Source organism: Lysinibacillus sp. BPa_S21 (genome assembly GCF_023337795.1).
Classification (GTDB): Bacteria; Bacillota; Bacilli; order Bacillales_A; family Planococcaceae; genus Lysinibacillus.
The window spans coordinates 1-53,397 of the sequence record NZ_JALIRS010000009.1; the positions used below are offsets into that span (position 1 = coordinate 1).

Sequence of the window (53,397 nt, forward strand, 5' to 3'; positions counted from 1 at the left end):
TTACCCTTGTTTCGCGGGTATTTGCCCTTGTTTCGCGGGTATTTATCCTTGCTTCGCGGGTATCCCTTGCTTCGCGGGTATTCACCTTTGCTCCGCGGGTATTCTCCCTTGCTCCGCGGGTATTCACCTTTGATTCGCGGGTATTTACTTGCTCCGCGGGTATTTGCCCTTGTTTCGCGGGTATTCACCTTCGATTCGCGGGTATTTACCCTTGTTTCGCGGGTATTTGCCCTTGTTTCGCGGGTATTTATCCTTGCTTCGCGGGTATCCCTTGCTTCGCGGATATTCACCTTTGCTCCGCGGGTATTTGCCCTTGCTTCGCGGGTATTCACCTTTGATTCGCGGGTATTTACTTGCTCCGCAGGTATTTACCTTTGATTCGCGGGTATTCACCCTCACTCCGCGGGTATTCTCCTTTGCTCCGCGGGTATTCTCCCTTGCTCCGCGGGTATTCATCCTTGCTCCGCGGGTATTCATCCTTGCTCCGCGGGTATTCATCCTTGCTCCGCGGGTATTCTCCCTCACTCCGCGGGTATTCTCCCTTGCTTCGCGGGTATTCTCCCTCACTCCGCGGGTATTCATTCACCCTCACTTCGCGAAATGAAAAAAGAGTGTTTCCATGGTTGGAAACACTCTTTTTTATATTATCGCGTTACTTTCTCTTCAACGACCTTTTCTTTAACTACGCCATTTGCATTAGGAACGTTGTTATAGCCATTTGTGCTGTTTATATCAGCATTTGTTCCTGGTGTTGTCGTTCCTGGTACTGTTGTTGTACCTGGTGTTGTTGTTCTTGGTGCAGTTGTACCTGGTGTTGTAGCTTCTGGAAGTACAGTGTTACGGTTAACACCATTAACGTCACGGTTGTAAACGTCATTTCTTTCTTCCACTTTCTCAACACCTCGGCGAACGTCGTGTTTAACGTTCTCGACTGGTCTTGTTTCAACTGCTCTGTTTCCCCAGTTACAACCTCCAAGGAATAAAGCAGAAAAAAGAATAACTGTCAAAAATGACATTTTCCACATATGAAAAAACCTCCTTTCCTCGGTGCTATGTCATCAAATACAATGTGTGTATTTGTGATCCTACATAGATTGCCCGGGAAAGGAGGGAACTATCCGATTTTTGTACAAACTATTTTTGTTTTTCTTTTAACAATTGTTCAATGTATGCTGCTTCTGCTTTACAGCTGAATTTATAATTTGTACCAAGCTCTTTTTGCAAGGCCTCGATTGTTTCAATTTGCTTAGCTGTTGGTTCTTCATTTAAAATTTTGGCAATTACTTCATCGATTTTTTTGGCCATTTCTTCATGGAATTCAGTACTCATTAAAACATCTGCTGGGATTTTTTCGATCCATGCGGCATTTTCTTGAAAATACGTTTGCCAGCTAGCAATGAAGTCTTCCATAGAAAAACGCTCTTCTTTCCAATCAATACTTGCTAAGTACGATTCAAAAGATGTGGAAATCGAACGTGTAATGCTAATTTTAACACCTGAAGACAATTCCTTATACATCTATTTAATCCTCCTACGTTTCAAACAAAACTAAAATTACATGTATTTCAATTCACAATCACATATATGCCATTGCATTTTCTATAAAAAATCTAAATTAATCTATTAAAAAGATTAACAGTAAAAACATAATTCGACATCATTATTTTATATCTTTTATCCTATAATTGCAAATTAAGCCTGTTTTGGTTGTTCAGGCCCAATGGCAAAAAGAATATCCGCTTCACATACTAGTTCTCCATCGACTGTCGCTACGCCATGACCTTTGCCCATTACTCCACGTAGTTTCACGAATTCAACCTCTAAGCGAAGTTGGTCTCCCGGTACTACTTGGCGCTTGAATCGACAATTATCAATACCCGTCAAGAAAGCTAGTCGACCTTTGAATTCCTCTGCGTTTAATAACGCTACACCACCCACTTGTGCCAGTGCCTCTACAATTAAAACGCCAGGCATTACTGGATAGCCTGGGAAATGTCCATTAAAAAAGTCCTCGTTCATCGAAACATTTTTTAAACCGACTGCACGCTTGCCTTCTTCTAATTCAACGATTCGATCCACGAATAAAAAAGGATAGCGGTGTGGTAAAATTGCTTGAATTTGCTCTGCTGTTAACATTTCTTTTCCCCCTTATATCAATTTCGCCTTGGCGTCATTGCATCCAGATTTTATCTTCATGCAATAAATGTTACAAAACATTTGCTGCATGAAGATAAAGCTATGTAAATACAAAGTATGGTAAAGAATAATTTTATTCTTTACCATTCATAATATCAAATATATGCTGCCATGTTTCTGGTTTGAAGACGTCCACGGCTCTACCTTGTCCAATTACACTATAGCCAAACATTGCACCTAAAACTGCGGCAATAACAACTAAGATGATAATAAGTACAACGCGTAGCCAAATCGGAATCAGCCGTATTTGCACCCAGCGAACCTCTTGTTGCTCTCCATTTGAGCCGTGTTCCTTCTCTTCTGGTGGCGTATCGGTTTCTTTTGTTTGCATAGAACCTCGACTTGAATCGTTTGTCATAGATTGTACTCCTCTTCATTACTTACTAAACAGTAATATCGGATTGACTATCGAATACCATTAATGAGCCCAAGCATTTGGTCTGCTAAAGTTACAGCTCTTGCATTGAATTGATAAGAACGCTGTGTCTGAATTAAATCCGTCATTTCCTTTGAAAGATTTACATTCGACATTTCTAGCGAACCGCTCTGCATGCCAATTTGCTGACGATTTGCTCCTCGTAATTCAGTGACAACTTCAGCTTGTGTATATCCAAGCTGAGCTAGGTTATCCGGAAGTCCAACATAGGCGCCAGAAATTTTCTCCATTAGCTGTGGCTTTTGGAATTCTGTCACTGCTACATCAGTACGAATAATATCTCCATTTGGATATGCTGCCTCTAATACGCCACCATCACGGATCGCGAAACTCTTCACATTATCTGGTAATGTAATCGCTTGTCCTGTTGAGTTTGCCAATGGATATCCATCTGCAGTTACAACCATTACTGTTCCATTATTTAATGGTGATAAATAAAAGTCACCTTGACGAGTATACACTGTTTTTGTGCCATTTTCACCTTCTGGCATTAAAATATTGAAATATTGCTTTGGTTTTGTAAAAGCAAAATCAAGGTCACGATTCGTTGTTTGTAGAGAGCCTTGCTTTTGATTTGATTGGATTTGTCCAAGCATTGCGCCTGAACCATAACGGATACCAACTGGTGATTGTCGGTCAGCTCGGTCTTGCTTGTCATTATTAAATTGCTGATAAAGCAATTCATTGAATGTAGCTTCTTGCGTTTTATAGCCGAGTGTATTGCTATTGGCAATGTTATTACTAATTGTGTCTAGTTTATTTTGTAATTGCCCCATTGTGTTTGTTGCAGTCATCATTGTACGTAGCATGTTCAAACGCCTCCAGTTCGCCTATTATACTTTCCCGATTTCATTAGCAGCCTTCTCCATGCTGCGATCATAAGCCTGTAACACTTTTTGGTTAGCTTCGAAAGCACGGTATGCTGTCATTAAATCAGTCATTGTGCGACTAGAATCTACGTTTGAGCCTTCTAGATAATTTTGACGCAGTGTAAAGGATACGCCATTGGCACCGTAAGCTGTCGGTAAGTTATCACCGTTTTCAGTGCGAATTAAGCCATTATCCTGTTTACGTAGCATGTTCGGATTCGCTGAAAATGATACTCCAACACGAGCAACTTGCTGATTACCAACATAGATTGCCCCGTTCTCATCTAGGCGAAAATCATCATTCGGTAGTTGGATGCGTTGACCTCTATCTGATAACACATACAGCCCCTGTGGATTTACTAAATAGCCTTGACCATCTAATGTAAAATTCCCGTTGCGAGTATATGCTTCGCCACCATCAGGATGTGCTAAACGGAAGAAAATAGATCCAGCAGTACCATCTTCATTTTGTGGTAAGTTTCCATCGATCAAAGCCATATCTGTCGTGAAATCAGTGTTATAGATTTGGCCTTGTATGTAATTTGGTAATGTTTCTTGCATATAAATCCCTGTGTTTAATGCGCCCACTTGACTCATATATTGAGAGCCTGCTTGCTGATTAGCAGGTGCATTAGTTTTTCCTACACTCGACATGAGCATGTCGGGGAATGAGCGAATTGTTGATTGGTCTGCTTTAAATCCTGGTGTATTCGCATTTGATAAATTATTGGTTAGTAATTCTGTTCGTCTTTGTTGTGCAATCATACCAGTTGCAACTGTATAAAACCCTTTAAACAAAGGAATCACCTCATCATATTTTTATAAGGATGCTGGCACTCGATCAATATTTTCTAGCATAATTCCTGTACCGATTGCTACACAATCCATAGGTTGCTCTGCAACGAACACAGGTACCTTTAGCTCTTCGATTAATAGCTGGTCCATACCGTGCAGTAACGCACCACCGCCTGTAATAATGACTCCACGATCAATGATATCCGCAGATAGCTCTGGTGGCGTTTTTTCTAAAACATTTTTTGCAGATTGAACAATCATAGCGACTGATTCATGTAATGCACGTTCAATCTCTTCAGAGTGAATCGTTATTGTACGTGGTAGACCTGTCACCATGTCTCGGCCACGAATGTCCATTGAATCGTCTCGGCTACCTTTAAAGACTGTACCGATTGTTATTTTAATGGCTTCTGCCGTACGTTCACCAATTAGCAATTTATATTCTTTTTTTATATATTGCAAAATATCATTATCAAAATTGTCTCCAGCTACCTTAATGGACTCACTTGTTACAATATCACCCATTGATAGGACTGCCACATCTGTTGTTCCGCCGCCAATATCAACGACCATATTGCCGCTAGGTTGGAATATATCCATGCCTGCTCCAATAGCTGCAACTTTAGGTTCTTCTTCTAAGTATACTTTTTTTCCACCTGATTTTTCTGCGGCTTCACGGATCGCCTTTTGCTCAACACTAGTAATGTTTGTTGGACAGCAAATTAAAATACGTGGCTTCGCTAAAAACCCTTTGACGTTTAATTTGTTGATGAAATGTTTTAGCATCGCTTCAGTAACGTCAAAATCTGCAATGACACCATCTCGTAGTGGACGAATTGCAGTAATATTACCCGGTGTACGCCCTACCATTTGGCGAGCCTCTTCCCCCACCGCTAATACTTTATTTGTTTTTTTATCGATCGCCACAACTGATGGTTCATTTAAGACGATTCCTTTGCCTTTAACGTGGATTAATACGTTCGCAGTTCCTAGGTCAATGCCTATATCTTTCGAAAACATTTTATAATTTCTCCTTCCCGCCATTTCCAACTACATAACGTTCATTTTATATGTTTATCTAGAATATTTTATCATATCCTATTGGTAATTACACCTAATTTTGTGAATCGAACTTCATTCCTTTCAATTATATGAACAGTTAATGAAAAGATGAAATCCTTCAGCAATCTTTTTGATTCTTTAGCAAATCGAAGGGGTGACTTCCGTTACAGTTGGACGCTTTCAGGAAATATGTATCTAGCTTGTCCTTCGCATTAAAAAAAGAACGAATCATTCTTGACTCGCTCTTTCTTTCCACTTGTTTTTCGTTGCCTCTCCTCCACGAATATGACGTACGGCCTTATGGTAGGCGAGTATTTCTTTCACTTGCTCAGCTAATGCTTCATGAATTGTTGGTAGTCGCTCTGTTAAATCTTTGTGCACCGTACTTTTTGAATAACCTGTCATTTTCGCGAGGACACGCACAGTCTCACGCGTCTCAATCAATAATTCACCGAGGCGTATGCAGCGCTTCCGAATGTGCTCGTGCACGTTCTTCGTCCTTTCCACACAATTTCACAAATGGCATCAGATGCACGTCTGCGCATTTCTTCACCTTATGTGAGGACAAAGCTATTCAGAACACGTTTTACATTTTCACGATAAAATACCGATTTTTTATGCATTTTTTAGTATTCGTTTCTCTCAATGTAAATGAATCATTTACTATATTTGAAATCTACGAATTTCCTATCATCCATCACGCTTCTGCATCACGGCATACGAAATCGGCTTTGCTCTTGCACAAAGCCGATTCTGTAGTGCTTACATTTTGGATAAGCACTGAAAAGTGACTTAAACTAGCATTGCACTTACGTTACACAAAACTCTTACTGAAATAAGTTAAAAGGCTAGTAACTTTTTCGGATTAATATATTTTCCGTTTTCTAGAACTTCAAAATGCAAATGTACGCCAGCTGATTGATTCCACTCATTATCAGTCGCTTTCCCAATTACTTGACCTTGCGTTACCTGATCGCCTTCCTTGATAGCAATGTCTTTTACAGAGCTATAAGTTGTTTCTTGACCATTGGCATGTTCAATAACGATTTTATTGCCTGTAAACGCATCAAGTTTTACTTGTTTTACTTTACCACTCATAGCAGCAAGTACTTCGAATTCTTCACCATTCATAGAAAGAGAAATACCAGAAGATGTCGTATATGTTTGATTAAATACCATAAGTGCTTTTTCACGCGACTCTGCATTTGCCTCTACTTCATAAAACTCTTGCGAAACTTGAATTTTACTAAGATTCGCTTCCTTGAACGGGTACTTCATTGTTTCTGTTTTTGCATTTGTTTCAACTACAGGACCTGAATCTACTTCTGCTACTGTTGGTAACGGAGCCTCTTCTTTTGATACAAGACTATTGTAACCAAGTAGCAAACCTGCTAGCATTAGAGCACCACCAGCGTAAACAACTGGCCAAAACCACGGTTTCTTCTGTAATTGAACTTTTTCATCTTGATTTTGAGAAGTTTTACTATTTTTATCCTCTCTCATTTTCATCACCTCTAGTTGCAGTGTGAACAACTAGAAGTTATTTTAAACATGCATCTATCTTTTTTATTTCTGTTTCTTGATAATAATAGTGTAAAATTTCGGAAGCAGTTTTCCCATCACTTGCCATAGCCTCTGCTCCATATTGACTCATTCCTACCCCATGCCCGTATCCTTTCGTACTTACCTGCACTTTTCCGGCAGCTGAATTATAGGCAATTTTAAAATCCGTTGATGGTATTTCTAAAAGTGTTCGAATTTCTCGCCCTGACCACACATTCTTACCTAATTGCATGCGCTCAACACGTCCCGAATCATTTAAAAAATACTGTACTCGGTTGAAATCACTTTCCTGCCATTTAACAGGCCACAAAGCATTCCATTCAGCTAATGTCCATTCTTTCATCGCTGAAAACTTTGGTGAGGATTGATCCGAAATGCTCGCAACACTTTGTAAATAAGGTACATCATTGCCACTAAAATCGTAGGCACTCTCTGTTTTCCCATTGCTAGTAGAATGAAACATTGCCGTAATTAATTCATTATTATATAGAAGAACTTGTCCTTTCGTTTCATTAATGGCCTCGACAATTTTCTTTTCATTCCCCGGGAAATTGCTAGTCCAATTCGCTTTTCTTTGTTCCTTATTGTAAAAAACTTGTCTAGCAACTGTAGGAGCGATAGCTATTTCACCGTAATTTGTCGATTTTAACGCATATGTTCTTGCTGCAATAGCTTGCGCCTTTAAAGCTTCTTTTTTAAATGAAACAGGCATTTCTGCCGCTACCACACCCGTTACATACGTTTCTAAAGGGATTTTTTCCTTTTGTCCCTCCACTTCTATGAATATTTCACAAGCTTGCTCTGTTGTTTCAGGCGAATCTCCAACCGTAAGCCTCTCACCAAATGCCACAGGAAGCATATATAATGCTCCAATCAAACAAATTATGCCTATACTCATCATCCATTTTTTCATAAGGAATAATATGCTGAAACTTTTCAAAATATGTGATTGAGGGCTCTCTAAAAATCTCTTATCACCATAGAGTGAAGTTGATTTCCGTTCCGGCTGGGCGCTTTGCCGCTGACGCTTCGCTTTCGCGCAGAGCAGAGCTTCCTGGGGGCGTCCGATGAGCCGCTTCACTCGCGTTGCTCGCTCCAGGGTCTCGGGCCAACAAGATGTTGGTCACGAAGGCGTTATCACAGGATGTGATGCTCTTAGCCTTCGTTCCCCTATCGCTGATCCCCAAGGAGTCGCCCAGCCTCCACTCCAATCAACTAATTGCATGGTATACGTTTTAAAAACTCTCATAAATAGGAATTAACATCCTCTTATATTGCGGAAATATGCTTTTTTTCGCATCCTTTACATGTACATCACTCAATCTGTTTACCAGACTCTCACCAACATGACTAAAAAAACCCTTTGCTCGTAAGCAAAGGGTTCATCAATCTATTTAGTTTGTTGGTAATTCAACAGTTGTTTTCTCTTCAATGATAACTTCTTCAACTGGTACACGTTCAATTTGTGCGCCAAGTGCAGCTAGTTTGCCGTGGAAATCAACATAACCACGATCTAAATGATGAAGCTTTGTCACTCTAGTCACACCTTCAGATACAAGGCCTGCTAAAATTAGTGCGGCCGCAGCTCGTAAATCAGTGGCCATTACTTCAGCACCCTGAAGCTTTACAGGTCCTTCGATAAACACAGAACGTCCTTCTATTTTAGCACCAGCATTCATGCGACGGAACTCCTCAACATGCATAAAACGATTTTCGAAAACCGTTTCCGTAATAATACTCGTACCTTCAGCAGTTAACATCAAGGCCATCATTTGTGATTGCATATCTGTTGGGAAGCCTGGATGTGGCATAGTTTTAATATCAACAGCTTTTAATGCTTTAGGAGCACGTACACGGATTCCTTCTTCAAGCTCTGTTATTTCTACACCCATTTCACGCATCTTTGCAATTAATGCTGTCATATGCTCAGGAACAGCATTTTCAATCGTTACATCCCCTTTTGTAATGGCTGCTGCAACCATAAATGTTCCAGCTTCAATACGGTCAGGAATAATATGATGTTCTGTACCATATAATGTATCGACTCCTTCGATACGAATTGTATTCGTACCTGCACCGATAACACGACCACCCATATTATTAATGAAGTTTGCAAGATCTACGATTTCAGGTTCTTTCGCAGCATTTTCAATTACAGTTGTTCCTTGCGCTAAGGCTGCAGCTGTCATAATATTTTCAGTTGCCCCCACGCTTGGGAAGTCCAAATACACATTTGCGCCTTTTAAACGTCCTTCTGCCTTCGCCTCTACATAGCCATGGCCAAAAGAAATTTTTGCTCCCATCGCCTCAAAGCCCTTTAAATGTAACTCAATTGGACGGGAACCGATTGCACATCCCCCAGGTAAAGCAACACGAGCATAGCCATTACGAGCTAATAAAGAACCCATCACTAAAATCGATGCACGCATTTTACTGACATATTCAAATTGAGCTTCACTAGAAAGTTCTTTTGTTGTATCAATATATACTGTATTATCCTCTGGTATATATGTAACTGCTGCATTTAAACTTTTTAGTACTTCATTTATAGTAAAGACATCTGCTAAGTTAGGGACTTCTTTAATTACATTTTCTCCTTTAGAAGCAAGTAAAGCTGCTGCTAGGATTGGTAACACTGCATTTTTTGCGCCCTCAACCCGTACTTTTCCCTGTAGCTTTTGGCCGCCAGTCACTATTATTTTTTCCACCCTATGTCCCTCCGAATTCAATCTATTAACCTATCAAAATTTTATTTTAAAAAGAAGTATAATGTCATAATCAGTAAACAAACAACTCTATAGTACAACTTTTTTTACGCTCGTTCAAGCATCCAAATCACTATTTTACGTCATTTATTGATATTTTGCTATTTAATTTATTGTACGCATGTTTTTTTTTTTTGTGAATGACCAATAACACGGAAGAAATGTGTTAATTTCTAATATATACCCAATGATTTGTGAACAAAAACAAAATCTAATGGAATTATATCAATTATTCCCCAGTATCATGGCGTGTGCTTCATCTCACCATCTTAAGCAGTGGTGAGGTACTGCACCTGTCGCTTTGCTTTCGCTACTAAGACATCTGTAGTTGTCGCTTCTCTTTCGCTTTCAAAACATTTGAGAGATGTAAAACTGATTTTTACATATTTCAAAGGACCACATAAATTATGTTATAAAGCCCTGTGAAATATGTAGATTCACTTACTAACATAAAGATAGTAAAAAGGGGCTATTAAAATAAATACGGAAGCTTCCCAGACCAGTTTGAAATTTGCAGAAAGAAATTTGAAACAGCTGATCCTATCGTAATACTTACTAAAATATAAATTAATTGGATTTGAAATACTTTGTTCTTCTTGAAGAGCTTTTCTAACATAAAAGCTTGTAGTGCATAAAAGGTAATAGCGATAAAAAATATATGCGATAAAATCCCTATTAAAGCGTCCTGCCCTATTGCCTCATATATTTCCATATTGATTCCTCCATATTAAGTCCTCTAGCGATACGTTCAAACGGTATATAGAGCATAAAGTTAAAAAACGGACAGATGTTGAATCTGCCCGTTAAAATTTGAATTAGATATTACCCTCATGAACGTTGATACGATTCAACGCACGTTTTAATGCTAGGTCAGCACGTTTGAAATCAATGTTATCTTGTTTACTTTGAAGACGACCTTCAGCACGTTTAACGGCTTCTTTAGCACGTTTAACATCGATGCTTTCAGCAATTTCAGCAGAAGGAGCTAAAATTGAAATTTTTTCAGGGCGAACTTCAATGAAACCACCGCTTAAGGCAACTAGTTCAGTTGAACCGTTTTCTTTTTTAAGCTTCACTGCACCAATTGCAAGTGGAGCAACCATAGGAATATGGCCTGCAAGAACACCGATTTCACCTGAAGTTGTTTTAGCGATTACCATTGATACTTCAGAATCGTATACTGGGCCGTCGGGAGTGACAATATTGACTAGAACTGTCTTCATATTTTTTCCTCCTCGTCCCTAGTATTAAACCTCTACGCCCATGCTTTTCGCTTTTTCAACTACTTCATCAATAGAACCAACTAGACGGAAAGCATCTTCTGGTAGGTGATCCCATTTGCCATCAAGGATTTCCTTGAATGAGCGAACAGTTTCTTTAACAGGTACATAAGAACCTTTTTGACCAGTAAATTGTTCCGCAACGTGGAAGTTTTGAGATAAGAAGAATTGAATACGACGAGCACGTTCTACTGTTTGTTTATCTTCATCAGATAATTCATCCATACCTAAGATCGCAATGATATCTTGTAATTCACGGTAACGTTGGATTGTACGTTGTACGCCAGTAGCGATTGCGTAGTGCTCAGCACCTACGATTTCTGGTGATAAAGCACGAGAAGTCGAAGCTAATGGGTCAACCGCAGGGTAGATACCCATTTCTGATAATTTACGCTCAAGGTTAGTCGTTGCATCTAAGTGGGCGAAAGTTGTAGCCGGAGCCGGGTCAGTATAGTCATCGGCTGGTACGTAGATCGCTTGAATAGAAGTTACAGAACCTTTGTTAGTAGATGTGATACGTTCTTGTAATTTACCCATTTCAGTTGCAAGTGTTGGTTGGTAACCTACCGCAGAAGGCATACGACCTAATAGGGCAGAAACCTCAGAACCTGCTTGTGTGAAACGGAAGATATTGTCGATGAATAAAAGTACGTCTTGACCTTGTTCATCACGGAAGTATTCCGCCATTGTAAGACCAGTTAATGCTACACGCATACGTGCACCAGGTGGCTCGTTCATTTGACCGAATACCATCGCTGTTTGCTTGATAACGCCTGAGTCGCTCATCTCGAAGAATAAGTCGTTCCCTTCACGAGTACGCTCACCTACACCAGCGAATACAGAGATACCTGAGTGTTCTTGTGCGATGTTGTTGATTAATTCTTGGATTAATACCGTTTTACCTACACCGGCACCACCGAATAGACCGATTTTACCACCTTTAATATATGGTGCTAGTAAGTCTACTACTTTGATACCTGTTTCAAGAATTTCAACTGTAGTTGAAAGATGCTCGAAAGATGGTGCTTCACGGTGAATTGAATCACGGCGTGCATCAGCTGGAATCTCTTCACCTAAGTCGATAACTTCTCCAAGTACGTTGAATACACGACCTAAAGTAACTTCACCAACTGGTACTGAGATAGCTTTTCCTGAGTCTGTTACTTCTGCTCCACGTTGTAAGCCATCAGTAGATGACATTGCAATTGTACGAACAGAATCATCACCTAAATGAAGAGCAACTTCTAATGCAAGAATTGTTGGTTCTTCATTAGGACGTTCAATCTTAACTGTTAATGAGTTATAGATTGCTGGTAATTGGCCATTGTCAAATTTTACGTCAACAACTGGACCCATTACTTGAATAACATGTCCTTTATTCATTACTGTGTACCCTCCTATCGTATTCTTATACGACATTGGGAAGCTGGCCTATTCTAAGGCTGCAGCTCCACCAACGATTTCTGTAATTTCTTGTGTAATCGCCGCTTGACGCGCACGGTTATATTGCAATGAAAGGTCTGAAATAAGATCAGAAGCGTTATCAGTTGCATTTTTCATAGCCGTCATACGAGAAGCATGTTCACTTGCTTTTCCATCTAATAATGCGCCGTAAACTAAGCTTTCCGCGTATTGTGGAAGTAACACTTCAAGAATTGCTTCACCAGATGGCTCAAATTCGTAAGAAGCATTACTGCTAGCAGGTGCAAGATCCGTTAATGGAAGAAGTTTTTTCTCTGTCACTTCGCTAGCAATTGCGCTGACAAAGTGATTGTAGTACATATAAAGTTCATCATAAGTACCATCAGTGAACATACCAACAGCTTTACGAGCGATTTCTTTAATATCAGCAAATGATGGTTGGTCCGGAAGACCGACAACATCGCTGATGACATTATGATCACGTTTCACAAAGTAATCACGAACAACACGACCTACCGCTAAAATAACGTATTCGTCTTTTGATTTATGACGCTCGTCAATTGTACGTTGTACTTGACGTAGGATACTTGAGTTGTAAGCACCTGCAAGACCACGGTCAGAACCAATGACTAAGTAAGCTGTTTTCTTAACAGGACGAGCAGTTAACATTGGATGTCCACTGTCTTTTGTTCCTGAAGCAATCGCGCCTACTACATCCTGGATTTTTTCCATGTAAGGAACGTACGCTTTAGCGTTTTGCTCTGCACGACGTAACTTTGAAGAAGAAACCATCTGCATCGCTTTCGTGATTTGTTTCGTACTCTTTGTAGAATTAATACGACCTTTAATTTCGCGTAAGTTTACCACTGGTATTTCACCACCTTTTGTTTTTTAATCAAGTGACTAACTCGAACTTATTCTGATTTAGCGAAAGTTTTTTTGAACTCTGTTAAAGCTGCTACGTAATCCGCATCAGGAGCAAGTTCTTTTGTAGTACGAACATGATCTAAAACGTTTGTGTGGTTTGTATCTAACCAGCTTAAGAATTCACGTTCAAAGCGAACGATATCTTGTACTGGAATATCATCTAAATGACCTTTAGTTAGTGCATAAAGGATAGCAACTTGTTTTTCAACTTTAAGTGGCTTGTTAAGGTCTTGTTTAAGAACTTCAACCGTACGTTTACCACGTTCAAGTTTAGCAAGCGTTACTTTATCTAAATCTGAACCGAATTGAGCGAATGATTCAAGCTCACGGAATGCAGCTAAGTCAAGACGTAGTGTACCCGCAACTTTTTTCATCGCTTTAATTTGAGCAGATCCACCTACACGTGATACAGAAAGACCGGCGTTAATCGCTGGACGTACCCCAGAGTTGAATAAGTCAGATTGTAAGAAAATTTGTCCATCAGTGATTGAGATTACGTTAGTTGGGATGTATGCAGAGATATCCCCAGCTTGTGTCTCAACGAATGGAAGAGCTGTAATAGAACCATTTTGGTATGTTTCGTTTAACTTCGCAGCACGTTCAAGTAAGCGGCTGTGTAAGTAGAAAACGTCACCAGGGTAAGCTTCACGACCTGGAGGACGGCGAAGAAGAAGTGAAAGTTCACGGTAAGCTGATGCTTGTTTAGTAAGATCATCATACACGATTAAAACGTGTTTACCTTGTAACATGAATTCTTCAGCCATAGATACACCAGCAAATGGTGCTAAGAATAATAATGGAGCTGGTTGAGAAGCAGAAGCTGTCACAACGATTGTGTAATCTAAAGCGCCATTTTTACGAAGAGTTTCTACTACACCACGTACAGTAGACTCTTTTTGACCGATTGCAACATAGATACAGATCATGTTTTGGTCATTTTGGTTAAGGATTGCATCGATTGCTACAGATGTTTTACCTGTTTGACGGTCACCGATGATTAACTCACGTTGACCACGACCGATTGGTACTAAAGCGTCAATCGCTTTGATACCAGTTTGTAGTGGTTCGTGTACTGATTTACGAGCCATTACACCGAAAGCTGGACTTTCGATTGGACGAGTTTTTGTTGTGTTGATTGGACCTTGTCCATCCACTGGTTGACCAAGTGGGTTTACAACACGGCCAATTAGTTCTTCACCAACTGGTACTTCCATGATACGACCTGTACGACGAACTTCATCGCCTTCTTTGATGTCAGCGTATGGACCTAAGATTACGATACCAACGTTACCTTCTTCTAGGTTTTGAGCCATACCCATAACACCATTAGAGAACTCAAGAAGTTCTCCAGCCATGGCGTTGTCGAGGCCATGAGCAAGAGCGATACCGTCACCAATACGGATAACTGTACCAACTTCGCTTACTTTAAGTTCAGATTCATAATTCTCAATCTGTTGTTTAATCAGACTGCTGATTTCTTCAGCCTTGATGCCCATGTATGTCACCTCTCACATTTCTAAATTATTAACCGATCAATTCACGTTTTAGGCGCTCAAGCTTGTTCGCTACTGAGCTATCATAAATATGATTACCGATTTGAACACGAATACCACCAAGAAGTGATGGATCAATTTCGTTTGTAATGTTTAATGATTGTTTCCCTACAAGTTTCGCAAATACTGTTGAAATATTAGTACTTTCTTCAGCAGAAAGTGCACGAGTAGAGAATACTGTTGCATCCGCAGTACCTTGTGCCTGTGCAGCAAGCTCAGCATATGCGTTAGCAATAAGCTTCAGTTCGTTTACACGTTTTTTCTCAACAAGTAGTTGAACTGTGTGTAAAACATCTGTAGTTGCACCTGCAAAGATTTCTGCTACCATTTGTTTCTTACGTTCGATAGAGAACTTAGGAGCATTTAAAAGTGTTAAAAAATCAGGAGATTCTTTGACTACTTTTGTTAGCTCATTTAAGTCTGCTCCAACTTCAGCAAGAATGTTTTTTTGTTGCGCTAATTCAAAAAGCGCTTGTGCGTAACGTTTTGCTACAGTTGAATTACTCATCGAGCTTCCCCTGCCTTCGCAATCGTCTCTTCAATTAGAGCACGGTTGTCTGCCTCAGAAATCTCTTTGCTAAGGACTTTAGATGCTGCAAGTACAGATAATGAAACGACTTCATCACGTACAGCTGCAATAGCTTTTTCTTTTTCAGACTCAATTTCACGTAAAGCCGATTCTTTTAAGCGGTTTGCTTCATTGCGAGCTGCAGTAAGAATTTCTTCTTTTTGCATTTCGCCTTGCTTCTTAGCGCCTTCAACAATCGATTGTGCTTCCGTACGAGCTTCTTTAAGAAGGCTCTTTTGTTCTTCTAAAAATTGGTGCGAATCTTTGCGCGCTTTTTCAGCTGCTTCGATTTCACTAGCTACTAATTCTTCACGTTGTTGCATGATGCCCATAAGTGGACCCCAAGCGAACTTTTTAAGTAATAGCATTAACACTAAGAAAATCACTAATGTTGATACGATATCACCACCGTTAAAACCAGTACCTGAACCTAGTACAAGATAATCTAAAAACACGATTGTTTCACTCCCTTCAAGAGCTTTAACTTCAACATAATAATTTAAAAAACTACCTATTTTAAAAAGCTATATTTACACATAGCTTTTATCAGTTCCAAAATGAAGGGCGAAGTTTCATCTGGAGATTCCTGCTTCGCCACTAGAATTCAGTATACAACTGAATTATTTGTTCATTACGATGAATGCGATTACTACTGCGATGATTGGAAGGGCTTCAACTAATGCTACCCCGATGAACATTGTAGTTTGTAGAACGCCACGAGCTTCTGGTTGACGAGCGATACCTTCTACTGTTTTTGAAACGATAAGACCGTTACCGATACCTGCACCAAGTGCACCTAGACCGATTGCGATTGCTGCTGCTAATAAACCTATTGAACCTACCATTTGAAAATTTCCTCCTTGGAATTGTTTGTTTTTTTTGGTTCAAGCATAAGAAATATGCTTTATATTAATGGTCATCGCTCACTTTATGAGCCATGTAAACCATTGTTAACATTGTGAAGATAAAGGCTTGGATAAAGCCGATGAAAATAGAGAAACCTTGCCATGCCATCATTGGAACAATTGCTCCGACGAATCCAACGGCACCTGATGCTGCTAAGCTTGCGATTAAGCCAAGTAAAATCTCACCCGCATAAATGTTACCGTAAAGACGAAGACCTAATGTTAAAGTATTTGCAAACTCTTCAACGATTTTTAGCGGGAACATGAATGCCATAGGTTTGAAGAATGTACCACCATAATGGCCTGTCCCCTTCATTTTAATACCATAGAAATGTGTTAAGGCTAAAATCATTGTTGCAAGAGTCATTGTAACAGTTGGGTCAGCTGTAGGAGATTTCCACCAAAGTTCGTCGTTATAGACGATAGAGAATGGAAGACCTAATAAGTTAGATACTGCGATAAACATAATTAACGTGATACCTAAAATGTGGAATCGTCCACCAGTTTTCCAGTCCATGTTGCTTTTGATGATGTTCTTTACGAAATCCATAATCCATTCCATAAAGTTTTGCATACCTGTAGGTTTTAACTTTAGGCTTCTAGTTGAGATAAATGCGATTAAGAAAACGATTACAGCCGCAACTAGTAACATCATAACAGTTGAAAGGTTGAATGTTAGTGTAAACAAACCGAAATCAACTACTTGTAATGGAGCTTTATGATTCATTGTTATTTTTCACCTCTCTTTCTAATTTAAAGCACATTAGCGGTTCCTTACATGTGACACTATTCTCTCGACAAAGAGAAAAACGTACGGAATCATTAGCCCTATGACCGTGCTAATTAAGTGAAAATAGTTTGGCAACGAAATGGCTAAAGCGACTGCCGCTACACCTGATGCAAAGCGAAGCGCTGTACCAAGTGAGCCTACTTTCTTCCCTTCACTAATGGATCGATCAAACTTCTCCATACGGCGAACTAAAATCCAAAAATTATACGTACCAAAGAATGCACCGATTGCGATGCCCGCAAAAACCGTCTGATAGGGTGTAAATCCCCAGCCTAATGCACAGAGTGCGAGCAAAAAAAATAACGCTCTCTTCTGCACAGCAAAAATGTGATGCAAATCTAGCATTGGTTTGTAATCTCCTGAATCAATTTTTCGAGTAAAGAAACGTTTGCTGACCACTATGTGAAATCAGAAAAGAGCAGTGAAAAACACTACTCACAGCGGAATAGTAACGGGAGAGCGTTTTTTTGAAATTACAGGTGTAAATCCAAAAAATATCTTACACCCCGAAACGCACAAAACGTTGCAAATCGACAGTATTTGGTTTGAACTGTCAATTTAGTAGAAACTTGATGTAACAAGTGTTTCAACCTCTATTTACGAATAGAAACCCTTATCATTCTTACCCTTTGTAAGCATACAATAGGAGATATTTGAAGTCAATTAGTAAAGGAGAAAAACTTCACAGCCACTATACTCTTGTCAAATTGTTGACAAATTTGTGTATGAAAATTCATAACTTCAAAATCAAAGTTCACGTTTGCGCAAAAAAAAGCTAATTTACGACGCATATATGCTCGTAAATTAGCCTGCCCGTCGTGATTAGTACATTAGACTCATTTTTTGATTTCAAAAAGGGATATTACTTGCTTTTTTGTAAAAATTCCAGAAGTGCCTTCACAATACGTTCAGAAGCATGTCCATCACCATAAGGATTTGACGCTTTCGCCATTGCTTCATAAGCCTTTTTATCTTCTATTAATTGTTTTGCTAAAGAGTAGATTGTTTCTTCTTCCGTTCCTGCTAGCTTAAGAGTCCCTGCAGCGATACCTTCTGGGCGCTCTGTTGTATCTCTAAGTACTAAAACTGGTTTACCTAATGAAGGTGCTTCTTCTTGGACACCACCAGAATCAGTTAAAATCATATAAGAATTAGCCGCAAAGTTATGGAAATCGAAGACCTCAAGAGGTTCAATCAAATGAACACGCTTATTGTTCCCTAAAATTTCATTCGCTATTTCTCGTACAGCTGGGTTCATATGAACTGGATAAACAACTTGTACATCTTCATGCTCTGCTAAAATTCTAGTAATCGCTCTAAACATATGACGCATAGGTTCGCCTAGATTTTCACGACGATGTGCTGTTAATAAAATCATACGATCCGAACCTATTTTTTCTAGTACAGGGTGTGTGTAATGTTCACTTACTGTTGTAGCTAATGCGTCGATTGCCGTGTTACCTGTGACAAAAATAGTTTCAGGATTTTTATTTTCATCTAAAAGGTTTTTCTTTGAGACTTCCGTCGGTGCGAAATGAAGGTCAGCCATAACACCTGTTAACTGGCGGTTCATTTCCTCTGGATATGGTGAATATTTATTCCAAGTTCGAAGACCTGCTTCCACATGTCCAATAGCAATTTGGTTATAAAATGCAGCTAGACTCGCAATGAAAGTTGTTGCTGTATCACCATGTACTAAAACTATATCCGGTTTTGCTTCTTTCATGACTTTGTCTAAGCCTTGTAATGCATTCGTCGTCACGTCAATTAATGTTTGACGATCCTTCATAATATTTAAATCGTAGTCTGGTGTAATTTTAAATGTTTCTAAAACTTGATCGAGCATTTGGCGATGTTGCGCCGTTACTGTCACAATCGATTCTATTTGCTCAGGATACTTTTGTAATTCCAATACAAGTGGAGCCATTTTAATAGCCTCTGGTCTCGTACCGAAAATCGTCATTACTTTCCATCTTTTCGTCAAAACGAATTGCACCGTCCTTTGTTATATTTGTATGAAAAGTACTTTACTTCCATTGATCTGCATTGAATGAAGCAAGTAAAGTAATTCGCTTACATACTATGAAACGTCCTTCAATATTGAAGGACGCTCCCAAAAAATTTATGTTTCCTAAAAATTACATACTAAACCTAGTTTGGATTTTCACCATAACGTGTGGTTGATTTCTGTTGAAATCCGTTCAGTATTATTTTGTACCGAATAGGCGGTCGCCTGCATCACCTAAACCAGGGACAATGTAGCCATGGTCATTTAGTTTTTCATCAAGTGCAGCAATATAAATATCTACATCTGGATGCTGATCTTGAATTTCTTTTACACCCTCTGGCGCAGCGATTAAGCACATAAATTTAATGCTTTTCGCCCCACGTTTTTTCAGTGAGTTGATCGCTTCCACTGCTGATCCACCAGTTGCAAGCATTGGGTCTACAATGATGAAATCACGTTCTTCTACATCTGCTGGAAGTTTTGCATAGTATTCTACAGGTTTTAAAGTTTCTGGATCACGATAAAGACCGATATGTCCAACTTTAGCAGCTGGAATTAGATTTAATACGCCATCTACCATGCCAATACCTGCACGTAGAATCGGTACAATCGCAAGTTTCTTACCAGAAAGGACTTTTGTTTTAGCAACTGTAACTGGTGTCTCAATTTCAATTTCCTCTACTGGCATTTCTCGTGTAATTTCGAATGCCATTAATGTTGCAACTTCGTCTACTAGCTCACGGAATTCTTTTGTTCCTGTATTCTTATCACGAATATAAGTTAATTTGTGTTGGATTAGTGGATGATCAAATACGTATACTTTGCTCAAAGGGATTCTCTCCTAACCGTTCGGATTCATTTTTATCTAACCTAGTATAACAGAAAAAAGGAGTCGTCTCAAAATTAAATTTTTGACAACTCCTTTTCAAGAATGTTTGCTACATATAATAGCAATTATTCATCAAGTACTGCATCTAACTGCTCTATTGTCATCGGCTTATAATAGAAATAGCCTTGTCCTACCGTACATCCAAGTGCACGTAAGATTTCAACCTGCTCCTTATTTTCAATACCTTCTGCGACAGGAGTCATTCCTAGATTTAACGCTAATTGAATAATAGATTGGACAATCGCCAGTGTCGCATCATCATTAATAGCATGAATAAAGCTTCGATCTATTTTCAATTCAGTAAACGGCAGTCTTTGTAAATAACTTAATGATGAAAAACCTGTTCCAAAATCGTCCACCGACGTTTTAAAGCCGTAATCCTTTAATTCCTGGATAATTGAAAAAGCGGTCTGAAAATCAACAAGTCCTATATTTTCCGTTACTTCTAAAATGATATATTTCGGATCTATATCGTATTTCTGGACGAGCTCCACTGTATCCTGTACAAAATGAGCATAGTAAAAATGATCAGGCGAAATATTCACAGCTACTTTCACTAATTTTTTTCCTAGTCTTTTGCGTTCTGCTAACCACGAAAGTACAATCTCTAATATTTGAATATCGATTTCGCGTACCTTTCCTGCACTTTCTGCCACAGGAATAAAGATGGCCGGTGATACGAAACCAAGTTTTGGCGAAATCCAGCGGGCAAGTGCTTCCATACTTTGAATTTCTCCTGTCCGTAAATCAACCTTTGGTTGTAAATTCACTGAGATTTCTTTGTTTTTTATCGCTTGCGCCAAATGGTTTAACACTGTCATTTGCTGCTCAAGCTCATCATTTCTTTCTTGTGTGAATATTTCCATATGGGTGCCCGGATTATTGGCCGCAAACGATACAGCATTATCTGCAAAGCGAATAGCATCCGTAATCTTCATCTCATTGTTATAGAAAGCAATTCCAGTTTTCAATGTAATATAAATTTGCTTTCCCCCCACAATAAAGGGCTGACGAATAATCTCATTTATACGCCTTTTATAATAGAAGAAATCTTCATCGGATGTCGCATTTGCCATGATTAAACTAGAGCTTGTAAATCTAGCAATATATTCGTGATGATCATTCTTCTCGTCATTTAGACGTTTAGCAATTTGTCTTAAAAGCTCATCCCCCGCTTCCCGACCATACAACTCGACAATTTGATGGAATTCGCTTGGCTTTAAGATTTTAATATTGCCATTTTGACCGTATTCTTTTTCTACCTTGTTTAAAAAACTATGACGATTCGGCAGACCCGTTGTAATATCAATAAAGGCTAAATCCCATATCTTTTTTTGCGTTTTTGCATACGAGTATGCCAATGCAACAAGAGCACCGATTTTTCGAAACATGCTTTCAAAAAAGTTTTGGTCACAACAAGGCTGCCTTGAAAATATCGCGAACAATCCAATTGCTTGGTGTTGTTGATTGTATATCGGCATAAACCATCCATAAGGCATTTCAGATGATTGGGCCAACATTTTATGTTCTATTGGAATATCAATCTCATCCAAATTCTTAACTAAAATGGATGTCTCCCCTTGCATAACTCTCTTAAAAAATTCTTTCGTTTCACTAAGCTCCGGCAAATCTTTTAATTTGTCGTTCCCTTTAAAAACCCGTAATTGATCTGCCTCAGTTTTAACAAGTACCATACTTGTGATTCTTGGCATAAAAAATTCATCTAAACTACTGCAAATAACATCCATCTTTTTGTCAAAGGAATAATCCTTTTCAATCGCTTCGTACATAACTTTCTCAAGGCGCATTAAAAATTCGTCAGTATGGTAATACGTAACATCCTTCACAACTACTAGCACATACAATGTTTCATTTTTATTATTTTGAAATGGGAGCGCTTGTATCTCTGCTAAAAAAGGAGGTTTATCGAAGCAACTATGGTCCAATTTTGTTTGTACCATGACCCCGCTATGTATTTTATCTTTAATCATTTTAATAGTCGTCTGTTCTTCGTTTGACATGAATGAAAAATAATCATTATTTATGATGTGCGAACGTGTAGAATTTGTAAGCGTACAAAACGAATCATTACATTCCAATACGCAATGATTATTCGTTGCATCAAAAATAACATAACTTTCTCTAGAATTATCACCTAGTCTGCGAATTGTATTTAATAGCATTTCATGTTCTACGACCATTGTTTTAGTAGCCATCTAGCCCCTCCTCCCTTGAAATCTCATTTACATTGTACATAAAAATTCAATGAACTGTCGCTTTTTCTGGACATTATTTGTCCCACTCTACTATATAATATATCCTTTTCTACTAAGTTTATGTAAATAAATTCAAAAACAGGACATTTAAAATAACTTAATACCCAAATTAAAGGAGGATTCCATAAGAGTGTTCAATGAGCCACTAAGTCGCTAAGCCAAAAAAAAGCTGTGGCTAAAGTGAAATTTACCACTTTAACCACAGCCTTATCTATTAAATTATACGTATAATGGATGTTTGTCAGTTAAAGCTTTTACGCGAGCTTTTGCTTCAGTTTTAACTGCTTCATCTTCTGGATTTTTAAGAACCGTAGCAATAATTGCCCCAACTTCTTTCATGTCCTCTTCATTGAAGCCACGAGATGTTACAGCTGGTGTACCAATACGGATCCCAGAAGTGACGAATGGAGATTCTGTATCGTAAGGGATTGTATTTTTATTTGTTGTAATTCCTACTTCATCAAGTGCGTGCTCTGCTACTTTTCCTGTTAAGCCAAGAGATTTCACGTTAAGAAGTAACAAGTGGTTATCCGTACCACCAGATACAATTTCAACACCTTCTGCCATTAATACTTCGGCTAAAGCTTTTGCATTAGCTTTAATTTGTTTTGCATAGTCTTTGAATTCAGGTTGTAATGCTTCACCAAATGCAACAGCTTTTGCAGCGATTACGTGCATTAATGGTCCACCTTGGATACCTGGGAAAACAGATTTGTTAAGCTTTTGCTCCCATTCTTTCGAAGCAAGGATTAGACCACCACGTGGACCACGTAATGTTTTATGTGTTGTAGATGTTACAAAATCAGCATATGGCACTGGAGATTGGTGCTCACCAGCTGCTACAAGACCCGCGATATGTGCCATATCCACCATGAAGTACGCACCTACTTCATCAGCGATTTCTCGGAATTTAGCAAAATCGATTTCACGTGGATAGGCAGATGCACCTGCAACAATTAGTTTTGGCTTATGTTCTAATGCTTTTTGGCGTACATCTTCATAATCGATTACTTGCGTATCTTTTGTTACGCCGTATTCAACGAAGTTATATAGAATACCTGAGAAGTTTACAGGAGATCCATGTGTTAAGTGACCGCCGTGAGATAGATTCATCCCAAGTACTGTGTCACCTGGTTCTAAAATTGTGTGGTATACAGCCATGTTTGCTTGAGCACCAGAGTGTGGTTGTACGTTTGCATATTCTGCTCCGAAGATTTCTTTCACACGATCACGTGCGATATCTTCCACAACATCTACGTGTTCACAGCCGCCATAGTAGCGTTTACCTGGATAACCTTCAGCATATTTATTTGTTAGAACAGAACCTTGTGCTTCCATTACTGCCTCAGAAACAAAGTTTTCTGATGCGATTAACTCAATATTTGCTTGTTGACGTTTTTTTTCCGCAAGAATTCCGTCTAATACTGCTTTGTCTTGTACTGCTAATTTTTCGTATGCCATGTTTGAAAAAGCCTCCTAAGTATAATCGTTATTTGTATACCACTGATTTCAGAGGTAATTTTATTTATATACTGCACGCTCTCCGCCAATCAGCTTTGGGCGTGTTGTTGCTATCGTTACAACCGCTTCTCCTACCATTTTTACAGAAGTACGAACCGGAACAGCTACTGCCTTTAAATGCATACCTATAAGCGTTTGACCAATGTCAATGCCTGCATTTGCTTGCACAGCTTCCACAACAACTGGATTTGTAAATTGCGTAAAGGCATAAGCGGACATTGAGCCGCCTGCTGTACGAACTGGTACAACTGACACAGGTTCATAACCAAATCGGTCTGCCGTTGTTGCTTCCATAGTAATCGCACGATTAATGTGCTCACATCCTTGGAACGCTAGATGTAGTTGATGTTTCTTTGCAAATGCCTGCAACGGCTCAAAAATCGCCTCTCCAATTTCAAGCGCACCTGCTGTGCCAATTTTCTGACCAATCACTTCAGATGTCGAGCAGCCTACGACAAAAATAGTATTTGGTCGTAGGGTTACCTGCTCTTCAAATTCACTGAGTAACTGAGTCAAATGTGTTCGTATTTGTTGTACAACCACTATGCTCAGCCCCTTAATTTCTAAATTATTTATGTCACACAGCTAAAAAAACACTCTTTGACGAACCTTTTTAGCTTAGGACATATCTTAACAAACTTAATTGCTTTTCTTATTGCTCAAGCTCAGCGATTTTTTCAATGCGTCGCGTATGACGACCACCTTCAAAATCTGTTTCAAGCCATACTTTTGCAATTTCACGTGCAAGGCCTGGCCCAATAACACGCTCACCCATTGCTAAAACATTTGAATCATTGTGGCAACGCGTTGCTTTTGCGCTAAATAAATCATGTACTAAAGCACAACGAATCCCCTTAATTTTATTTGCAGCAATGGACATACCAATGCCTGTACCACAAATTAAAATACCTTTATCAAATTCCCCGCTAGCAACACCTTCTGTAACTGGTTTTGCATAATCAGGATAGTCTACTGAATCCGCAGATTGTGGACCAAAATCTTCGTAGCTAATGTTTAGCTCATCTAACAGCTGCATAATCTCACGACGTAAGTTATTGCCTCCGTGATCAGAAGAAATTGCTATTCTCACTGGGTTCCCTCTTTTCGAAATATAGTCAACACTAGTGTACCACTTCTCCCCCAAGAATAACATGATTTTTCTTGCATTTTTATGCTGATTTCTCCTAAAAGACGAACATTTCTTGTAAGTGAACGAAAAATCATTCACTTTTAAACTCGTTTTCCTGTGGATATTGTGAATATCATGTTGATAAATTCGGATAAAAGTCTTTTGTTGCAATATTCTATCTTCTAAAGATTTTTTACCTTTGTCATTATAGTGGACAAACTATATCAATATTATTTCTATGTATTACCAATAGTTGGCACTATGGTGGGATTCTGTGCAAAATGCGAGTGCGGCTATCCGTCACTTTGTCTCTTCCATCCGTCGCCCTGGTCGCTCTTTCCGTCGCTTCGCCAGTTCTTTCCGTCGTTGCCGTTCTTCTTTCCATCGCTCTGTAGACTATCCATCTCTTTGCCTCTTCTATCCGTCACTCTGGCCACATTATCCGTCGCTTCGTCTATTCTTTCCGTCGTTGCCGCTCTTCTTTCCGTCGCTCTGCGGGCTATCCGTCACTTTGTCTCTTCTTTCCGTCGCTCTGCGGCTATCCGTCACTTTGTCTCTTCTTTCCGTCGCCCTGGTCGCTCTTTCCGTCGCTTCGCCAGTTCTTTCCGTCGTTGCCGTTCTTCTTTCCATCGCTCTGCGGCTATCCGTCACTTCGTCTCTTCTTTCCGTCACTCTTGCCGCTCTTTCCGTCGCTTCGTCTCTTCTATCCGTCGCTCTGCAAGCTACTCTTCATTCTCTGCTCTACTTCTATCCATCACAATCATCTCAGTACTATGCACATGCTTCAAGACAACATAAAAAAAACTGTAGTTAACTCGAATCTCAATCGAGTTTATCTACAGTCTAAAATCTTCCTACTTATGCTTGTCTATCAAATTGTTGAATCATTTTGTGGAGCTCTTCGGATTGTTTCTTTAAGCCTTCTGCTAGTTTTTCTACTTGCTCAATTGCGTATGCTTGTTCTTCTGTTGCACTGCGAACTTCTTGTGCTCCTGCTGACGTTTCTTGAGCAATGGCAGCAACTTCTTGAGATTGACGAGCAGTTGTTTCAATATTATGCATTTGCTGTTCAATTAGTGAAGAAATTTCCACAATCGCAGTCGCCATTTCATGGACACTTGAAGACATTCCTTCTACCGCTGTCGTTGTTTCTGATACACGCGCAGCTTCTTTTGTTGCAAATGACACTTGCTGGTTCATTTGTTTTACAACAATTTCAACATTTTGTTGCATAGATTGGATAAGTGAAGTAATGCCCTGTACCGCTTTTGCACTTTCATCAGCTAAACTACGAACTTCTTCCGCTACAACGGCAAAACCTTTGCCATGTTCACCAGCACGCGCTGCCTCAATCGAAGCATTTAAAGCTAGTAAATTGGTTTGTGCTGCAATATCGCCAACTAAGCTAATAATGCGCTCTACCTGTCCAGCGTTATCCTCTAAAAGGCGAATGCTTTCTAATGCCTCTGTATTGCCAGCTGCGATTTGCTGAATGCTATTTACTAACGTTTCGATTGCTTTTGTTGTTGTTGATAAATTATGTAAAATCTCTTTAGATTGTGTTGCCGATGCCTCTGCTCTACTATTAACTTCTGTCGCAAGTGCTCGTACATCTTCAATTGCTTCAGCTGTATCTTGGACTGCGGTTGCAGATGTTTCAGCACCAGAGGAAATATGTTTTACTGTAAAAGCGATATTCTCTGCTTTTTTTGTTGCAACAGCTGCTTCATCAGATAGCTGGATTATGGATTGATTGGTTTGCTGGAAGTTATTATCGATGCTTTCGACCATTCCTCTTAAGTTTAACACCATTTGTTGGAATGCCTCTGCAACAGAACGAATTTCATCATTTGTTTTCGGCATTTCTACATCTTGTCCAATCTTCCCTTCCGCTACACGGGAAGCTGAATTTTCGAGCTTCTGTAAAGGTTTAATTAGGATTACACTGAATACTGCAGCTAAAATGCCTGACCATGCAATCCCCGACAGATAAGTAAAGATTTCAAACAGTTTACGATCGACCCCCGGGAAAAAGGTAGGTTGTAAATATTCGATAAATATAAAACTAATACTGTATGTGATTAGTGCAAGAATACCGACAAATAATACTAGTTTAAGTCGTAAGCCAAACTGTTTTTTCATAACGACCCTCAATTCTCTTCAATTTTTTTTACTAATCGTTCTACCAATTCCGTTATTTCTGCAAATGTTTCTTTATAAATTGCTATACTTCCACCATAAGGATCCACAACATTCCCTGTACTACCTGCGCCTGTATACTCTTTTAACGTAAAGACTTTTCGTTCTGCATGTGGATAATTAGCGATAATTGTATCTTTGTGAGCTGTTGTCATTGTTAAAATTAAATCAGCCCACTCCATTTCAGTTATTGATAATTGTGTTGCTAAATGCTGTTGCGTCATATTTGCTTCATCAACTACTTGTTGTGCATGTGCAGACATTTCCGCATTTGGCATGGCATAAATGCCCGCTGAACGGACCTCAACATTGTCAATTTGTTTATGCTTTAAAATTACCTCTGCCATAGGACTGCGACAAGTATTCCCGGTGCAAACAAATAATATTTTCATACTTATCACCCTTCCCTATTTTCTCTATTGTCGGATAGCCAGGAAACCCATAATGATAAAAAAAATCCCTGCAATCATTTGAGATTTATTACCAAGAAGGACCTGACTTTTACGTGCAATGACTAATGACCCATAAGAGCAAATGAGTGCACTTACACCTGCGCTTACAATAAATACTGTTTTCTCTATATTTAGCATACCAAAAGAAACACTTACTGAAAAGGTATCTAGGCTTGCAGTCACAGCTAAAAGTATTGGTGAAATTGTAGCCTTTTCATCCTTTTGCGAAAATAATAGTAAATGTAAACCCATGCAAAACAATAAGATACTTGAAATCCATTGTCCCCATTCTAAGAGGAAGCGCATTAAAAAGTGTCCAAATTCAAAACCCAGTAACGGGAATAGCATATGCAAAGCAGCTGTCCATACTGACAAAAAAAATCGATATCGAACATTTGGTATTAATACATATAAACCGATCACATCTACAGACGTTAATATACCTGCAAGAATCCCCTGCAAGAAAGCACTCCTTCGCTCTCTAATATTTTATCATTTTATGCTCGAAATTACAGTATTATCATAATACAATTTCCTTACAACTAGGTGTTAAAAGTCACTCTAACGATAAACAATCACCTTCATTTGTAGTAAAAATCTACTGTACTTTCTTCTACTGAAAGCGCGGCAATATAAAATAGCATGCCAGAAGTAGCTTCCAGCATGCTATTTTATTTACGAAGTATACCATTTTCCTCCGGCTGCTTTGTCAAGACGATTCATTATTGCAGCCCCTACCCCTTCAGTCGAAGTAGTAGTTGCCAGAATAATTGTAGCTGTTGTTTTATCGCAAGCTCTTAGGGCATGATACAAAGTCGCACCCATTTCTTCTTTACTACCTGCTTCTCCTACTGAGAAATAAAAATCAGCCTTGCTGTCAACAAAGCTCGCTGGTGCAAGTAACGCTACTTTATGTCCTTGGCTTTGTAATTGTTGTACAGCCTCATGGACTTTCTTCAAATCACATTCAATTAATAGCACGGGAGCGTTAGGTGCATAGTGTGTATATTTCATACCAGGGGCTTTTGGCGTAGCCTCTAATTTCTGCTCTATTTTTGAAGGTTGAAGTACTTGACCAATCTTAGCCTCTAACATTTCCTTCGTAATTCCGCCTGGACGCAAAATTACTGGAGGCTCGTGCGTAACATCTAGCACTGTGGATTCGAGTCCAATCCCAGTAGAACCTCCATCTAAAATATAAGGTATGTACCCTCCCAAATCATCCTGAACATGTATGGCTTCTGTAGGACTTGGCTTCCCACTACGATTAGCACTTGGCGCAGCAAGTGGCTTTTTTAATTGTTGAAGTAAGGCGAGTGCAACTGGATGATCTGGCATACGTATACCGACAGTCGATAAACCAGCTGTCACACTGTCTGCCAGCACATTTGGCTTTACAGGCATTACAAGTGTCAGTGGCCCTGGCCAAAATAAATCCATGCATTTTTTGGCTACTTCTGAAATATGCTCTATATAGCGTTCAACTTCCTCTTTTGTGCCAATGTGAACAATTAGCGGATTGTCTGATGGACGACCTTTTGCTTCAAATATCTTTTTGACCGCTGTGTCATTTGTAGCAACAGCTCCTAGGCCATAAACCGTTTCTGTTGGAAATGCCACGACCTCGCCTGCATTTAAGATATCCACAGCTTGTGCATAAGTTATCTGACTATTCACATTACTATCCACAATCTTGCACACGGTTTCCATAATTAAAACCTTCCTTCAATTTTTCGTTTTTACTAAATTATCCACATAATGTTTATAACTTCTTAAAAATTGTGCATAAGTTATCAGAATTCGCGAATAATTCATTCAAAAAAACCTTTAATCCATTCCCATAGAAAAAATGTAACGTGTTCCTTCTCTTCTTCTACTTCTTCTTTCACTTCTTCTTTTGCTTCTGCTTTAGTAGGCTCACAAATCGATGGGAATACGCTACACCACCAGTTATCGCCACGTGCATCACCGATTTTTACGACAATCGAATGATATAAGTTTTGTGGATAAAGTACAGCGTCCTTTCTCTTTGGCGGAAATAAGTTATCCCCAAGTACAACTTGTGTATCCAGCTGTGGATAATTTTTGTTTATTTCTGCTTCAATTTCTTTTTTTAATGAAAGTATTTGCTCATTATCCACATTTTTAGCTCCAGCACTAGCTACTTGTTTAAAATACGGCTTTAAATTTTTGACAAGTTGCTCTTTTTCAAGCTGATCCTGTGATGTATTGCTATTGGCAATAACGCGTATACGAAAATCGTTTTCTTGCTCCTGATTGATAGACTCTTTCGCAAAACCTACTAATGATGGAATATATAAAATACATAATTGTAAGGCAATCGCAATAAATACTAATCTTGCAAAAGCTAGTAAAATATTTTGTTTTGGTAATCTAATAATCTTGTATTCGTTTAACATAAAAATCCCTCCTTGCTAACATTGTTGGCAAGAAGTAGATACTTTATACATGAATTTCACAAAAAATCATTCGAGGTTTACCATTTATATCTTTTTCTATCGAAATTGTAGCCTGCGGAAAACTATTTTTAAAGAATTGAGCCACCTGCTCTCCTTGTGTATAACCGATTTCAAGGCCAATGAGCGACGGTTTATTCATAAGGGGTGGAAGCTGCTCAGCCAATTTTCTATATAAAATAAGTCCGTCTTCTTCTGCAAACAGAGCACTGTGTGGTTCATGCTCTAGCACGGTATTTGGCATCTCTTTCGCCTCATCAAAAGCAATATACGGTGGATTCGATAACACGATATCAAATTTCTCCCCTGCCAGAGGTTTCGTTAAATCCCCTAGTCGAAAATCAATATCCGCCGATAATCTTTGGGCATTTTTTTGAGCTGTCGTTAAAGCAGCTTCAGATAGATCAGTAGCAACGACCGTTAGCTCTGGACATTCTAGCTTCATAGAAATAGCGATTGCACCGCTACCAGTTCCTATATCTGCCAGCTTCAATGCTTGATCATTCCATATTTTGTTCATCCGATTGATTGTTCCAAGCACCAATTCCTCAGTCTCAGGTCTAGGAATAAGTACTGACTCATCAACTATAAATGAACGACCATAAAATTCTTCACTACCGACGCAATACTGTACAGGTCGTCCACTCACATGCTCTTCGATTAGTTCTTTAAACTTTTCTTTTTGTTCAGCTGTTAATACGTCTTGAAGATGTAGCATTACTTCTGAATAACTAGTGCCAAGTATATGCTGCATAACAATACGCGCTGCTGTTTCCTCATGACCATTATCCACTAAAAAAGAAGAAGCCCATTGAAGGGCCTCCATTACTTTATTATAGGTCATCATTTAATCGCTCTAACTTTGATGCTTGCTCTTCTAAAATGAGCGTATCAATGATTTCGTCTAGTCTACCTTCAACGATTTGATCTAGCTTTTGAATCGTTAAACCAATACGGTGGTCGGTTACACGGTTTTGTGGATAATTGTATGTGCGAATACGCTCAGAGCGATCGCCTGAACCTACAGCTGATTTACGTGTAGCATCGATTTCCTTTTGTGCTTCTTGCAAATACATATCAGCAACACGGGCACGTAAGATTTTCATTGCCTTTTCACGGTTTTTAATTTGTGATCGTTCATCCTGCATCGATACAACAACACCTGTCGGTAAGTGAGTCATACGAACAGCTGACATCGTTGTATTTACAGACTGACCACCGGCACCAGAAGATGCAAATGTATCCACTCGGATATCTTTTTCATGGATTTCAACATCTACTTCTTCAACTTCAGGTAAGCAAGCTACTGTCGCTGTCGAAGTATGAATACGCCCTTGAGATTCCGTGGCAGGTACACGTTGTACGCGGTGTGCACCATTTTCAAATTTGAATTTTGAATATGCACCTTGGCCGTTAATCATAAAAATAACTTCTTTATAACCACCCATTGGGTTCGGCGTCGCTTCCATTACGTCAATCTTCCAGCCTTGTGTCTCAGCATAACGAGAGTACATACGGAATAAATCTCCCGCAAAAATATTCGCCTCGTCTCCACCAGCTGCCCCACGAATCTCCATAATAACGTTTTTATTATCATTAGGATCTTTTGGAATTAATAGAATACGTAAACGTTCTTCTAATTCTTCTTGCTGCTCTTTTAATAGGTTGAATTCTTCTTTCACCATCTCATGCATATCAGGATCTTTTTCACTATCTAGCATCTCACGTGTATCAGCTAATTGCTCTTTTACATTTTTATATTCACGATAAGCATCTACCGTTTCCTGGATATCTGATTGTTCCTTGGAATATTCGCGTAATTTTTTACTATCATTCACAATATCGGGATCACTTAAAAGCTCTGTTAGCCTTTCGTAACGATCCTCCACTGCTTGTAATCGATCAAACATGGATTTCACCTCTATTTAGTTTTTTTAAGGATTATCAGCAAAACGTATGGTTGATTTCCGTTCCGGCTGGGCGACTCCACTACAATCAACTTATATTCATAGTGGACGTTTTAACAAAAGTCATCCATAACGTTTGGTGAACCTTTTTTTATGAAGTTTGCTCTATTATAACTGTCGTATCGTTACTGAAAAAGAGAAACTCTAAATTAGAATTACGCTAAGTGCGTAAAGATTTTTTTATAAAGATTTTTTATTTCCACTACTTAGTATAAGGAAGTTTTCGCATGTATGCTACTTTTTATTAGCCTTATCGACAAAGCCTTTTTTGCTTTATAGTGGCGGATGTGTGTGGCATTTTCGACAAACTGGATAATAGGAATCATTTCCTCCAATTTGAATTTGATCACCTGTATAAACCGGTTTTCCACTTTCATCAACACGCAAATTCATTGTAGCCTTTTTATGACAGAACCAGCAAATTGTTTTCATTTCCTCAATTTTATCTGCATATGTAAGCATGTACTGACTGCCTTCAAATAACTCATTTTGGAAATCGTTTTTTAGACCGAAGCCCATAACTGGAATATCTAACTCATCTACGATATATGCTAACTGCAAAACATGTTCTTTTTTTAAAAATTGTACTTCGTCAACAAGTACACAATATGGTTTGACAGCATTGTTTTTTACCAGCTCAAAAATATTTGTATCATCATTAACAGGAATGGCTTGTTGACGTAAGCCTACTCGACTTGAGATAAAGCCTACTTCATCTCGCGTATCTATGCCTGGTGTAAACATCATTACAGGTTTTTGTTGTTCTTCATAGTTATGCGCAACTTTTAGAATTTCTATGGATTTACCACTATTCATTGCCCCGTGTTTAAAATATAGCTGTGCCATTTTGTCTTCTCCCTTTCTTCTTATCAATCCGGATATCGAAAAGACTCGCATCAACATTCATTTTGGTTATACTGAAAAAAATACCTGCCAAGCACATGCTTGGCAGGTATTAAACTAACATTAGTTTTTAAGACCGTATTTTTTGTTGAAACGATCCACGCGACCATCAGCAGACGCGAATTTTTGACGGCCAGTATAGAATGGGTGACATTCGTTGCAGAACTCGACAACGATGTTTTCTTTTACTGAACCAGTTTTGAAAGTGTTACCACAAGAGCAAGTTACTGATGCTTCTTTGTAGTCTGGATGAATTCCTTGTTTCATATTCGTTTTCTCCTCTCGCCCTGAACCATCTGGAACAGAGTATTATCGAACTGTACCTTACATAGCCCGAATATGTCGGCTACATATGTACACGTTACATACTTTGCAATAGTACCATATATCCTATACATTTGACAATAGTTTTTCCTCTATCGATTAGTTATTTAATTTTAGGGGCGTATCACCATAATGTGGGGGTGATTTCCGTTCCGGCTGGGCGCTTTGTAGCTGGCGCTTCGCTTTCGCTACAGATAAAACAATTGCTGCCGCTACGCTTTCGCACAGAGCAAAGCTTCCTGGGGGCGTCGGGGCAACAGATGTTTTTTGCGCGAAAGCGTAGTGTTAACGCAGCGGCAGCAGCAGGATGTTGGTCACGAAGGCGTTATCACAGGACGTGATGCTCTTAGCCTTCGTTCCCCTTCCCGCTTCACTCGCGTTGCTCGCTCCAGGGTCTCGGGCCAACAGATGTCTTTTGCGCGAAAGCGTGAGTGCAACGTAGCGGCAGCAGCACGATGTTGGTCACGAAGGCGTTATCACAGGATGTGATGTTCTTAGCCTTCGTTCCACTATTGCTTATCCCCAAGGAGTCGCCCAGCCTCCACTTCAATCACCTTATTATATAGGTGTGTTATACCAGTATTTAAAAATCACCATCAACTAGTTATAGTCAATGGTGATTCATTTTATAGTAAGCCCTTACCTTTAGTAGCTTTTTTCATATCTTCATTTAATTTTTCGAAGAATTCTTCATTAGATTTTGTCGTACGTAATTTTTTCATGAAGCGCTCCGCAAAATCAGGTGCGTCCGAGAATGTTTTACGAATTGCCCAAAGCTTTTCAAGTTGCTCAGGCTCTAGCAGAAGTTCTTCCTTACGTGTACCCGAACGGCGGATATCAAGCGCAGGGAAAATACGACGCTCTGCTAATTGGCGATCGAGATGAAGCTCTAAATTACCTGTTCCTTTAAATTCCTCATAAATAACCTCATCCATACGAGATCCTGTATCCACTAAAGCTGTCGCTAAAATAGTTAAGCTACCACCTTCTTCAATATTACGTGCAGAACCGAAGAATCGTTTTGGTCTATGGAAAGCAGCAGGATCAATACCACCTGAAAGCGTACGACCGCTCGGAGGAATAACTAAATTATAAGCTCGTGCTAAACGTGTAATAGAGTCCATTAAAATAATAACATCACGCTTATGCTCAACTAAGCGGCGTGCACGTTCTAACACAATTTCGGCAACTTTCACATGATTTTCAGGAACCTCATCGAACGTTGAGCTCACTACATCTGCATTTACTGAACGTTCAATATCAGTTACTTCCTCAGGGCGTTCGTCAATAAGTAATACAATTAACTCAGCATCTGGATGATTAGTTGTAATAGCATTCGCAATTTCTTTTAATAATGATGTTTTCCCTGCCTTTGGTGGTGCCACGATCAATCCACGCTGTCCAAAGCCTACAGGTGCCACTAAATCCATGATACGAGTCGATAAATTACGTTGTGTTGTTTCCAGTTTAATTTGTCGGTCAGGATATAAAGGCGTTAATGCAGGGAAATGCACACGTTCCTTTGCTACTTCTGGGTCTTCGCCGTTAACAGCATCTACTTGTAGTAGTCCATAATAACGTTCGTTTTCTTTAGGTGGACGTACTTTACCAGATACCTTGTCCCCATTTCGTAGGTCAAAGCGACGAATTTGAGAAGCAGAAATATAAATATCCTCTTTACTTGGAGAATAGTTAATTGGTCGAAGGAAGCCAAAGCCCTCTTGCGAAACAATTTCTAGTACACCTTCCATAAAGAAATAGCCCTCTTGCTCCGAGCGAGTTTTCAAAATAGCAAATATTAATTCTTTTTTCGTTAGCTTGCTATAATATGAAATTTTATATTGGCGTGCAAGGGCGTAAAGCTCTTTTAACGTCATGTTTTCTAATTGAGCGATTGTCAATGCAGACATATGCACAACTCCAGTCTTTTTCAAAATATAATTGCCAGTTTTGGGGATATCAAAGAAGTTTTTACGATAGGCTCTGTGATTTTTTCGTACCTGTCAGCGTTTTCTTACGTTAGAAATTAAGTAGTTCGAATTAGAGCGATAGGTACTTTCATTAACTATACAAAACAATGAAGCCTAACATAGCCTTATAAAACTATGGGATGGTTGAAAATTTAGAAGAAGGTACCTAGTGCAAAAAGATGCACTAGGTATATTTTAGAAGAAATTTTTATTTATAGCTAGGTTTTTTATCAAGAGCGTGACGTCCTTCTACAAAACGCACAGTTCCAGATTTAGCTCGCATAACAACTGAATGTGTTAATGCATAAGCTCCTTTATATTGAACACCTTTTAGCAGCTCGCAATCTGTTACAGCAGTCGCTGCAAAAATAGCATCGTCACCTTTAACTAGGTCATCTAAATAAAGAACTTTATCTACATCTACACCCATTTTTTTGCAACGTTCTAACTGTTCATCATCTTCTGGCACTAGCTTCGCTTGGAAGTCTCCGCCTAGACATTTTAATGCAACAGCTGAAATAACACCCTCTGGTGCACCACCTGTACCAAACATAATATCAATGCCAGTTTCATCAAAAGCAGTATTGATAGCTGCTCCAACGTCGCCGTCTTGAATAAATTTAATACGTGCCCCAGCTTCTCGGATTTCATCAACAATTGCTTGGTGACGTGGTCGATCTAAAAGTGTAGCTACTACGTCTGAAATATCTTTATTTTTAGCTTTTGCTACCTGTAATAAATTATACGTAACAGAAGCATTAATATCTACCTTACCAGCCGCTTCTGGTCCTACTGCAATTTTCTCCATGTACATATCAGGTGCATTTAACAGATTGCCTTTATCTGCAATAGCAAGAACTGTCATTGCACCATTTGTACCCTTCGCTACAATATTAGTACCTTCTAATGGGTCAACTGCGATATCTACTTGAGGACCTCCATTGCGTAGGCCAAGCTCTTCACCAATATAAAGCATTGGTGCTTCATCCATTTCGCCTTCACCAATCACTACTGTAGCATGCATTGGAATTGTATCGAACATCACGCGCATCGCTGTCGTCGCTGCATCATCTGCCTCAATTTTCAAACCGCGACCCATCCATTTCCCGGATGCGATTGCTGCTGCCTCTGTTACTCGTACTACTTCCATCGATAAACTACGTTCCATTGTCTTATTTGCCTCCCGTTATCGGCATATTTCTTCGCCGAAACATTCAAATTACCTCTATTGTAACATAGTTAGTTCAAAACTTTTAGCTCTCATTATTCCTTTGTCTCTGCTACGCGTGCCATTATTGTTTCACGTCGAATATCAGCGCCTAAATCACGTAATTTCTCAATAAGTGAGCTATAACCACGCTCAATATGATAGATATCATGAATTTCTGTTTCGCCTTCAGCTAACAGGCCAGCTAATACTAATGCGGCGCCCGCTCGAAGATCTGTAGCCGTTACAGTTGAGCCTTGTAATTTACTAGGACCTGTAATCATAGCTGTATTTCCTTCAACGCGTGCATTGGCATTCATACGACGAAGTTCATCAATATGTTTAAATCGAGCTGTATAGATTGTATCTGTTACCTTTGAGGAACCAAATGCTTGGGACATTAAAACAGAAAGTGGTTGCTGAATATCCGTTGGAAACCCAGGATACACTAATGTTTTAACATCAACGGCTTGCAATGTGGAGAGGTCTGTTTTTGGCACAAAAATACTTTCTTCACCGATTTCAATCTTTACTCCCATTTCACGAAGCTTTGCAATAATCGCCTCTAAATGCAATGGAATAACATTATCAATCGTAATACCTTCACCTAAAGCGGCAGCCATAATCATAAATGTAGCAGCTTCAATGCGATCTGGAATAATCGTGTGCTCCGTACCGTGAAGTTCCTCTACACCTTCAATACGGATAACACTTGTACCTGCCCCTTTAATATTAGCTCCCATGTTAGTGAGAAGAGTAGCTACATCAATAATTTCCGGTTCTTTTGCTGCATTTTCAATAACCGTACGTCCCTTCGCAAGGACAGCAGCTAACATAATATTAATCGTTGCTCCAACACTGGCAACGTCTAAATATATTTTGGCACCAATTAATTCATCAGCACGTAAATAAATGGCTCCATGCTCATTAGTAATTTTCGCACCTAATGCTTCAAAGCCTTTTATATGTTGGTCAATAGGACGTGGCCCTAAGAAGCAGCCTCCTGGTAAACCAATGACAGCTTTTTTAAAGCGACCAAGCATTGCTCCCATTAGATAATAAGAGGCACGAAGCTTTTTCACGTTACCATTTGGTAATGGCAACGCAATCATTTCAGTTGGATCGATGGTCATGATGCCATCCTCAAATGAAACTTCTCCACCAATCTCCTCTAATAATGCCTTTAACGTCCATGCATCGGAAATTTCTGGTAACCCTCCAATTGTCACTGGAGAGTTCGCCAAAATTGATGCTGGAATTAAGGCGACTGCACTATTTTTTGCACCACTAACTTTTATTGTACCCTTTAGACGATTTTCGCCTGTAATTTTGTAAACATCCATTTTGCGTTCTCCCTCATGATTGGAAAGTAATTTTTTCTGCAATTGGCTCACTATATAATCTTATTATTTGCCTTTTCTCTTATTCCAATCCGTTAAAAATCCTTCAATTCCTTTTTCCGTTAATGGATGATGGAAAAGTTGCTTTAAAACTTTAAATGGAGTAGTTGCAATGTGCGCGCCAGCAAGTGCTGCAGCTGTTACATGCTGTGGATGACGAATAGATGCAGCGATAATTTGCGTTTCGATATTATGAATTGTAAAAATATCTGCAATCGTTTCAATTAGTTCAACACCGTTTTGACCCATATCATCTAGACGACCGATAAATGGTGATACATATGTAGCACCCGCACGAGCTGCCATTAATGCTTGGTTGGCACTGAAGATTAGTGTTACGTTCGTTTTAATACCTTTGTCAGCAAAGAAGCGACATGCCTCTAATCCAGCTGGCGTCATTGGCAATTTAACTGTAATATTCGGAGCAATTGCAGCCAATTCTAAGCCTTCTTTAATCATACCTTCTGCATCTAGAGCAATTACTTCCCCACTCACTGAGCCATCTACAAGCTCTGTGATTTCACGAAGACGATCATGGAAAGAAACATTCTCTTCTTTAGCAACTAATGATGGGTTTGTTGTAACGCCTGATAAAATACCCCATGCGTGTGCTTCTTTAATCTCTTCGAAATTTGCTGTATCAATAAAAAATTTCATTGTATTCCCTCCTGATCACTGTTTTGCTCATCACTATATCGTGGGTTGATTTCCGTTCCGACTGGGCGCTTTCCTAGGGCCATTCAGTTAAATCGGAAATCAACTACTATACATTACATTCGTTTTAACACAAATGCTATCCCCAACTTTTGGTGATGAACCATATATTTAAATTTTCGCCAAAAATTCATCATTTCAAAAACAAGAGAAGGTCGATAACAGCATCAACACTTCTCTTATTTTGTGTATTCATCTGTGCTTTTGTAGCCGTTTAGATACAAAAATTATGCTTTTTGCGCACTACCAAATTCACGGATTTTCCCGATAACTGTTGATTTAATTGCTTCACGTGCTGGAGCAAGGAATTTACGAGGATCATAAACAACTTTATCATTCTCAAGAACTTCACGGATTACTTTTGTAGCAGCAATTTGATTTTCAGTATTGACGTTAATTTTTGCTGTACCTAATGAAATTGAGCGTTGAATATCTTTCGTTGGGATCCCTGTACCACCATGTAATACTAATGGTAGATCTGCTAAGTTAGAGATTTCTTCCATCTCTTTAAAGCCTAAATTTGGTTCTCCTTTATAAGGACCATGTACAGAGCCAAGTGCTGGTGCTAAGCAATCGATATCTGTTAGCTCAACCATTTTACGGCATTCCTCTGGATCAGCGTACATAATACCACCGATTACGCCATCCTCGTCACCACCAACAGTGCCAAGCTCAGCTTCAACAGAAACACCTTTCGCATGAGCATACTCAACTACTTTAGAAGTAGTTGCAACATTTTCCTCGAATGGATGATGAGATGCATCAATCATTACAGAAGTAAATCCTGCATCAATTGCTTCTTTACATTTTTCAAAGCTTGAACCATGGTCAAGATGAATAGCTACAGGTACTGTAGTACCATAAGACTCCATCAAACCTTTTACCATTTGTACAACGGCGATAAATCCGCCCATATATTTTCCTGCGCCTTCAGAAACACCTAAAATAACTGGAGATTTTTCTTCTTCTGCTGCTTGTAAAATTGCCTGAGTCCACTCAAGGTTGTTGATGTTGAACTGACCAACAGCATAACCCTCTGCTTTTGCTTTAATTAACATCTCTTTCATAGATACTAATGCCATACTAAAAATCCTCCTCTTAGGACTATTCTTTCTACATAAATATGCTATTTAATCATAGCAAAAACAAAGTAACCTGAAAAGCATTTCAGGTTACTTTGTTTTCTGCACGAAAGCGTAGTGCAACGTAGCGGCGGTGCCTAGTGAAACCCAACGAAAGTTCTAGTGGCTGGGACAAAACTGGTCAAAACCTTAAAAAGCGCGAGAAATCAATTTAGAAACGTTGATTTCTTATGCTTTTTTGATGTTAAATTTTGCGTAAAAAAATATGCTTATGTCATAAGCGGCGCAAATTATCAGTGCGGTCAGATAGTGTTGCATGAAGGTAGATGTCGATATTTTTCGAAAGTTGGGTGATAAATTAAAAAAGTTGGGTGATAAATCGATAAAGTTGGTCGATAAACTAAAAAAGTTGGGTGATAAATCGATAAAGTTGGTCGATAAACTAAAAAAGTTGGGTGATAAATCGATAAAGTTGGTCGATAAACTAAAAAAGTTGGGTGATAAATCGATAAAGTTGGTCGATAAACTAAAAAAGTTGGGTGATAAATCGATAAAGTTGGTCGATAAACAATCAAAAGTTATCGATAAATCTCAAAACTACGGCTCATCGGACACCCAACTTCAAATCGAATAATAACCATAAAAAAACAGGCGGTGTTGACCACTGCCTGTTCATTTAACCTTTTAATGTTTTATTAACCTCATCACGCACTTCAAAAATATCAAAAGGCTTAGTAAAGTATCGAATTGCTCCTAAGTCTAATGCTTCTTGTACAACGTCTAATTCACCATATGCAGTCATCATGAATACCGGGAGTTGTGGCCACTTCTCTTTTAAGCGCTTTAAAATTTCTATGCCATCCATCCCTGGAATTTTCATGTCTAATAGGACACAATCCATTTCCTCCTCAGCATATTTCAGTGCTTCCGTACCATTTGCAGCTAAATATGTAACATAACCTTCTTTTTTCAACACTTCATTTAAAAGCAAACGAATTCCTGGTTGATCATCAACAATTAGTAATCGTTTCACATTTCATTCCGCCCTTTTCGAGTTATTATTCTTACACAAAACTTCCTATATTATGTATTATTCTCCTTTAACCTCTTAATACCTTCTAGTATTATAAATTATCTGCTTTTGCTTTATAGTCTTTTCATACCTATAATATTGATTGAGGTGGAATCATGTCAAAAATTCTAACAACACAATTAAGTGGATTATTACAAAGAATAACACAAAATGAAGAGGAAGCTATTGAAGAAACAGCACGATTACTTGCACAAGCTGGTATTGGTGAAGGTAATGTCTATTTCGCATGCTTTGGTGAAATGCAAGTTGTCGAATTAAATGCATATCAAGCAGTGGAACGTTTTGCTAAGTTAGTCCCTTGGACAAAAGATACAGTGATTACGGAAGCCGATCGTGTATGTATTTTTACACGTAGTGCACACGATGAAGATGCACTAGCTCTAGCGCAGCAATTAAACAATCAATTTATTCCATTCGCAGCAGTTGCTAGTGAAGTAGCTAATACCGAAAATCCATTAGCAGATTTAGCGTATACGTATATTTCCACACGCATACGAGGTGGTTTATTACCGAATGATTTAGGCAAACGCATCGTTGTGCCACACGCTATTGCTGCCCTGTTCGTTTATGAAGCCTTAAAAATTGCGTATGATGAAATGCTTGGTCTTGATGACGAAGAGCTATAAAGAATCTAAAAAAGAGTTGTCTCAGCATGAGACAACTCTTTTTTCATTATTTGAATGTTGCTCCGATAAAATCACGGAACAATGGTTGTGGACGGTTTGGACGTGATACTAACTCTGGGTGGAATTGACATGCTACGAAGAAATTATTTTCTGGTAACTCGATAATTTCCACTAATTTGCCGTCAGGACTTGTACCTGAGAAGACAAGACCTTCAGCTTCCATCGCTTCACGATATTCATTGTTAAATTCATAACGATGACGGTGACGTTCATAAACTAGCTCTTGACCATAAGCTTTGATTGCCTTCGAGCCTTCTTTTAGTTTACATGGATATAAACCTAAACGTAATGTACCACCAATGTCTACACTATCGTTTTGATCTGGTAGGAAGTCAATAATCGGATATTCCGTTTGTGGATCAAGCTCAGTAGAGTGCGCTCCTTTTAAACCAAGTACGTTACGAGCAAACTCCACTGTTGCAAGTTGCATACCTAGGCAAATACCTAAGAATGGCACATTATTTTCACGAGCAAATTGTGTCGCTAAAATTTTACCTTCTACTCCACGATCACCGAAGCCACCTGGAACTAAAATAGCGTCAGCACCTTTTAATAGTGAAGCAACATTGTCTGTATCTACATGTTCTGCATTGATCCAGTCAATTTCAATATCAGAATTAAATGCATAACCTGCATGTTTTAATGCCTCTACTACAGAAATATAAGCATCTTGAAGTTCTACATATTTACCTACTAATGCTACTTTTCGTTTATTTGGTAAGTTTTTCACTTTTGCTACAAGCTCACGCCATTCTTCCATATCTGCCTCAGGTGCTTTAATGCCAAAATGATCAAGTACAATATCATCGATATCTTGAGCATGAAGGTTTAAAGGTACTTCATATAAATGTTCTGCATCGCGAGATTCAATAATTTCGTGTGGTTGAACATCACAGAATAAAGCTAATTTTTCTTTCATATCTTGAGGCACTTCTTGCTCTGTGCGCACAACGATAATATTTGGTTGAATACCTAGAGAACGTAATTCTTTTACAGAATGCTGAGTTGGTTTTGTTTTTAGCTCACCCGCAGCTTTAATATAAGGAATAAGCGTACAATGAACATACATGACATTGTTATGGCCTAAATTCGTTTTCATTTGGCGAATTGCTTCAAGGAATGGTAATGACTCAATATCCCCTACTGTTCCGCCTACTTCTGTAATAACGACGTCTGCATTTGTTTCACGACCAGCACGTTGAATACGATCTTTGATTTCATTTGTAATGTGAGGAATTACTTGTACTGTTCCACCGTTGTAATCACCGCGGCGTTCTTTTTGTAATACAGACTGATAAACACGACCTGATGTTACTGTAGAATGTTTTCCTAGGTTAATGTCGATGAAACGTTCGTAGTGACCTAAGTCTAAGTCAGCTTCTGCGCCATCATCAGTTACGAAAACCTCACCATGTTGATAAGGACTCATTGTACCTGGGTCAATATTGATATATGGGTCAAATTTTTGAATTGTTACTTCTAATCCACGGTTTTTTAATAAACGACCTAGAGATGCTGCTACAATCCCTTTTCCAAGTGATGACACAACCCCACCTGTTACAAAAATATACTTCGTCATGAAAAAATTCCTCCTTATGTTGTTCTAGAAATTGCTAGTAAGAAAAGTGCATTCACGTCCTAAGCTAAGTCATCTTGAGCATTGGTGCAAATTTCTCTATAGGCTAAGAAAAGTAACATTTCTTATCCCTAAAATAAGAAAAGCCGAGAATGCCTACAAAATTGTAGTCGATTCGAAGCTGTAATCGTTTCTATCTCTTTTCTACTTTCCTTTTAAAAAGTTCTAACATATATTCAATCACCGATTATTATACATCATGAATAAATTAGAGCATTTATATTCATTCCGTAGCTATAAACATGGGAGAACTTGATTGAATAAAGTTAAAAAAATAAAAAAACGCTCCTCCTGCATAGGTTTGCAGGGGGAGCGTATTACATACACGGTCTTTCTCCTTTAATTAAGGAGCCCAAGTAAAAGATTAAACGTAACCGCGATAGAAGTCAAGATTTTTTACTATAAGGATAAAAGAAAGAAAATTTCAAAGAGTAATGATCATCAATTATGCCTCGGCACAATTGCGTCCGAAATCGTCTTAGATTTCATCCTCTTCTTCAAGTTCATCTTCATCATCAATAAAGTCCTCGTCGATTTCTTCATCGATGTCCTCTATATCGTCTTCATCAAAATCGATATCTTCTTTGTCGTCATCTTCTTCGTCTAGATCTTCTTCATCTTCAACGAATTCTTCAAAGTCTTCATCAAAGTCAATATCTTCTTCATCTAGATCTTCTTCTAAATCATCTTCATCCTCAACGGCAGCTTTAGATTTTTTCTTATGCGTTTTAACAGAAGGAGCTGTTTCTTCTTCAATCTGTTCAACTTTATACCATTCACGTAAGCCCCATCCAGTTTCCTGATTAAATAAGAAGCGGCCATCTACATTTATATCTGTGTAAAATTGTAATAGGCGAGCTTTCATTTCTTCATCACTATAGCCTACAAGCTCTTGAATAATTGTTAATAAGTCATTAAAAGACACTGAGGCACGTTTTTCATTTAATATTGCATAAGCTAAGTTAATTAACGATTCTTCTGTTAATTGTTCTTTTGTCATTTCACGAAAATTCATTCGTGCACTTCCTTTCCCTCATCCATCACAATGGACGTTTTAAAATTCATATAGCTTTATTTTCGGAGCGCAGCAAAAAAGGCCGCACAAAAGTAACTTTCCATATCATAAGCATAATACCCATTATATACAAAGTTTTATCCTCTTTGCTAGCTTCAATTACTGTTTTTTATATCACGCATTTTTTTTATGCCTAAGTAAAACAAATAGACAGATAGTAATAGTAAAGGAACAGCGCCAATTTGCTTATCATACAGGAAATAAACTCCTATCAATAAAGCTAAAATAATGATGTAGTTACTAACTGATTTCATCATCTACTGCGCCTCCCCTTTTTTTACAATTTATTATAACGGAAATAAAAAGAAGTGCCTAATCCTAAGACTAGACACTTAAAACTACACAAACATTTTGTACAAACTAGAATAAATGTTATACAGCTAGAAAATATACACGTTTACAAATTACATATTACGACGATATTGTCCGCCAACCTCATATAATGCATTTGTAATTTGCCCTAAGCTAGCGACTTTTACGGTTTCCATAAGCTCCGCGAAAATATTACCGTTGTTTACCGCAACATGTTGTAAACGAGCAAGAGCTGCTTCGTTCTCATTTTTATGTTGCTTCCAGAACTCATGTAAATTATGGATTTGCGTCTCTTTTTCTTCTGTCGATGCACGCGCAATTTCCATATTGTTAATTTCATCTTCTGAAGGTGGATTCGGATTTAAGTATGTGTTCACACCAATAATCGGTAGCTCACCTGAATGCTTTAGCATCTCGTAGTACATGGATTCCTCTTGAATCTTACCACGTTGATATTGTGTTTCCATTGCACCTAGCACACCACCACGATCATTGATACGATCAAATTCTTCTAATACCGCTTCTTCTACAAGGTCTGTTAACTCTTCAACGATAAACGCTCCTTGTAATGGATTTTCGTTTTTCGCTAAGCCATGTTCCTTCGTAATAATCATTTGAATAGCCATTGCACGACGTACAGATTCTTCCGTAGGCGTTGTAATTGCCTCATCATATGCATTTGTATGCAATGAATTACAGTTATCCTGTAAGGCCATTAAAGCCTGTAATGTTGTGCGGATATCATTAAAATCAATTTCCTGTGCATGTAAGCTGCGTCCAGATGTTTGGATATGATATTTTAATTTTTGTGCTCGTTCATTCGCACCGTACTTATCACGCATTACCACTGCCCAAATACGACGGGCTACACGTCCAATAACTGTGTACTCTGGATCTAGTCCGTTGGAGAAGAAGAATGATAGATTTGGCGCAAAGTCGTCAATATTCATTCCTCGGCTTAAATAATATTCCACATACGTGAAGCCATTTGCTAATGTAAAGGCCAATTGTGATATTGGATTCGCACCAGCTTCGGCAATATGGTAGCCAGAAATAGATACTGAGTAATAATTACGAACTTTATGATCGATAAAGTATTGTTGAATATCCCCCATCATTCGCAACGCAAATTCTGTTGAGAAAATACACGTATTTTGCCCTTGATCTTCTTTTAAAATATCTGCTTGCACGGTTCCACGTACAACCTGTAATGTTTTCTCTCTTGTCTCCGTAAATTCTTCAACTGTCAAAGGTCGACCAAGTTCTTCCTCACGCAGTTTCACTTGCTGATCAATAGCCGTATTCATGAACATCGCCAAAATAACCGGTGCTGGCCCGTTAATTGTCATCGATACTGATGTTGATGGTGCACATAAATCAAAGCCTGCATAAAGCTTTTTCATATCCTCTAGCGTACAAATAGATACACCCGACTCCCCAACCTTGCCATAAATATCTGGTCGGTAATCTGGATCCTCACCATAAAGCGTTACAGAGTCAAATGCTGTTGATAAACGTTTGGCATCATCATCCTTCGATAAATAATGGAATCGTTTATTTGTACGTTCAGGCGTTCCTTCACCAGCAAATTGACGCTTCGGATCTTCGCCTTCGCGTTTAAATTGGAATACCCCAGCTGTATACGGGAATTCACCAGGTACATTTTCTCTATAAACCCAGCGTAAAATTTCACCATAATCTACGAATTTCGGCAAAGCAACTTTAGGAATTTTTGTGCCGGAAAGGCTTGTTGTCCTTAAAATTGTTCGAATTTCTTTATCACGAACTTTCGTTACAAGTTCGTCTCCAGCATACGCTTCTTTTAAAGCTTGCCAATTATCTAATATACGTTTAGACTCAGCTGTTAATTCGTCTCTGACACCTTCAGCGAGAGAAGTAAGAGATGCGACAAGTGCATCATTTGGTGCCTTTTCCTCAATCGCTTCAATCGCTCCCTCTAATTGGAATAGTCGGCGTGCAAATTCCACTTGTAGCTCTGATTTTTTATGATAGCCACGCACGGTATCAGTAATTTCCCGTAAATAATAACGACGATCGTTTGGAATGATAACGTCTTGCTTTTGGGTTTTCGCAAATTGCTCATAGCCCGTTTCCCAATTACTTCCTGTCTTCGTATTGATGATATTGACTAATGCCGCAAATAAAGCATTCGTTCCTTTATCATTAAATTGACTGGCAATCGTACCGTACACAGGCATATTATCAAGTGATTCATCCCAAAGCTCTCGTGAACGCTGATATTGTTTTTGTACTTGACGTAGCGCATCCTCAGAGCCTTTGCGTTCAAATTTATTGATGGCGATCACATCCGCAAAATCAATCATGTCAATTTTCTCAAGCTGTGTCGGCGCACCAAACTCACTTGTCATAACGTACATGGACAGATCCGTGTATTTTGTAATCTCGGCATCACCTTGACCAATACCACTTGTTTCTACAATGATTAAATCATAGCCTGCTACACGCGCTACATCTAGCACATCCCCAATAGAAGCCGTAAGTTCTGTACGAGATCCACGGGTTGCTAAACTACGCATATATACTCGATTATTGAAAATCGCATTCATACGAATTCGGTCACCAAGTAATGCTCCACCTGTTTTTTGTTTTGTCGGATCGACAGAAAGAATAGCTACGCGTTTATCCGGAAACTCCTTTAGGAAACGACGAATTAATTCATCCGTTAAGGAGGATTTACCCGCACCACCAGTTCCTGTAATACCTAATACAGGTGTCCCTTTTGAGCGTTTACGAGCTTCTTCTAGCATATCTTTCGTTTCTTCATCATCATTCGATTCAGCAGCAGTTAATAAATTTGCTAAAATTTCCGGTGTCTCTGTCGTTAGAGCATCGAGCTTTTCTAGATAATTACCTGTAGCTGTTGGAAAATCGGTTCCTTTAATTTTCTGGTTAATCATCCCTTGTAATCCTAAAACACGCCCATCCTCTGGCGAGAAAATCCCTGCAATCCCGTAAGCATGTAGCTCTTTAATTTCACGTGGTAAAATAACACCACCGCCGCCACCATAAATTTTAATATGTGGCGCCCCTTTTTCACGTAGCAAATCATACATATATTTAAAGTATTCCATATGTCCGCCTTGATATGAGGATATCGCAATGCCTTGAGCATCCTCTTGTATCGCAGCATTTACGACTTCTTCCACGGAGCGGTTATGTCCTAAATGGATTACCTCTACACCGCTTGATTGTAAAATACGTCGCATAATGTTAACCGAAGCATCATGTCCATCAAAAAGACTTGATGCTGTAACAAAACGTACGTGATTTTTTGGACGATATACTTCTACCTTTGTCATATGAAATCCCCACTTTCTCCCCTTAATCAATTACACCTTTGTGCTATGAAACATAATTCATAAAAAAATCGGTAATTGCAATGTCGCTTTATGCAATTACCGACAACCCCTTTACGGAACTTATTAGAACCCCTTTATGCCTGAAATAAACAATGTTATTTGCATTTCAATAAATTCGTCTATCGAATGCTGACGATGGAGCGCCCATTTACGGAATGCCCAGCTTTGTCCAGAAACGACTAAGTTATTTGCTGCCATATGAATTTGCTTATCCGTCATCGTTATTTCACCTGACTGCACACAGCGTTTTAGTAATCGCTCAAAAGTACCAACCATTTCAAACTCCTTACTAAATACATAACGCTGTGCTTCTTTTGACAGTGATTTAGTTTCCTGATACATGATTGTCAGCTCATCAACCATACTATCAATTTGCAAGAAATACTCTCGAATCATTTCTTTTAATTCTTCTATAGTTCCTGCCTTAATCTCATAACTTGAAAGTCGCTCCATCGCATGGTGATAAATACTATCACATACAAGGTAAAGGACATCTTCCTTAGTACGAATATATTCATATAATGTTCCGATACTAAAGCCTGCAGCTTTTGCGATTTCTCTCGTAGTAGCACGATGGAAACCTTTTTCTCTAAATAATTTAATGGCTCCCTCTATCATTTGTTCTCGACGAATGGCGATAAGATTTTCATCTTTTACCGTTGACTGTACTTGGGGTCTTTTATCTCTTTCTGTCATACGTTATTTTGTCAACATACGAGAGATAACAAGTCGTTGAATCTCTTGTGTACCTTCATAAATTTGTGTGATTTTCGCATCACGCATGAAGCGCTCAACAGGATAATCTTTCGTATAACCATAGCCACCAAAGACTTGAACCGCCTCAGTCGTTACATTCATCGCAGTATCGCCAGCCATTAATTTTGCCATTGCAGATGCCTTACCATATGGTAGACCATTTGATTCCAACCAAGCTGCTTGGTATGTAAGCAGTCGAGATGCTTCAATTTGAGTTGCCATATCCGCTAGTTTAAAGGATACACCTTGGTTAGCAGTAATCGGTTTGCCAAATTGCACACGCTCTTTACCGTATTCAACCGCTGCATCTAATGCTCCTTGCGCAATTCCTACAGCTTGAGCCGCAATACCATTACGTCCCCCATCAAGTGTTGTCATCGCAATTTTGAAGCCTTCTCCCTCAGCCCCAAGCATGTTTTCTTTCGGAACGCGACAGTTATCAAAAATAATTTCAGTTGTAGGAGATGAACGAATTCCTAGTTTTTTCTCCTTCTTCCCTACCGAGAAACCTTCAAAGCCAGCTTCAACGATAAAAGCTGTTGTGCCATGTTTAGCTTCTGGATCTGTTACTGCAAATACAACATATGTATCTGCTACTCCACCATTGGTAATGAAAATTTTCGAGCCGCTTAAAATATAATCATCGCCATCTAGTTTTGCATATGTTCTCATGCCACCAGCATCAGAGCCTGATCCTGGCTCTGTTAAGCCATATGCACCGATATGTTTACCTTCTGCCATTGGACGAAGATATTTTTGTTTTTGTTCTTCCGTACCGAATTTAAAGATCGGCCAACCAGCAAGTGAAGTATGTGCTGATAAAGTTACCCCTGTTGAAGCACATACACGTGATAATTCCTCTACTGCAATGACATATGCAAGATAGTCAAAGCCTGCGCCACCGTATTCTTCTGGCCACGGAATACCTGTTAAACCTAGTTCCGCCATTTTATCGAAAATCGCACGGTCAAACTCTTCGTTCTCGTCACGTTCAGCTGCCGTTGGTGCTACTTCATTTATAGCAAAATCACGAATCATTTCACGTAATTGTTCATGCTCTTCTGTTAATTGAAAGTTCATTGTCCATTACCCCTTTTTTGTTAGACTCTATTCGTGCTATATTGTTGATTTCAATTTTGATAATGTATCTGCAATATTACTTCGAGAAACTGAGCAAATCTTTTGGTTACCTGAGCAGTCTTCGAGGTACCTGAGCGGTTCATTGCTTTACCTGATCAGTTTTCCGGGTTACCCGAGCGGTTTATTACTCGACCTGATCAGTTCATCAGGTTACCCGAGTTTTTTCTTTTAGCAATCGACATCATCCTTGAAAAATCAACAATGCAACAAACACCAAGCCTTATTTAAGTAAATGTTTACTAATGACTAGCTTTTGAATTTCACTTGTACCCTCGTAAATTTCTGTCACCTTTGCATCTCGGAAATAACGCTCTACGGGATAGTCTTTTGTATAGCCATAACCACCAAAAATTTGTATAGCGTCTATTGCTGTTTGCACTGCCGTACGGGAGGCAAAAAGTTTCGCCATCGACGCCTCGGCTCCGCACGATAACCCTTTTGTGCGTAAATCCGCTGCACGATAGACTAGTAATTTTGCTGATTCAATCCTCGTCGCCATATCCGCAAGCTTGAAGCCAACCCCTTGTTGCACCGCAATAGGCTTTCCAAATTGAACACGTTCTTTTGCATAGGCAGTAGCTGCCTCAAGTGCTGCTTCGGCAATGCCTAGCGCTTGTGCTGCGATTCCAATACGCCCAACATCTAAGTTGGCCATTGCAATTTTAAAGCCTTCCCCTTCCTCCCCAAGAAGGTTTGTGGCTGGTATGCGACAGTTGTCGAACGTTAGTTGAACTGTACGTGAGCCGTGTAAGCCCATTTTATGTTCATCTTTACCTATGATTAAGCCTGGTGTGCCTTTTTCAACAATAAATGCTGAAATACCACGAGTTTTTTCAGCAGGATTCGTTGCGGCAAAGACAATATAAACATCCGCTTCCCCACCGTTTGTAATAAACACTTTGGAGCCGTTGATGACATATTCATCTCCATCTCGCACCGCTTTAGATTGTAATGAGCCAGCATCAGAACCTGCGCTAGGCTCTGTTAAACAAAATGCCCCTAAATATTCTCCTGCAGCAAGCTTTGGAACATAACGTTTCTTCTGTTCATCGTTGCCGAAATAAATAATGGGGTTTGTTCCAACCGAAGTATGTACAGATAAAATAACCCCCATTACTGCACTAACCTTCGATAGTTCATTAATAGCAATTATGTACGATGTAAAATCCATCGCCGCGCCGCCTAAATCCTCAGGCGTCGTGATCCCCATTAAACCTAATTCTCCCATTTGTGCAAGGAGCTCACGTGGAAACTCTCCTGCTTCCATACGTTCTACCCACGGTTCAATTTTTTCCTGAGCAAAATTTCGAACCATGTCACGCATCATTATTTGTTCATCTGTAAATTGTAAATGCATCTATTATGTCACCCCTGTACGTTGTCCCGTAGCATTGCACTTCGTTTGAATCTTCCCATCCCCATAGGATTATTCGTAAACGTAAAAGCCTCTTCCAGATTTTTTACCTAGCCAGCCAGCTGCCACATATTTGCGAAGCAATGGACAAGGTCTATATTTACTATCACCTAAGCCCTCATGTAAAATTTCCATAATAGAAAGACATGTATCAAGTCCAATAAAGTCTGCTAATGTTAACGGCCCCATCGGATGATTCATTCCGAGCTTCATCACATCATCAATTGCTTCTTTCGATGCTACACCCTCATACAATGCGTAAATCGCTTCATTAATCATTGGTAATAAAATACGATTCGATATAAAGCCTGGGAAGTCATTTACTTCCACTGGCGTTTTCGACAATTTCACTGTCATATCTTCAACTGCCTTGTAGACTTCATCACTTGTAGCTAATCCTCTAATAATTTCTACAAGCTTCATAACAGGTACAGGATTCATAAAGTGCATACCAATTACTTGCTCTGGACGGTTTGTTACAGCTGCAATTTCTGTAATTGGTAAAGATGATGTATTCGTAGCTAAAATGGCATGTGCCGGTGCAATCTGATCAATTTGCTTAAAGATGGATTGCTTCACTTCCATGTTTTCCACTGCTGCCTCGATAATAATATCTACGTCACTACCATCCTGTAAATCTAGTGACATACTAATACGACCTAAAATAGCCGCCTTTTCATCCTCCGTTTTACGCCCTTTTTCGACATCTCGCGTCAGGTTTTTCGTTATCACTCCTAGACCACGTTCGAAAAATTCTTGCTTCATATCGTTCAGTTTTACGTCAAAGCCAGCTTGTGCACAAACTTGTGCAATGCCAGAGCCCATTTGCCCGGCACCAATAACCATTACTTTTTGAATTCCCATCATTCGTGTCCCCCTGTTTTCGGTACTTCAATCATGATCGCATCGCCTTGCCCTCCACCTGAGCAGATAGCAGCAATTCCGATACCACCGCCACGACGTTTTAATTCATGCGCAAGTGTTAAAATTATGCGTGCTCCAGATGCTCCGATTGGATGACCTAGTGCAACCGCGCCACCATTAACATTGATTTTTTCAGCATCTAAATCCGCCAGCTGTTTGCTAACAAGAGCTACTGCTGCAAATGCTTCATTAATTTCGACCAAATCAATATCGGCTAATGATTTCCCCGTCTTTTTCAGTAATTTGTTAATGACAAGCCCTGGTGTTTGTGGGAAGTTTTCTGGCTCAATAGCAATCTCTTCATGACCGATAATAATCGCAAGTGGTTCTCTGCCTTCACGAGCCGCACGTTCCTCACTCATAACTACTAGCGCACATGCACCATCGTTAACGCCAGGTGCATTACCTGCTGTAATCGTTCCATCCTTGTCAAAGGCAGGCTTGAGTTTGGCAAGTACCTCCATCGACGTACCGGCTCTTGGCGCCTCATCTGTATGGACTTGAATCGGCTCTCCCTTACGTTGTGGAATTTCCACAGGCACAATTTCTTCAGCGAAATAACCTTTCTCAATTGCTGCAAGTGCACGTTCATGACTGCGAACAGACCAAGCATCCTGCTCTTCACGGCTTAACGAATATTCTTTTGCCGTTATATTACCATAGCTTCCCATATGTGGCCTTGCCTTATGAAAGGCACATGTTAAACCATCATATAGCATGCCATCCACCATTGTTGAGTCGCCCATGCGTAAGCCCGTTCGACCATTTTGTAGATAATACGGTGCATTGGACATAGACTCCATACCACCAGCGATAATAACTTCTTCGTCCCCTAATCGAATGAGCTGATCCGCTAGTGTTACTGCGCGCATCCCTGACGCGCAAACCTTGTTGATCGTTTCTGTTTTCACTGCTATTGGTAAATTTGCTTTGATCGCAGCCTGCCTTGAAGGAATTTGGCCCTGTCCCCCTTGTAAAACGGAGCCTAAAATTACTTCATCCACTTCATCAGGCGAAATACTCGCTTTCTCAAGTGCCCCTTTTATGGCGACTGCACCTAAATCACTTGCACTTAATGAGGATAGTGAACCTCCAAACTTACCGAATGCCGTTCTTGCTCCTGCTAAAATTACTGCTCTATTCAAGTAAAACACCCCTTTTGTTTTACGTTCTAGAAGAAGTATTAGAGCATCTGCGTTGACTGAACGCTCGCTCGACCTCTAGCTATGAAAAATGGGAGTTAGTATCAATTATGCCTCGGCATAATTGCGTCTGGAATCGGGTTTGTGCTTGCACCTGTCTCTTATACAC

54 protein-coding genes are annotated in these 53,397 nt (G+C 39.2%); 3 read left to right on the forward strand and 51 right to left on the reverse strand.

Annotation, left to right across the window (positions count from 1 at the left end; translation table 11 throughout):
- Positions 1-644: 644 nt before the first annotated feature.
- The 27 genes from MOK21_RS16755 to rpiB form a co-directional block, all read right to left on the reverse strand.
- Positions 645-1,025, reverse strand: a complete 381-nt coding sequence (locus tag MOK21_RS16755) for a hypothetical protein (protein WP_249075134.1) — start codon at positions 1,023-1,025, stop codon at positions 645-647.
- Between the two features lie 109 nt (positions 1,026-1,134).
- Entirely contained in the window at positions 1,135-1,518 is a 384-nt protein-coding gene (locus MOK21_RS16760) for a hypothetical protein (RefSeq protein WP_249075135.1), read from the reverse strand.
- A 174-nt stretch (positions 1,519-1,692) separates the two neighbouring features.
- Positions 1,693-2,136 (reverse strand): 3-hydroxyacyl-ACP dehydratase FabZ, encoded by a 444-nt coding sequence (gene fabZ, locus MOK21_RS16765; RefSeq protein ID WP_249075136.1) that lies wholly within the window; start codon positions 2,134-2,136, stop codon positions 1,693-1,695.
- Between the two features lie 133 nt (positions 2,137-2,269).
- Positions 2,270-2,554 (reverse strand): DNA-directed RNA polymerase subunit beta, encoded by a 285-nt coding sequence (locus MOK21_RS16770; RefSeq protein ID WP_249075137.1) that lies wholly within the window; start codon positions 2,552-2,554, stop codon positions 2,270-2,272.
- Positions 2,555-2,601: 47 nt separating this feature from the next.
- Positions 2,602-3,441, reverse strand: coding sequence for a flagellar hook-basal body protein (locus MOK21_RS16775; protein WP_249075138.1), 840 nt, complete (start codon positions 3,439-3,441; stop codon positions 2,602-2,604).
- A 24-nt stretch (positions 3,442-3,465) separates the two neighbouring features.
- Positions 3,466-4,299 (reverse strand): flagellar hook-basal body protein, encoded by an 834-nt coding sequence (locus MOK21_RS16780; RefSeq protein ID WP_249075139.1) that lies wholly within the window; start codon positions 4,297-4,299, stop codon positions 3,466-3,468.
- 21 nt (positions 4,300-4,320) lie between these two features.
- Positions 4,321-5,316: a rod shape-determining protein gene (gene mreB, locus MOK21_RS16785; protein ID WP_249075140.1), complete on the reverse strand. Its 996-nt coding sequence runs from the start codon at positions 5,314-5,316 to the stop codon at positions 4,321-4,323.
- Between the two features lie 270 nt (positions 5,317-5,586).
- The gene (locus MOK21_RS16790; RefSeq protein ID WP_249075141.1) at positions 5,587-5,847 is read right to left on the reverse strand and encodes a sporulation transcriptional regulator SpoIIID; all 261 of its coding nucleotides are present in this window, start codon (positions 5,845-5,847) and stop codon (positions 5,587-5,589) included.
- Between the two features lie 351 nt (positions 5,848-6,198).
- Positions 6,199-6,861 (reverse strand): M23 family metallopeptidase, encoded by a 663-nt coding sequence (locus tag MOK21_RS16795; RefSeq protein ID WP_249075142.1) that lies wholly within the window; start codon positions 6,859-6,861, stop codon positions 6,199-6,201.
- 37 nt (positions 6,862-6,898) lie between these two features.
- The gene (spoIID, locus tag MOK21_RS16800; protein WP_374110229.1) at positions 6,899-7,834 is read right to left on the reverse strand and encodes a stage II sporulation protein D; all 936 of its coding nucleotides are present in this window, start codon (positions 7,832-7,834) and stop codon (positions 6,899-6,901) included.
- 481 nt (positions 7,835-8,315) lie between these two features.
- Positions 8,316-9,629, reverse strand: coding sequence for a UDP-N-acetylglucosamine 1-carboxyvinyltransferase (murA, locus tag MOK21_RS16805; protein WP_249075144.1), 1,314 nt, complete (start codon positions 9,627-9,629; stop codon positions 8,316-8,318).
- Between the two features lie 529 nt (positions 9,630-10,158).
- Positions 10,159-10,398 (reverse strand): DUF1146 family protein, encoded by a 240-nt coding sequence (locus MOK21_RS16810; protein WP_249075145.1) that lies wholly within the window; start codon positions 10,396-10,398, stop codon positions 10,159-10,161.
- A 103-nt stretch (positions 10,399-10,501) separates the two neighbouring features.
- Complete coding sequence (locus tag MOK21_RS16815; RefSeq protein WP_053484438.1) at positions 10,502-10,909, reverse strand: F0F1 ATP synthase subunit epsilon; 408 nt, start codon at positions 10,907-10,909, stop codon at positions 10,502-10,504.
- Between the two features lie 24 nt (positions 10,910-10,933).
- Positions 10,934-12,349 carry a F0F1 ATP synthase subunit beta gene (gene atpD / locus MOK21_RS16820; protein ID WP_249075146.1) on the reverse strand — a complete coding sequence of 472 codons (1,416 nt, stop codon included), beginning with the start codon at positions 12,347-12,349 and terminating at the stop codon, positions 10,934-10,936.
- 48 nt (positions 12,350-12,397) lie between these two features.
- Entirely contained in the window at positions 12,398-13,255 is an 858-nt protein-coding gene (atpG, locus tag MOK21_RS16825; protein ID WP_053484440.1) for an ATP synthase F1 subunit gamma, read from the reverse strand.
- Between the two features lie 47 nt (positions 13,256-13,302).
- Positions 13,303-14,811, reverse strand: a complete 1,509-nt coding sequence (gene atpA, locus MOK21_RS16830) for a F0F1 ATP synthase subunit alpha (protein ID WP_248717828.1) — start codon at positions 14,809-14,811, stop codon at positions 13,303-13,305.
- Positions 14,812-14,839: 28 nt separating this feature from the next.
- A complete protein-coding gene (locus tag MOK21_RS16835) occupies positions 14,840-15,376 on the reverse strand; it encodes a F0F1 ATP synthase subunit delta (RefSeq protein ID WP_249075147.1) in 537 nt (178 codons plus the stop codon).
- Positions 15,373-15,891, reverse strand: a complete 519-nt coding sequence (gene atpF, locus MOK21_RS16840; protein WP_249075148.1) for a F0F1 ATP synthase subunit B — start codon at positions 15,889-15,891, stop codon at positions 15,373-15,375. Before atpF ends, MOK21_RS16835 begins: the two co-directional genes overlap by 4 nt.
- A gap of 165 nt (positions 15,892-16,056) precedes the next feature.
- The gene (gene atpE, locus MOK21_RS16845) at positions 16,057-16,281 is read right to left on the reverse strand and encodes a F0F1 ATP synthase subunit C (RefSeq protein ID WP_249075149.1); all 225 of its coding nucleotides are present in this window, start codon (positions 16,279-16,281) and stop codon (positions 16,057-16,059) included.
- Positions 16,282-16,345: 64 nt separating this feature from the next.
- Positions 16,346-17,068, reverse strand: coding sequence for a F0F1 ATP synthase subunit A (gene atpB, locus MOK21_RS16850; RefSeq protein WP_249075150.1), 723 nt, complete (start codon positions 17,066-17,068; stop codon positions 16,346-16,348).
- A 36-nt stretch (positions 17,069-17,104) separates the two neighbouring features.
- Positions 17,105-17,476 carry an ATP synthase subunit I gene (locus MOK21_RS16855; RefSeq protein ID WP_249075151.1) on the reverse strand — a complete coding sequence of 124 codons (372 nt, stop codon included), beginning with the start codon at positions 17,474-17,476 and terminating at the stop codon, positions 17,105-17,107.
- Between the two features lie 517 nt (positions 17,477-17,993).
- Complete coding sequence (gene wecB, locus MOK21_RS16860; protein ID WP_283164761.1) at positions 17,994-19,115, reverse strand: non-hydrolyzing UDP-N-acetylglucosamine 2-epimerase; 1,122 nt, start codon at positions 19,113-19,115, stop codon at positions 17,994-17,996.
- A 223-nt stretch (positions 19,116-19,338) separates the two neighbouring features.
- The gene (gene upp, locus MOK21_RS16865) at positions 19,339-19,968 is read right to left on the reverse strand and encodes a uracil phosphoribosyltransferase (protein ID WP_249075152.1); all 630 of its coding nucleotides are present in this window, start codon (positions 19,966-19,968) and stop codon (positions 19,339-19,341) included.
- Positions 19,969-20,093: 125 nt separating this feature from the next.
- On the reverse strand, positions 20,094-22,244 hold the full coding sequence (locus MOK21_RS16870; RefSeq protein WP_249075153.1) for a bifunctional diguanylate cyclase/phosphodiesterase: 2,151 nt from the start codon (positions 22,242-22,244) through the stop codon (positions 20,094-20,096).
- A 279-nt stretch (positions 22,245-22,523) separates the two neighbouring features.
- Complete coding sequence (gene glyA, locus MOK21_RS16875; RefSeq protein ID WP_249075154.1) at positions 22,524-23,765, reverse strand: serine hydroxymethyltransferase; 1,242 nt, start codon at positions 23,763-23,765, stop codon at positions 22,524-22,526.
- 60 nt (positions 23,766-23,825) lie between these two features.
- The gene (locus tag MOK21_RS16880; RefSeq protein WP_249075155.1) at positions 23,826-24,368 is read right to left on the reverse strand and encodes a TIGR01440 family protein; all 543 of its coding nucleotides are present in this window, start codon (positions 24,366-24,368) and stop codon (positions 23,826-23,828) included.
- Between the two features lie 109 nt (positions 24,369-24,477).
- Positions 24,478-24,915, reverse strand: a complete 438-nt coding sequence (gene rpiB, locus MOK21_RS16885) for a ribose 5-phosphate isomerase B (protein WP_068986237.1) — start codon at positions 24,913-24,915, stop codon at positions 24,478-24,480.
- Positions 24,916-25,228: 313 nt separating this feature from the next.
- On the opposite strand from rpiB, the gene MOK21_RS16890 reads away from it, so the two are divergent.
- The gene (locus tag MOK21_RS16890) at positions 25,229-25,768 is read left to right on the forward strand and encodes a hypothetical protein (RefSeq protein ID WP_249075156.1); all 540 of its coding nucleotides are present in this window, start codon (positions 25,229-25,231) and stop codon (positions 25,766-25,768) included.
- 44 nt (positions 25,769-25,812) lie between these two features.
- Here MOK21_RS16890 and MOK21_RS16895 read toward each other — a convergent pair whose 3' ends face one another.
- The 14 genes from MOK21_RS16895 to MOK21_RS16960 all read right to left on the reverse strand — a co-directional run bounded on the left by MOK21_RS16895 (position 25,813) and on the right by MOK21_RS16960 (position 39,649).
- Positions 25,813-27,096: a methyl-accepting chemotaxis protein gene (locus tag MOK21_RS16895; protein ID WP_249075157.1), complete on the reverse strand. Its 1,284-nt coding sequence runs from the start codon at positions 27,094-27,096 to the stop codon at positions 25,813-25,815.
- An 8-nt stretch (positions 27,097-27,104) separates the two neighbouring features.
- On the reverse strand, positions 27,105-27,545 hold the full coding sequence (locus MOK21_RS16900) for a low molecular weight protein arginine phosphatase (RefSeq protein WP_249075158.1): 441 nt from the start codon (positions 27,543-27,545) through the stop codon (positions 27,105-27,107).
- A 24-nt stretch (positions 27,546-27,569) separates the two neighbouring features.
- Positions 27,570-28,067: a manganese efflux pump MntP gene (locus tag MOK21_RS16905; RefSeq protein ID WP_249075159.1), complete on the reverse strand. Its 498-nt coding sequence runs from the start codon at positions 28,065-28,067 to the stop codon at positions 27,570-27,572.
- A gap of 213 nt (positions 28,068-28,280) precedes the next feature.
- Positions 28,281-29,315, reverse strand: coding sequence for an L-threonylcarbamoyladenylate synthase (locus tag MOK21_RS16910; RefSeq protein WP_249075160.1), 1,035 nt, complete (start codon positions 29,313-29,315; stop codon positions 28,281-28,283).
- A gap of 101 nt (positions 29,316-29,416) precedes the next feature.
- Complete coding sequence (locus MOK21_RS16915; protein ID WP_249075161.1) at positions 29,417-30,025, reverse strand: stage II sporulation protein R; 609 nt, start codon at positions 30,023-30,025, stop codon at positions 29,417-29,419.
- Positions 30,026-30,068: 43 nt separating this feature from the next.
- A complete protein-coding gene (prmC, locus tag MOK21_RS16920; RefSeq protein ID WP_249075162.1) occupies positions 30,069-30,929 on the reverse strand; it encodes a peptide chain release factor N(5)-glutamine methyltransferase in 861 nt (286 codons plus the stop codon).
- Positions 30,916-31,992 (reverse strand): peptide chain release factor 1, encoded by a 1,077-nt coding sequence (gene prfA / locus MOK21_RS16925; RefSeq protein WP_249075163.1) that lies wholly within the window; start codon positions 31,990-31,992, stop codon positions 30,916-30,918. Before prfA ends, prmC begins: the two co-directional genes overlap by 14 nt.
- Positions 31,993-32,322: 330 nt before the next feature.
- A complete protein-coding gene (locus MOK21_RS16930; protein WP_249075164.1) occupies positions 32,323-32,895 on the reverse strand; it encodes a thymidine kinase in 573 nt (190 codons plus the stop codon).
- A gap of 120 nt (positions 32,896-33,015) precedes the next feature.
- Positions 33,016-33,219, reverse strand: a complete 204-nt coding sequence (rpmE, locus tag MOK21_RS16935; RefSeq protein WP_249075165.1) for a 50S ribosomal protein L31 — start codon at positions 33,217-33,219, stop codon at positions 33,016-33,018.
- Between the two features lie 683 nt (positions 33,220-33,902).
- Positions 33,903-35,186, reverse strand: a complete 1,284-nt coding sequence (rho, locus tag MOK21_RS16940) for a transcription termination factor Rho (RefSeq protein ID WP_249075166.1) — start codon at positions 35,184-35,186, stop codon at positions 33,903-33,905.
- Positions 35,187-35,454: 268 nt separating this feature from the next.
- Positions 35,455-36,414 carry a class II fructose-bisphosphatase gene (glpX, locus tag MOK21_RS16945; RefSeq protein WP_249075167.1) on the reverse strand — a complete coding sequence of 320 codons (960 nt, stop codon included), beginning with the start codon at positions 36,412-36,414 and terminating at the stop codon, positions 35,455-35,457.
- A gap of 95 nt (positions 36,415-36,509) precedes the next feature.
- Entirely contained in the window at positions 36,510-37,796 is a 1,287-nt protein-coding gene (locus MOK21_RS16950; RefSeq protein ID WP_249075168.1) for a UDP-N-acetylglucosamine 1-carboxyvinyltransferase, read from the reverse strand.
- 63 nt (positions 37,797-37,859) lie between these two features.
- Positions 37,860-38,510 (reverse strand): fructose-6-phosphate aldolase, encoded by a 651-nt coding sequence (gene fsa / locus MOK21_RS16955; RefSeq protein WP_249075169.1) that lies wholly within the window; start codon positions 38,508-38,510, stop codon positions 37,860-37,862.
- 284 nt (positions 38,511-38,794) lie between these two features.
- Entirely contained in the window at positions 38,795-39,649 is an 855-nt protein-coding gene (locus MOK21_RS16960; RefSeq protein ID WP_249075170.1) for a class II fructose-bisphosphate aldolase, read from the reverse strand.
- 316 nt (positions 39,650-39,965) lie between these two features.
- Between MOK21_RS16960 and MOK21_RS16965 the strand changes: the two genes are divergently transcribed.
- Positions 39,966-40,283 carry a hypothetical protein gene (locus MOK21_RS16965; RefSeq protein WP_249075171.1) on the forward strand — a complete coding sequence of 106 codons (318 nt, stop codon included), beginning with the start codon at positions 39,966-39,968 and terminating at the stop codon, positions 40,281-40,283.
- 42 nt (positions 40,284-40,325) lie between these two features.
- Here the strand turns inward: MOK21_RS16965 and MOK21_RS16970 are convergent, their stop codons facing one another.
- Complete coding sequence (locus MOK21_RS16970) at positions 40,326-40,682, reverse strand: response regulator (protein ID WP_249075172.1); 357 nt, start codon at positions 40,680-40,682, stop codon at positions 40,326-40,328.
- A 155-nt stretch (positions 40,683-40,837) separates the two neighbouring features.
- Here MOK21_RS16970 and MOK21_RS16975 point away from each other — a divergent pair, with 155 nt between their 5' ends.
- Positions 40,838-41,368 (forward strand): DUF2529 family protein, encoded by a 531-nt coding sequence (locus MOK21_RS16975; RefSeq protein ID WP_249075173.1) that lies wholly within the window; start codon positions 40,838-40,840, stop codon positions 41,366-41,368.
- Positions 41,369-41,414: 46 nt separating this feature from the next.
- On the opposite strand, the gene MOK21_RS16980 is transcribed toward MOK21_RS16975, so the two are convergent.
- The 9 genes from MOK21_RS16980 to MOK21_RS17020 all read right to left on the reverse strand — a co-directional run bounded on the left by MOK21_RS16980 (position 41,415) and on the right by MOK21_RS17020 (position 53,231).
- Positions 41,415-43,007: a CTP synthase gene (locus MOK21_RS16980; protein WP_249075174.1), complete on the reverse strand. Its 1,593-nt coding sequence runs from the start codon at positions 43,005-43,007 to the stop codon at positions 41,415-41,417.
- Positions 43,008-43,542: 535 nt separating this feature from the next.
- Positions 43,543-44,079, reverse strand: coding sequence for a DNA-directed RNA polymerase subunit delta (gene rpoE, locus MOK21_RS16985; protein ID WP_249075175.1), 537 nt, complete (start codon positions 44,077-44,079; stop codon positions 43,543-43,545).
- A 155-nt stretch (positions 44,080-44,234) separates the two neighbouring features.
- Positions 44,235-44,396 carry a hypothetical protein gene (locus MOK21_RS16990; RefSeq protein ID WP_249075293.1) on the reverse strand — a complete coding sequence of 54 codons (162 nt, stop codon included), beginning with the start codon at positions 44,394-44,396 and terminating at the stop codon, positions 44,235-44,237.
- A gap of 147 nt (positions 44,397-44,543) precedes the next feature.
- Complete coding sequence (icmF, locus tag MOK21_RS16995) at positions 44,544-47,792, reverse strand: fused isobutyryl-CoA mutase/GTPase IcmF (RefSeq protein ID WP_249075176.1); 3,249 nt, start codon at positions 47,790-47,792, stop codon at positions 44,544-44,546.
- A gap of 123 nt (positions 47,793-47,915) precedes the next feature.
- Positions 47,916-48,548, reverse strand: coding sequence for a TetR/AcrR family transcriptional regulator (locus MOK21_RS17000; RefSeq protein ID WP_249075177.1), 633 nt, complete (start codon positions 48,546-48,548; stop codon positions 47,916-47,918).
- A 3-nt stretch (positions 48,549-48,551) separates the two neighbouring features.
- Positions 48,552-49,688, reverse strand: coding sequence for an acyl-CoA dehydrogenase (locus tag MOK21_RS17005; protein ID WP_249075178.1), 1,137 nt, complete (start codon positions 49,686-49,688; stop codon positions 48,552-48,554).
- Between the two features lie 280 nt (positions 49,689-49,968).
- Complete coding sequence (locus MOK21_RS17010; RefSeq protein WP_249075179.1) at positions 49,969-51,105, reverse strand: acyl-CoA dehydrogenase; 1,137 nt, start codon at positions 51,103-51,105, stop codon at positions 49,969-49,971.
- 69 nt (positions 51,106-51,174) lie between these two features.
- Complete coding sequence (locus MOK21_RS17015) at positions 51,175-52,026, reverse strand: 3-hydroxybutyryl-CoA dehydrogenase (protein WP_249075287.1); 852 nt, start codon at positions 52,024-52,026, stop codon at positions 51,175-51,177.
- Entirely contained in the window at positions 52,026-53,231 is a 1,206-nt protein-coding gene (locus MOK21_RS17020) for an acetyl-CoA C-acetyltransferase (protein ID WP_249075180.1), read from the reverse strand. Before MOK21_RS17020 ends, MOK21_RS17015 begins: the two co-directional genes overlap by 1 nt.
- Between the last annotated feature and the right edge of the window lie 166 nt (positions 53,232-53,397).

What these genes read in the sequence shown, in the direction of transcription:
- MOK21_RS16755 (WP_249075134.1), bottom strand. Translation starts at nt 1,025, where the DNA reads ATGTGGAAAATGTCATTTTTGACAGTTATTCTTTTTTCTGCTTTATTC.
- MOK21_RS16760 (WP_249075135.1), bottom strand. Translation starts at nt 1,518, where the DNA reads ATGTATAAGGAATTGTCTTCAGGTGTTAAAATTAGCATTACACGTTCG.
- fabZ (WP_249075136.1), bottom strand. Translation starts at nt 2,136, where the DNA reads ATGTTAACAGCAGAGCAAATTCAAGCAATTTTACCACACCGCTATCCT.
- MOK21_RS16770 (WP_249075137.1), bottom strand. Translation starts at nt 2,554, where the DNA reads ATGACAAACGATTCAAGTCGAGGTTCTATGCAAACAAAAGAAACCGAT.
- MOK21_RS16775 (WP_249075138.1), bottom strand. Translation starts at nt 3,441, where the DNA reads ATGCTACGTACAATGATGACTGCAACAAACACAATGGGGCAATTACAA.
- mreB (WP_249075140.1), bottom strand. Translation starts at nt 5,316, where the DNA reads ATGTTTTCGAAAGATATAGGCATTGACCTAGGAACTGCGAACGTATTA.
- MOK21_RS16795 (WP_249075142.1), bottom strand. Translation starts at nt 6,861, where the DNA reads ATGAGAGAGGATAAAAATAGTAAAACTTCTCAAAATCAAGATGAAAAA.
- spoIID (WP_374110229.1), bottom strand. Translation starts at nt 7,834, where the DNA reads ATGAAAAAATGGATGATGAGTATAGGCATAATTTGTTTGATTGGAGCA.
- MOK21_RS16810 (WP_249075145.1), bottom strand. Translation starts at nt 10,398, where the DNA reads ATGGAAATATATGAGGCAATAGGGCAGGACGCTTTAATAGGGATTTTA.
- MOK21_RS16815 (WP_053484438.1), bottom strand. Translation starts at nt 10,909, where the DNA reads ATGAAGACAGTTCTAGTCAATATTGTCACTCCCGACGGCCCAGTATAC.
- atpD (WP_249075146.1), bottom strand. Translation starts at nt 12,349, where the DNA reads ATGAATAAAGGACATGTTATTCAAGTAATGGGTCCAGTTGTTGACGTA.
- atpA (WP_248717828.1), bottom strand. Translation starts at nt 14,811, where the DNA reads ATGGGCATCAAGGCTGAAGAAATCAGCAGTCTGATTAAACAACAGATT.
- MOK21_RS16835 (WP_249075147.1), bottom strand. Translation starts at nt 15,376, where the DNA reads ATGAGTAATTCAACTGTAGCAAAACGTTACGCACAAGCGCTTTTTGAA.
- atpE (WP_249075149.1), bottom strand. Translation starts at nt 16,281, where the DNA reads ATGGTAGGTTCAATAGGTTTATTAGCAGCAGCAATCGCAATCGGTCTA.
- atpB (WP_249075150.1), bottom strand. Translation starts at nt 17,068, where the DNA reads ATGAATCATAAAGCTCCATTACAAGTAGTTGATTTCGGTTTGTTTACA.
- MOK21_RS16855 (WP_249075151.1), bottom strand. Translation starts at nt 17,476, where the DNA reads ATGCTAGATTTGCATCACATTTTTGCTGTGCAGAAGAGAGCGTTATTT.
- MOK21_RS16870 (WP_249075153.1), bottom strand. Translation starts at nt 22,244, where the DNA reads ATGGCTACTAAAACAATGGTCGTAGAACATGAAATGCTATTAAATACA.
- glyA (WP_249075154.1), bottom strand. Translation starts at nt 23,765, where the DNA reads ATGGCATACGAAAAATTAGCAGTACAAGACAAAGCAGTATTAGACGGA.
- MOK21_RS16895 (WP_249075157.1), bottom strand. Translation starts at nt 27,096, where the DNA reads ATGAAAAAACAGTTTGGCTTACGACTTAAACTAGTATTATTTGTCGGT.
- MOK21_RS16900 (WP_249075158.1), bottom strand. Translation starts at nt 27,545, where the DNA reads ATGAAAATATTATTTGTTTGCACCGGGAATACTTGTCGCAGTCCTATG.
- MOK21_RS16910 (WP_249075160.1), bottom strand. Translation starts at nt 29,315, where the DNA reads ATGGAAACCGTGTGCAAGATTGTGGATAGTAATGTGAATAGTCAGATA.
- MOK21_RS16915 (WP_249075161.1), bottom strand. Translation starts at nt 30,025, where the DNA reads ATGTTAAACGAATACAAGATTATTAGATTACCAAAACAAAATATTTTA.
- prmC (WP_249075162.1), bottom strand. Translation starts at nt 30,929, where the DNA reads ATGATGACCTATAATAAAGTAATGGAGGCCCTTCAATGGGCTTCTTCT.
- prfA (WP_249075163.1), bottom strand. Translation starts at nt 31,992, where the DNA reads ATGTTTGATCGATTACAAGCAGTGGAGGATCGTTACGAAAGGCTAACA.
- MOK21_RS16930 (WP_249075164.1), bottom strand. Translation starts at nt 32,895, where the DNA reads ATGGCACAGCTATATTTTAAACACGGGGCAATGAATAGTGGTAAATCC.
- rpmE (WP_249075165.1), bottom strand. Translation starts at nt 33,219, where the DNA reads ATGAAACAAGGAATTCATCCAGACTACAAAGAAGCATCAGTAACTTGC.
- rho (WP_249075166.1), bottom strand. Translation starts at nt 35,186, where the DNA reads ATGTCTGCATTGACAATCGCTCAATTAGAAAACATGACGTTAAAAGAG.
- glpX (WP_249075167.1), bottom strand. Translation starts at nt 36,414, where the DNA reads ATGGAACGTAGTTTATCGATGGAAGTAGTACGAGTAACAGAGGCAGCA.
- MOK21_RS16950 (WP_249075168.1), bottom strand. Translation starts at nt 37,796, where the DNA reads ATGGATGTTTACAAAATTACAGGCGAAAATCGTCTAAAGGGTACAATA.
- fsa (WP_249075169.1), bottom strand. Translation starts at nt 38,510, where the DNA reads ATGAAATTTTTTATTGATACAGCAAATTTCGAAGAGATTAAAGAAGCA.
- MOK21_RS16960 (WP_249075170.1), bottom strand. Translation starts at nt 39,649, where the DNA reads ATGGCATTAGTATCTATGAAAGAGATGTTAATTAAAGCAAAAGCAGAG.
- MOK21_RS16965 (WP_249075171.1), top strand. Translation starts at nt 39,966, where the DNA reads ATGAAGGTAGATGTCGATATTTTTCGAAAGTTGGGTGATAAATTAAAA.
- MOK21_RS16975 (WP_249075173.1), top strand. Translation starts at nt 40,838, where the DNA reads ATGTCAAAAATTCTAACAACACAATTAAGTGGATTATTACAAAGAATA.
- MOK21_RS16980 (WP_249075174.1), bottom strand. Translation starts at nt 43,007, where the DNA reads ATGACGAAGTATATTTTTGTAACAGGTGGGGTTGTGTCATCACTTGGA.
- rpoE (WP_249075175.1), bottom strand. Translation starts at nt 44,079, where the DNA reads ATGAATTTTCGTGAAATGACAAAAGAACAATTAACAGAAGAATCGTTA.
- MOK21_RS16990 (WP_249075293.1), bottom strand. Translation starts at nt 44,396, where the DNA reads ATGATGAAATCAGTTAGTAACTACATCATTATTTTAGCTTTATTGATA.
- icmF (WP_249075176.1), bottom strand. Translation starts at nt 47,792, where the DNA reads ATGACAAAGGTAGAAGTATATCGTCCAAAAAATCACGTACGTTTTGTT.
- MOK21_RS17000 (WP_249075177.1), bottom strand. Translation starts at nt 48,548, where the DNA reads ATGACAGAAAGAGATAAAAGACCCCAAGTACAGTCAACGGTAAAAGAT.
- MOK21_RS17005 (WP_249075178.1), bottom strand. Translation starts at nt 49,688, where the DNA reads ATGAACTTTCAATTAACAGAAGAGCATGAACAATTACGTGAAATGATT.
- MOK21_RS17010 (WP_249075179.1), bottom strand. Translation starts at nt 51,105, where the DNA reads ATGCATTTACAATTTACAGATGAACAAATAATGATGCGTGACATGGTT.
- MOK21_RS17015 (WP_249075287.1), bottom strand. Translation starts at nt 52,026, where the DNA reads ATGGGAATTCAAAAAGTAATGGTTATTGGTGCCGGGCAAATGGGCTCT.